The 56,982-nt window shown below is 64.0% G+C and carries 53 protein-coding genes (1 of these 53 only partly in view); 36 read left to right on the forward strand and 17 right to left on the reverse strand.

What is annotated here, in order from left to right; translation table 11 throughout:
• The first annotated feature begins 229 nt into the window (after positions 1-229).
• Complete coding sequence (locus tag IVA92_RS32265) at positions 230-391, forward strand: RNA polymerase subunit sigma-70 (protein WP_247275904.1); 162 nt, start codon at positions 230-232, stop codon at positions 389-391.
• A gap of 137 nt (positions 392-528) precedes the next feature.
• On the opposite strand, the gene IVA92_RS32270 is transcribed toward IVA92_RS32265, so the two are convergent.
• Entirely contained in the window at positions 529-1,155 is a 627-nt protein-coding gene (locus IVA92_RS32270) for a LysR family transcriptional regulator (protein WP_247275905.1), read from the reverse strand.
• Between the two features lie 127 nt (positions 1,156-1,282).
• Here IVA92_RS32270 and IVA92_RS32275 point away from each other — a divergent pair, with 127 nt between their 5' ends.
• Both IVA92_RS32275 and IVA92_RS32280 read left to right on the forward strand, forming a co-directional pair.
• Positions 1,283-1,675 carry a RidA family protein gene (locus IVA92_RS32275; RefSeq protein ID WP_247275906.1) on the forward strand — a complete coding sequence of 131 codons (393 nt, stop codon included), beginning with the start codon at positions 1,283-1,285 and terminating at the stop codon, positions 1,673-1,675.
• A gap of 47 nt (positions 1,676-1,722) precedes the next feature.
• Positions 1,723-2,424 (forward strand): L-2-amino-thiazoline-4-carboxylic acid hydrolase, encoded by a 702-nt coding sequence (locus IVA92_RS32280; RefSeq protein ID WP_247275907.1) that lies wholly within the window; start codon positions 1,723-1,725, stop codon positions 2,422-2,424.
• A gap of 320 nt (positions 2,425-2,744) precedes the next feature.
• On the opposite strand, the gene IVA92_RS32285 is transcribed toward IVA92_RS32280, so the two are convergent.
• The 4 genes from IVA92_RS32285 to IVA92_RS32300 form a co-directional block, all read right to left on the reverse strand.
• The gene (locus IVA92_RS32285; protein WP_247275908.1) at positions 2,745-3,773 is read right to left on the reverse strand and encodes an ABC transporter permease; all 1,029 of its coding nucleotides are present in this window, start codon (positions 3,771-3,773) and stop codon (positions 2,745-2,747) included.
• 12 nt (positions 3,774-3,785) lie between these two features.
• The gene (locus IVA92_RS32290; protein WP_247275909.1) at positions 3,786-5,288 is read right to left on the reverse strand and encodes a sugar ABC transporter ATP-binding protein; all 1,503 of its coding nucleotides are present in this window, start codon (positions 5,286-5,288) and stop codon (positions 3,786-3,788) included.
• A gap of 6 nt (positions 5,289-5,294) precedes the next feature.
• A complete protein-coding gene (locus tag IVA92_RS32295) occupies positions 5,295-6,317 on the reverse strand; it encodes a sugar ABC transporter substrate-binding protein (RefSeq protein ID WP_247275910.1) in 1,023 nt (340 codons plus the stop codon).
• A 96-nt stretch (positions 6,318-6,413) separates the two neighbouring features.
• Positions 6,414-6,863, reverse strand: a complete 450-nt coding sequence (locus IVA92_RS32300; RefSeq protein WP_247275911.1) for a globin — start codon at positions 6,861-6,863, stop codon at positions 6,414-6,416.
• 515 nt (positions 6,864-7,378) lie between these two features.
• On the opposite strand from IVA92_RS32300, the gene IVA92_RS32305 reads away from it, so the two are divergent.
• From IVA92_RS32305 to IVA92_RS32340, 8 genes are all read left to right on the forward strand, one after another.
• The gene (locus IVA92_RS32305; RefSeq protein ID WP_247275912.1) at positions 7,379-7,753 is read left to right on the forward strand and encodes a DUF2946 family protein; all 375 of its coding nucleotides are present in this window, start codon (positions 7,379-7,381) and stop codon (positions 7,751-7,753) included.
• Between the two features lie 90 nt (positions 7,754-7,843).
• Positions 7,844-10,060: a TonB-dependent receptor gene (locus IVA92_RS32310; protein ID WP_247275913.1), complete on the forward strand. Its 2,217-nt coding sequence runs from the start codon at positions 7,844-7,846 to the stop codon at positions 10,058-10,060.
• Positions 10,061-10,137: 77 nt separating this feature from the next.
• Entirely contained in the window at positions 10,138-10,671 is a 534-nt protein-coding gene (locus IVA92_RS32315) for a copper chaperone PCu(A)C (RefSeq protein ID WP_247275914.1), read from the forward strand.
• Positions 10,672-10,700: 29 nt separating this feature from the next.
• On the forward strand, positions 10,701-11,219 hold the full coding sequence (locus IVA92_RS32320) for a YcnI family protein (protein WP_247275915.1): 519 nt from the start codon (positions 10,701-10,703) through the stop codon (positions 11,217-11,219).
• Positions 11,219-12,781, forward strand: a complete 1,563-nt coding sequence (locus IVA92_RS32325) for a CopD family protein (RefSeq protein WP_247275916.1) — start codon at positions 11,219-11,221, stop codon at positions 12,779-12,781. The genes IVA92_RS32320 and IVA92_RS32325 overlap by 1 nt, the downstream gene beginning before the upstream one ends.
• 163 nt (positions 12,782-12,944) lie before the next feature.
• Positions 12,945-14,264: a proline--tRNA ligase gene (proS, locus tag IVA92_RS32330; RefSeq protein ID WP_247275917.1), complete on the forward strand. Its 1,320-nt coding sequence runs from the start codon at positions 12,945-12,947 to the stop codon at positions 14,262-14,264.
• Between the two features lie 73 nt (positions 14,265-14,337).
• Positions 14,338-15,618 (forward strand): lipoprotein-releasing ABC transporter permease subunit, encoded by a 1,281-nt coding sequence (locus IVA92_RS32335; RefSeq protein ID WP_247275918.1) that lies wholly within the window; start codon positions 14,338-14,340, stop codon positions 15,616-15,618.
• Between the two features lie 7 nt (positions 15,619-15,625).
• Positions 15,626-16,327, forward strand: a complete 702-nt coding sequence (locus IVA92_RS32340) for an ABC transporter ATP-binding protein (RefSeq protein WP_247275919.1) — start codon at positions 15,626-15,628, stop codon at positions 16,325-16,327.
• Between the two features lie 91 nt (positions 16,328-16,418).
• On the opposite strand, the gene IVA92_RS32345 is transcribed toward IVA92_RS32340, so the two are convergent.
• Positions 16,419-17,498 (reverse strand): zinc-binding alcohol dehydrogenase family protein, encoded by a 1,080-nt coding sequence (locus IVA92_RS32345; protein WP_247275920.1) that lies wholly within the window; start codon positions 17,496-17,498, stop codon positions 16,419-16,421.
• Between the two features lie 111 nt (positions 17,499-17,609).
• On the opposite strand from IVA92_RS32345, the gene IVA92_RS32350 reads away from it, so the two are divergent.
• The 3 genes from IVA92_RS32350 (at position 17,610) to IVA92_RS32360 (ending at position 19,988) form a co-directional block, all read left to right on the forward strand.
• Positions 17,610-18,383: a helix-turn-helix transcriptional regulator gene (locus IVA92_RS32350; RefSeq protein ID WP_247275921.1), complete on the forward strand. Its 774-nt coding sequence runs from the start codon at positions 17,610-17,612 to the stop codon at positions 18,381-18,383.
• 443 nt (positions 18,384-18,826) lie between these two features.
• Positions 18,827-19,306, forward strand: coding sequence for a carboxymuconolactone decarboxylase family protein (locus tag IVA92_RS32355; protein ID WP_247275922.1), 480 nt, complete (start codon positions 18,827-18,829; stop codon positions 19,304-19,306).
• Positions 19,307-19,349: 43 nt separating this feature from the next.
• Entirely contained in the window at positions 19,350-19,988 is a 639-nt protein-coding gene (locus tag IVA92_RS32360; RefSeq protein ID WP_247275923.1) for an HD domain-containing protein, read from the forward strand.
• Between the two features lie 28 nt (positions 19,989-20,016).
• On the opposite strand, the gene IVA92_RS32365 is transcribed toward IVA92_RS32360, so the two are convergent.
• Positions 20,017-20,301 carry a DUF3551 domain-containing protein gene (locus IVA92_RS32365; protein ID WP_247275924.1) on the reverse strand — a complete coding sequence of 95 codons (285 nt, stop codon included), beginning with the start codon at positions 20,299-20,301 and terminating at the stop codon, positions 20,017-20,019.
• Positions 20,285-20,593: a DUF3551 domain-containing protein gene (locus IVA92_RS32370; RefSeq protein ID WP_247275925.1), complete on the reverse strand. Its 309-nt coding sequence runs from the start codon at positions 20,591-20,593 to the stop codon at positions 20,285-20,287. Before IVA92_RS32370 ends, IVA92_RS32365 begins: the two co-directional genes overlap by 17 nt.
• A gap of 253 nt (positions 20,594-20,846) precedes the next feature.
• Here IVA92_RS32370 and IVA92_RS32375 point away from each other — a divergent pair, with 253 nt between their 5' ends.
• From IVA92_RS32375 to fabZ, 16 genes are all read left to right on the forward strand, one after another.
• Positions 20,847-21,569, forward strand: a complete 723-nt coding sequence (locus IVA92_RS32375; RefSeq protein WP_247275926.1) for an outer membrane beta-barrel protein — start codon at positions 20,847-20,849, stop codon at positions 21,567-21,569.
• 443 nt (positions 21,570-22,012) lie between these two features.
• Entirely contained in the window at positions 22,013-25,516 is a 3,504-nt protein-coding gene (dnaE, locus tag IVA92_RS32380) for a DNA polymerase III subunit alpha (protein WP_247275927.1), read from the forward strand.
• 128 nt (positions 25,517-25,644) lie between these two features.
• Entirely contained in the window at positions 25,645-26,388 is a 744-nt protein-coding gene (locus IVA92_RS32385) for a carbonic anhydrase (protein WP_247276043.1), read from the forward strand.
• Positions 26,389-26,646: 258 nt separating this feature from the next.
• Positions 26,647-27,078: a DUF2846 domain-containing protein gene (locus IVA92_RS32390; protein ID WP_247275928.1), complete on the forward strand. Its 432-nt coding sequence runs from the start codon at positions 26,647-26,649 to the stop codon at positions 27,076-27,078.
• A gap of 146 nt (positions 27,079-27,224) precedes the next feature.
• Positions 27,225-29,744: a caspase domain-containing protein gene (locus tag IVA92_RS32395; protein WP_247275929.1), complete on the forward strand. Its 2,520-nt coding sequence runs from the start codon at positions 27,225-27,227 to the stop codon at positions 29,742-29,744.
• Between the two features lie 209 nt (positions 29,745-29,953).
• On the forward strand, positions 29,954-30,952 hold the full coding sequence (locus IVA92_RS32400) for a 30S ribosomal protein S2 (protein WP_247275930.1): 999 nt from the start codon (positions 29,954-29,956) through the stop codon (positions 30,950-30,952).
• 133 nt (positions 30,953-31,085) lie between these two features.
• On the forward strand, positions 31,086-32,009 hold the full coding sequence (gene tsf / locus IVA92_RS32405; RefSeq protein WP_247275931.1) for a translation elongation factor Ts: 924 nt from the start codon (positions 31,086-31,088) through the stop codon (positions 32,007-32,009).
• 60 nt (positions 32,010-32,069) lie between these two features.
• Positions 32,070-32,786 carry a UMP kinase gene (pyrH, locus tag IVA92_RS32410; RefSeq protein WP_247275932.1) on the forward strand — a complete coding sequence of 239 codons (717 nt, stop codon included), beginning with the start codon at positions 32,070-32,072 and terminating at the stop codon, positions 32,784-32,786.
• A gap of 64 nt (positions 32,787-32,850) precedes the next feature.
• Positions 32,851-33,414: a ribosome recycling factor gene (gene frr / locus IVA92_RS32415; RefSeq protein ID WP_247275933.1), complete on the forward strand. Its 564-nt coding sequence runs from the start codon at positions 32,851-32,853 to the stop codon at positions 33,412-33,414.
• A gap of 12 nt (positions 33,415-33,426) precedes the next feature.
• On the forward strand, positions 33,427-34,185 hold the full coding sequence (locus tag IVA92_RS32420; RefSeq protein ID WP_247275934.1) for an isoprenyl transferase: 759 nt from the start codon (positions 33,427-33,429) through the stop codon (positions 34,183-34,185).
• On the forward strand, positions 34,182-35,024 hold the full coding sequence (locus tag IVA92_RS32425; RefSeq protein ID WP_247275935.1) for a phosphatidate cytidylyltransferase: 843 nt from the start codon (positions 34,182-34,184) through the stop codon (positions 35,022-35,024). The genes IVA92_RS32420 and IVA92_RS32425 overlap by 4 nt, the downstream gene beginning before the upstream one ends.
• Before the next feature lie 4 nt (positions 35,025-35,028).
• Positions 35,029-36,252 (forward strand): 1-deoxy-D-xylulose-5-phosphate reductoisomerase, encoded by a 1,224-nt coding sequence (gene dxr, locus IVA92_RS32430; RefSeq protein ID WP_247275936.1) that lies wholly within the window; start codon positions 35,029-35,031, stop codon positions 36,250-36,252.
• 43 nt (positions 36,253-36,295) lie between these two features.
• Complete coding sequence (rseP, locus tag IVA92_RS32435) at positions 36,296-37,447, forward strand: RIP metalloprotease RseP (protein ID WP_247275937.1); 1,152 nt, start codon at positions 36,296-36,298, stop codon at positions 37,445-37,447.
• A 175-nt stretch (positions 37,448-37,622) separates the two neighbouring features.
• Positions 37,623-40,151 (forward strand): outer membrane protein assembly factor BamA, encoded by a 2,529-nt coding sequence (gene bamA / locus IVA92_RS32440; RefSeq protein ID WP_247275938.1) that lies wholly within the window; start codon positions 37,623-37,625, stop codon positions 40,149-40,151.
• Between the two features lie 125 nt (positions 40,152-40,276).
• Positions 40,277-41,344 carry a UDP-3-O-(3-hydroxymyristoyl)glucosamine N-acyltransferase gene (gene lpxD / locus IVA92_RS32445; protein WP_247275939.1) on the forward strand — a complete coding sequence of 356 codons (1,068 nt, stop codon included), beginning with the start codon at positions 40,277-40,279 and terminating at the stop codon, positions 41,342-41,344.
• Complete coding sequence (gene fabZ, locus IVA92_RS32450; RefSeq protein ID WP_247275940.1) at positions 41,341-41,802, forward strand: 3-hydroxyacyl-ACP dehydratase FabZ; 462 nt, start codon at positions 41,341-41,343, stop codon at positions 41,800-41,802. Before lpxD ends, fabZ begins: the two co-directional genes overlap by 4 nt.
• Before the next feature lie 9 nt (positions 41,803-41,811).
• Here fabZ and IVA92_RS32455 read toward each other — a convergent pair whose 3' ends face one another.
• Entirely contained in the window at positions 41,812-42,135 is a 324-nt protein-coding gene (locus tag IVA92_RS32455) for a KTSC domain-containing protein (RefSeq protein ID WP_247275941.1), read from the reverse strand.
• 176 nt (positions 42,136-42,311) lie between these two features.
• Between IVA92_RS32455 and lpxA the strand changes: the two genes are divergently transcribed.
• The 3 genes from lpxA to lpxB are packed head-to-tail and all read left to right on the forward strand — an operon-like array spanning position 42,312 to position 45,161.
• Entirely contained in the window at positions 42,312-43,103 is a 792-nt protein-coding gene (lpxA, locus tag IVA92_RS32460) for an acyl-ACP--UDP-N-acetylglucosamine O-acyltransferase (RefSeq protein WP_247275942.1), read from the forward strand.
• Between the two features lie 19 nt (positions 43,104-43,122).
• Positions 43,123-43,980 (forward strand): UDP-2,3-diacylglucosamine diphosphatase LpxI, encoded by an 858-nt coding sequence (gene lpxI / locus IVA92_RS32465; RefSeq protein ID WP_247275943.1) that lies wholly within the window; start codon positions 43,123-43,125, stop codon positions 43,978-43,980.
• Positions 43,977-45,161: a lipid-A-disaccharide synthase gene (gene lpxB, locus IVA92_RS32470; RefSeq protein ID WP_247275944.1), complete on the forward strand. Its 1,185-nt coding sequence runs from the start codon at positions 43,977-43,979 to the stop codon at positions 45,159-45,161. The genes lpxI and lpxB overlap by 4 nt, the downstream gene beginning before the upstream one ends.
• On the opposite strand, the gene IVA92_RS32475 is transcribed toward lpxB, so the two are convergent.
• The 8 genes from IVA92_RS32475 to gltX form a co-directional block, all read right to left on the reverse strand.
• On the reverse strand, positions 45,158-45,925 hold the full coding sequence (locus IVA92_RS32475) for an SDR family oxidoreductase (protein WP_247275945.1): 768 nt from the start codon (positions 45,923-45,925) through the stop codon (positions 45,158-45,160). The two genes, lpxB and IVA92_RS32475, sit on opposite strands and share 4 nt — an antisense overlap.
• Complete coding sequence (gene ugpC, locus IVA92_RS32480) at positions 45,922-47,031, reverse strand: sn-glycerol-3-phosphate ABC transporter ATP-binding protein UgpC (RefSeq protein ID WP_247275946.1); 1,110 nt, start codon at positions 47,029-47,031, stop codon at positions 45,922-45,924. Before ugpC ends, IVA92_RS32475 begins: the two co-directional genes overlap by 4 nt.
• A 10-nt stretch (positions 47,032-47,041) precedes the next feature.
• Positions 47,042-47,899, reverse strand: a complete 858-nt coding sequence (locus tag IVA92_RS32485) for a carbohydrate ABC transporter permease (protein WP_247275947.1) — start codon at positions 47,897-47,899, stop codon at positions 47,042-47,044.
• Positions 47,892-48,821, reverse strand: a complete 930-nt coding sequence (locus IVA92_RS32490) for a sugar ABC transporter permease (protein ID WP_247275948.1) — start codon at positions 48,819-48,821, stop codon at positions 47,892-47,894. The genes IVA92_RS32485 and IVA92_RS32490 overlap by 8 nt, the downstream gene beginning before the upstream one ends.
• Complete coding sequence (locus tag IVA92_RS32495) at positions 48,818-50,104, reverse strand: ABC transporter substrate-binding protein (protein WP_247275949.1); 1,287 nt, start codon at positions 50,102-50,104, stop codon at positions 48,818-48,820. The genes IVA92_RS32490 and IVA92_RS32495 overlap by 4 nt, the downstream gene beginning before the upstream one ends.
• A 57-nt stretch (positions 50,105-50,161) precedes the next feature.
• A complete protein-coding gene (locus tag IVA92_RS32500; RefSeq protein ID WP_247275950.1) occupies positions 50,162-51,340 on the reverse strand; it encodes an ROK family transcriptional regulator in 1,179 nt (392 codons plus the stop codon).
• Between the two features lie 231 nt (positions 51,341-51,571).
• A complete protein-coding gene (gene gltA, locus IVA92_RS32505; RefSeq protein ID WP_247275951.1) occupies positions 51,572-52,876 on the reverse strand; it encodes a citrate synthase in 1,305 nt (434 codons plus the stop codon).
• 146 nt (positions 52,877-53,022) lie between these two features.
• Positions 53,023-54,450, reverse strand: coding sequence for a glutamate--tRNA ligase (gene gltX / locus IVA92_RS32510; RefSeq protein ID WP_247275952.1), 1,428 nt, complete (start codon positions 54,448-54,450; stop codon positions 53,023-53,025).
• 143 nt (positions 54,451-54,593) lie between these two features.
• On the opposite strand from gltX, the gene IVA92_RS32515 reads away from it, so the two are divergent.
• From IVA92_RS32515 to IVA92_RS32525, 3 genes are all read left to right on the forward strand, one after another.
• Positions 54,594-56,270 (forward strand): glutamine--tRNA ligase/YqeY domain fusion protein, encoded by a 1,677-nt coding sequence (locus IVA92_RS32515; protein WP_247275953.1) that lies wholly within the window; start codon positions 54,594-54,596, stop codon positions 56,268-56,270.
• 7 nt (positions 56,271-56,277) lie between these two features.
• Positions 56,278-56,664 (forward strand): SgcJ/EcaC family oxidoreductase, encoded by a 387-nt coding sequence (locus IVA92_RS32520; RefSeq protein ID WP_247275954.1) that lies wholly within the window; start codon positions 56,278-56,280, stop codon positions 56,662-56,664.
• Positions 56,665-56,753: 89 nt separating this feature from the next.
• A protein-coding gene (locus IVA92_RS32525; protein WP_247275955.1) for a DUF2171 domain-containing protein crosses the window boundary here: on the forward strand, positions 56,754-56,982 show its 5' portion. 5 nt of this gene lie beyond the right edge of the window; only the first 229 of its 234 coding nucleotides appear in the window; its start codon is at positions 56,754-56,756; its stop codon lies off the right edge, out of view.

Genomic DNA, 56,982 nt, shown 5'->3' on the forward strand with positions numbered 1-56,982 from the left:
CCAAACGGCGCGCGCGACGAGTTCATCCTCGCAGCCACCGCCCAAAACCTTCGAAAGATGGCCAAGCTGATCCCGATGCCCACCCCGACGCTCGCATAGGGTCAGTAAGAGCAGTTCCGGCCAAGTCGCGACGGAGCTATTACAACGAAATACTGCCGGCCTTTTTCAACGGAATCGGCCACAACCCGACTCGCTCCCATATAGTAAGGGCTGCTGAAACGGAGAGAACATGAGCGTGCCGGAAATCATTCGACGAGCCATCGAAATCGGTGAACGGAACGGTAAGATTACCTTCGATGAGCTGAATCAGCTGTGTGACAGCCGGTCACTGGACCCCAAAGACGTCGAGCGCATTTCTCAACGCGCTGAGCGAAGCAGGAATTTGGATTGAAGGAGGCTAAGGTCTGCTTCGGGTCATTTTCGACCGATGCAGCGGGAATTGTCGGCCGACCGATGTCCGGTTTGCTCCAAGAAACACAGGTACCGGAGTCGGACTAGACGCCGAGTTGTTACGGGTTTGCGGTCGCCTCAACTCCCGACGCCGCCGACAAGACGAGGGCGGCGGCTAGCGAGCGGTTTCTCCTCCAGCAGGCCGCGCACCCATTCGCGAAAACTGACGATTTCCGGGCAATCCGCGGTGCCTTCAGGCGCAACGAGCCAATCACCCACACCCGCTCCCTCATCCATCCGCTCGCAGCGATAGCCCGGATGGTGACCAAGTCCGCGGGCTATCAAGAGGTCGACCTTGCCCTCGACCAGCTCGTGCGGGCCGGCGGGCTGAAGCACCCGCAAGCCGATCTCCGCATGCGCGCTGCGAAATTCTGCCAATTGGAGGCGGCGCAGGTCGAAGCCGCCATGGACTCCCAATTGCAGCAGGACCGCACCTGCCGGCTTCAATTGCGAGGTCGCCTCGGCGATGTGGCGAAAGCCTTCGGATATCCCGGGTAGATAGGCCTGACCGGCCGCGGTGAGGATGAGCTGCTTATGCAGCCGGTCGAACAGGCGTACGCCGAGGCGCGCCTCCAGCGCTTTCACCTGCTGCCCTACGGCGGCGGGCGTCACGTGCAGCTCGTGCGCGGCCAATTTGAAGCTGAGATGCCGGGCGGCGGCTTCGAATGCGCGGAGCGCGTTGAGCGGTGGAAGGATGTAAGTCATTGCTGCCCAGTTTGTCACTGAATGGCTGCGTGCTTGCAATAGATTTTCTTGCGCTGAACCGCAGCAATAGTGCTTTGCGCCCCGGCGATGCCGCCGGATAGGGTCGGCCGCAACACGGAGAGATCCCATGCCACCAGTTCACGTCGTCACCCACAATCCCGCAACGGTCCACGCTCCGGCCGGCGGCTACAGCATGGGACTTGAACTGAGGCTGCATCGCCGCCTCTTGTTCATCAGCGGCCAGGTGCCGGAGAGATCGGACGGCACCGTGCCCGACGGTTTCGAGGCGCAATGCGAGCAGGCCTGGCGCAACGTCAGGGAAGTGCTCGCCGCTGCGGGTCTGGGCGTCGAGCATCTGGTCAAGGTCACCACGTTCCTGACCGACCGCAACCAGGTCCTGCCCAACCGTATTATTCGCCGCGCGATTCTCGGGGATCACCAGCCCGCGCTGACGGTCGTGATCGTCGAGACCGTTGACAGCAAATGGCTGCTGGAGATCGAGGCGATCGCCGCAGAATGAAACCGGCGTCGCCCACATTGCAATGAGCCAATCATATCGGGTGTCCAATGGCTGAGATCCATCCTTTCTACGAGACGCATCGGGACGCAATGGAAGCCGCCATGCGGCACCGCCTCGGCCTTGCCGATGCGATGTTGCGCGAGCGCGCGCGACTATCCGACATCGAGAAGATCAGGCAGGAAGTCATGCACGAATTCGAAATCGTGCTGACCCAAATGCCCTATGTCGGCGGCGCGGCCAGCCGCATGAGTGATTTCTTCATGCGTCTCACGGGTTTTATGGCCATCAGTCGGGTGCTCCGGCGCCACGGTGTGCCGGTCCCGGTGATCGGGGAGATCGAACGGGAAACCTACAAAGCGCAATTGCTCACCGTGTCAGAGGCGGAACGCCTTGCCTCGGGACGCCAGTTCATGTCGTCCGCGAACCAAGCTCTGCTGCGCGAGCAGGCGGCAAGGAGCGTCACGGAAAGCCACCAGAGGGAGTTTCCGGAGGACTTCGTCTACGATTTCGTAGAGCCGGATCCAGGAGACACCTTCGAATTCGGCATCAACTACAAGGCTTGTGGCTTCTGCAAGCTCGCAGCGCGCCACGGCGACAAGGACATCCTGCCGAACATTTGCGGGCTTGATTTCGACGCCTATGCCACGCGAGGCATTCGCCTCGAAAGGACGCAGACGCTGGCCGGCGGTGCGAGCCATTGCAATTTCCGCTTCTCGCGGCTGCCGTCGCATACGGAGGCCGAGAGTTAGGACGCGTTCCCTGGCTTCGCGATTGAGACGATCCAGGATTCCTCTGCTGCCTCCAGACCGTCATTTTCGAGCGCAGCGACGCAATCCAGACTGCCACCGCGGAAAGATTCTGGATTGCTTCGCTGCGCTCGCAATGACGGGAGTGGGCACCGCCTCTCGGAGCCGCCGGCCATCGTGACATCATGCCCCTGTTTTGCCCGACGAGTCAAATCCACTTCGTAAAATCCGCAATGTCGCGACGCCACCGGCAAGCGATTGATTTCGCTAGCCCCGGCTACTGTGCACGAGGTTGTTTTCGCTGTTTTCGTTTTGGGGGCCGTCTACTCCGCCGCTTTTTCCCTCAGTCGCTGCGCATAGACGTTAATGACCAGCGCCGCCAGCAGGATCAGGCCGCGGATCAGGATCTTCAAAAAACTGTCGATGTTGACGTGGTCGAGCCCGTTATTGAGAACACCAAGAACGAAAAGCCCGACGATGGTGTTGCCGATGCCGCCGCGGCCGCCGAACAGGCTGGTGCCGCCGACAACGACGGCGGCGATGGAGTCGAGCAGGTACGTGTCGAATTCGTTCTGCTGCGCGCTGCCGAAATGGGCAACGCCGAGCATGCCGCCAAGGCCGGAGCAGACCGCCGAGATCACCATGACCGCGCCGAGGATCAGCTTGACGTTGAGGCCGGAATATTCGGCCGCCTCGCGATTGCCTCCGACCATGTAGACGTAGCGGCCGAAGCGCGTGTAGGTCAGCACCAGATGCCCGCCGAGCAGCATGATGGCGGCGACGATGACGATCCAGGGGATGCCACCGATCGAGCCCGAGCCGAGCGTCGTGATCAGGCTCGGCACCTTGTAGGCGATCTGGCCGCGCACCAGGAGCGCCGAGATGCCGGCCGCGATCTGCATCATCGCCAGCGTCATGATGAAGGAGGGGATGCCGATCACGGTCAGCCCCAGCGCATTGACGAGGCCGAGCAGCGCGCAGAGCAGGATCGACAGGATGATGGCCACCGCGCCGGGCAGCGGCACATTCGCGATGTTGACGTAGGATTCCTGGAGCGTGAAATAGGCAACCGCGATGCCGGTGACGTTGGCGATGCTGGCGATCGAGAGGTCGATCTCGGCGCAGAGGATCACGAAGGTGAGGCCGACCGCGATGATGCCTGTCACCGACACTTGCGTGAGGATGTTGCCGAGATTGTCGAGCGTCGCGAAGGAGGGGCTGGCGAAGGCGAAGAAGCCGGACAGGAAAATCAGCGTCAGGAATGGCGCAATGTTGCGCATCTGCGAGCGCAGGAAGGGCGCAAGTCCCCGCGCTCGAGCAGCCGCCGCCGGAACCGTGTCACTGCTCGCCATGGTGCTTCTCCGTCACGCCGCTTCCAGCAGGCGGTCCTTGCTGACCGGCTCGTTCCTGAATTCCCGCACCAATGCGCCGCGCTTGAGCACGAGGATGCGGTCGGCCAGCGACAGCACCGTTTCCGGCTCGGTCGACAGCACGATGACGGCAAGCCCCTTGGCGCGGAGGTCGCGGACGATGTTGATGACGTCGTTCTTGGCGCCGACATCCATGCCGCGGGTCGGCTCGCACAGCACCAGAAGCTTGGGTGGATAGGTCAGCCATTTCGCCAGCGCAACCTTCTGCTGGTTGCCGCCGGAGAGCATGCCGAGGTCGAGGCCGACCACGGGCGGTCTGATCTGCAATTGCTCGACCTGGTGCCTTGCGATATCGCGCTCCTGCGCCGGCTTGAGCAGCAGCGCCGAGATGCGATCCAAAATGCTGATTGAGATGTTCTTGTAGACCGGCTCCTGGTGAAACAGCATGTCGCGCCGGCTCTCCGGCACCAGCGCCACGCCGGCGCGCCGCGCCGCCGCCGTGCTGGCGAAGGTCTTTGGTGCGCCCTCGACGGCGAGCGTGCCGCTGTCCGGCTTCAGCTTGCCGAACAGGATGCGCGACAGCTCCTGCTGGCCGCAGCCCATGAAGCCGTAGATGCCGAGCACCTCGCCGGCGCGGGCCTCGAACGAGACATCCTGAAGGCTGCGCGCGAGGGAGAGCTGGTCGACCTTCAGGACGACCGGACTGTCGCTCGGCCGCGGCAGCATCAAATCGTCAGTGTAGCTATGCTCGAGCGTTTCGCCGCCGCGGCCGATCATGGCCTCGATCAGCGCGCCCTTGCTGGTCGCGGCGCTGGCGGTCTCCGCGACCTTCCGCCCGTTGCGGAAGACGGTCACCGTGTCGGACACGCGCAGAATGTCCTCGATGAAATGCGAGATGAAGACGATTGCAGTGCCTTCCTCGCGCAGACGCCGGAGCGTTGTGAAGAGCCGCTCGACCTCGGGTGGGGAGAGGGCGGAGGTCGGCTCGTCCAGGATGACGATGCGAGCGCCCGAGAACAGCACGCGGGCGATCTCGATCAACTGCTGGAGCCCGATCGGGAGGTCCCCAAGCCGCGACATCGGGTCGACGTAGATACCGAAGCGGGCGAGCTGCTCGCCCGCCTCGCGCGCCATCCGCCGCCATTGCACCAGGCCGAAGCGGTTGACCGGCTGGTTGCCCAGAAAGACGTTCTCCGCAACCGTGAGGTCGGGCGCAACGCTGAGCTCCTGGTGCACCATGGCAATGCCGGCCGCATGGGCATCGCGCGCCGAGCGGAAATGCGTTTCCGCCCCGTCAACCAGGAAGCGGCCGGAGAATTCGGTGTGCACGCCGGCGATGATCTTCATCAGCGTGCTTTTGCCGGCGCCGTTCTCGCCGACGAGACCATGGATCTCGCCGGGAAGAAGCGCGAAGTCGACACCACGAAGCGCTTCGACGCCGCCGAAGCTCTTCGTGATGCCCTTCAGTTCCAGGATGGGCTGATGTCCCGCAGGCATGGAGGCTCAGATCAGGAAGTGATCCTGCATCCATTGCATCCCGGCGGCATTGGCCTTGGTCACGACCGGGCCGTCGGTGACGACGTTCTTCGGGATTCCCTGTCCGCTCTTCTCGCCGCCGACCACGGCCGACACGCCTGCAACGATGGCGCCGCCATGGATGCGGCACGACGGATTGCGCACGGTCGCGAACATGCGACCCTCGCTCACCGCCTGGATCGCCGGCGGCATGGCATCGACGCCGCCAATCAGGATGTTGGTGCGGTTGCGGGCCTTCATGATGTTGTAGGCGGCGAGCGCCATGTCGTCATTGTGGAAGAACGCAGCGTCGATCTGCGGATATTTGGTGAGATAGGTCTCCCAGAGGCGGGCGGTCTTGGAGACGTCCCAGTCGGCCGGTTGGGTGTCGAGCACCTCGATGCCAGGGAATTGCTTGACCACCGAGTTAAAACCCTTGGCGCGTCCTTGCGCGCCGGTGTGGCCGAGCGCACCCTGCGTCATGATGATCTTGCCCTTGCCGCCCATCGCGTTGCACAGCGCCTGGGTTACCGAGGCGCCCATGAACTCGTTGTCGGGGGCAAGGAAGGAGTGGACGTTGATCTGGTCGAGCGGCGCAATCAGCGTGTCCATGTCGATGACGGGCGTGCCGGCGTCGATCATCTTCTGCACGGGCTGGGTGAGAGTGCCGATGCCGAAGGCCTGGATCGCGACGAAATCCCATTTCTGCGAGGCCATGTTGTCGATCGCGGCGCGCTGCTTGACCGCGTCGAGCTGACCATCGAACCAGGTCACCTCGACATTGAACAGCTTGCCCCAGAATTCCGCGGCCTGCTTGCCCTGCGCGCACCAGGTGGCCTGGAGGCCCGCGTTGGAGAAGGCCGCTTTCAGCGGTTTCTCGCTTCGTCCGACTTCGGCTGCAAGTGCTGGGTTTATGCCCATGCTGCCGAGGATGGCAGTCGCGGCGCCGGCGGTCGCTGCCGCCTGAAGAAGATCGCGCCTCGTCGTCGAGAAATCTTTCGTCCCGGACATCGCTCGCTCCCGTAAAATTTTATCGTCGGCGCGTCATTGAATGCGCGACCGATGTCCGAAAGTGTCTCACAAGAGCTGATGCCACTCAATCTGCAATCAATCGCTTGATCGCAGCAAGCCACCCTTGGTGCAGCGCAAAGCGTCAGGCCCGCGCCTTGGTGAATGCGTCGACTCGACGAGCAATGTATCCCATGCCCGCGCAATGTCGGCCGACCATCGAGCGCCGAGCAGATCGCGGCTCGTATCCCTGATGATCGCGAAGAAGGCGATGAAGAGCTCGCGCGACGTGCCGTAAGCCTCGTGCGAGGCTGCCTCGCAGGCGATCAGCCGGAAGTGCCCACGACGTTCATTGGCGAAGTCGAGGACCGCCTCGATGGCCAGCGCGAGCATCGATCCCATCACGAGCTCGCTGCCTTGCGAGCGGAACATCGCCCGCGTTTCCAGATGCTGTTCGAACAGGCGTTGATAGACCAGCGGCGTGAGGTCCGCGCAGCGCGATGCCGCAAGTTCGAAGCTATTTTCGATCGGATTAGAGGGACCACTCATCGGCGTCGAAGCCCCGCAGACAAAAAAAGAGCGGGGCCCTGGCCCCGCTCAAAAACAAAAAAAGAGCGGGGCCCTGGCCCCGCTCAAAAATTGTGTCGACCCTATTATCCCCGATTCTAAGATTTGCTCTTGATTAACGGGGCGACGCTGCGTTTTGCGCGCCAGGGGCTCCTCCCGAGACTTGGACCACCAGACTTCGACCTCACGGCCAGCCTGAGCAAGAGGGATGCTAGATCAACTTTTCTCACTTGTCATCATTTTCGGCAACGAATGTTCAAAATTCGAGCATTTGACGAAATGATCGGGCTCATATCCCTGTAAACGTATGGGAAACAAAAGGAATTTTTGGACGAGGGAGGTGGTTTGACTTGCCTCAATGCCGGACCCCTGGCGTCGCGGGTAGGGTGCTCCCGACCACTTCGAGATGTTTTCGCTGGCCAACAAGGCGGCGGAACTGACCTCGACTCGGGGCTTGGGGCGGTGTTTAGTTAGTGGAGGAACGAACGGTTCGGCGGATGCGCGCGCGCTTGCAAAAATTCCTACCCGTTGTCCTGCTCGCCCTGGTGATGCAGGTGCTGGCGCCGATTGCCGCCTGCTTGGCGGCCGGCCAGGCCGTTGCCGATCGGCTGTCCGCCGGCGTCATCTGCCACAGCGGGGGTGAGCAGCGCGGCCTGGGCGATCAGACCGACAGCCCCACCGCGCACGGCGGCGCGTGCGCGCTGTGTTGCCTGGCACAGGCCAACGCCTCGCTCGATTCTCCGCCCCACGTTGGGCTCTCCATCCCCTTCCGCCACGCCAAGCGCGTGGCATGGCACGCTTTGGAGATATCCGTCGTCGCTGCCGATAGGGGCTCTGGCGCCCAGGCACGCGCGCCCCCTCAATTTTCCTGACCCGCGACGAACTTGTGCTCGGTGCGGCTCGCTGGTGCCGCATCTCGCTTTGCAACGGACTGGCTGCGTGCCGGTGTCAGGAAATGTCCCATGCCTTGTCTTCGTTCTTTGCGGAGTGCGCGTGCGCGCGGCACTCTGCTCGCGTCCGTATCGATTTTGGCCTTTCCACACACTTCGGATGCCCAGGTAAGTCGGTCGGAACTTCCCTCGGTTATTGTTGAAGCTCCACAGCAAAAGCGCGCGGCCCGGGTCCGGCCCCACCGCGACGCCGTGCGATCAGCGCGTGTGGCGCGAAGCGCACGACCGGCTGGGCTGCCACAGCAAACCGCGAGCGTGCAAGGCGCCAGGGTCCCCGGCTCCCTGACGGTGCTGACCGCACAACAAGCGCTTGCGGAAATCAACCAGACGCCGGGCGGCGTAGCGCTCGTAACGGCGGAAACTTACAGGAATTCGACGCCCGCCAACACGATCAAGGATGTGCTGGACTACGTGCCTGGTGTGTTCGCCCAGCCTAAATGGGGCGACGACACGCGGCTTTCGATTCGCGGGTCGGGCCTGTCGCGCAACTTCCACCTTCGCGGCGTCCAACTCTACATGGACGGCATCCCGATCAACACTGCCGATGGCTATGGCGATTTCCAGGAGATTGACCCTACTGCCTACAAAGATATCGAAGTCTACAAGGGCGGGAATGCACTCCAGTTTGGCGCGAATTCCCTCGGGGGCGCCATCAACTTTATAACTCCGTCGGGCCGCGATTCATTTCCGAACGGCGTGTCTTTCGACGTCGGAGGTTTCGGATTCAAGCGGCTTCAGGCGAACGCAGGTGGCGCGAACGGGCCGTGGGACGGTTTCGTGACCGCTTCCACGCAGGCCGCTGATGGATTTCGCGATCATAGCTTCGGCTCGAGCAATCGCTTGAGCGGCAATTTCGGCTATCAATTCTCTCCGGACGTTGAGACACGATTTTACCTCAATGCCAACCAGGTGCGGCAGCGGATCCCTGGTACCGTGACCAAGGCGTCTGCCTTGACCAATCCGGAGGCTGCCGCTCCGACGAACGTTGCCATGGATCAGCAGCGCAATATCGATACTGTCAGGTTGGCCAACAAGACGACCGTCCGCTTCGATGACACCAAGGTTGAATTCGGCGCCTTCGGGCTCGACCGCCATCTGATGCATCCGATTTTCCAGTGGCTGGACTACCGCTACAAGGACTATGGAGGCTTCGCGAAGCTCACGGATGACCGCACCATCGGCGGCTTTCGCAATAGACTGGTCGCGGGTGTCTACGTATTGAATGGTAGCATCGACAATCAGCAGTTTGCCAATCTTGCCGGTCAGAAGGGGAGGCTGCTTTCTTCCTCGATCGATCGCTCAGAGAACACCTCCGTTTACGTCGAAGACAGCTTCTACTTCCTTCCGAGCGTCGCAGTGATCGGCGGTACCCAGTTTCTGTACGCAACTCGCAATCGGCAGGACCGCTTCCTCAGCGACGGAGATCAATCGGGAGCAACGCGGTTCAATCTCTGGTCGCCGAAAGCAGGCCTCCTGTGGCAAATCGATCCCACATGGCAAGCTTTCGCAAATGTCTCGCGAAGTGCCGAGGTGCCGAGCTTCGGTGAGAGCTCGATTGGTCCGGGCATTCCAACGATCCCGTTCACCAGCATCCGCGCACAGATCGCGACCACGTACGAAGTCGGAACGCGCATGAGGCGGCCGGAATATGCCTGGGAGCTCACCGCCTATCGCGCCAATATTCGCGACGAGCTGCAATGCCTTTATAGCGCGTTCGGGAATTGCAACGTGACCAACGCCGACCGGACGCTTCACCAGGGAATCGAGGCCGGGGCAGGTGCAGCAATCTTTCGCGACATCTTCGTCAATGGCTCCGCGCCGGACAAGGTCTGGCTTAACGTCTCTTACACGTTCAACGACTTCCGTTTCGACCGCGACCCGGTCTTTGGGGACAATCAATTGCCGGGTGCGCCCCGTCATTACCTGCGCGCAGAGCTCCTCTACAAGCATCCGACGGGTCTCTATGTCGGCCCCAATGTCGAATGGGTGCCACAAGCCTATTTTGTCGATAGCATGAACACGCTCAAGACAGAACCTTATGCGCTGTTGGGATTGAAAGCCGGGTTCGACAATGGGGGTCCGCTATCCGCCTATGTCGAGGGACGCAATCTCACCAACAAGACCTACATTGCTAGCGCGAGCATCATCGATCGGGCAACGGCGACGTCACCCTTGTTCGAGCCGGGTACCGGGCGCGCGGTATACGCCGGAATGAGGTATCGATGGTGACGCACCAAATAGCACGCGCCAAATAGCAAATGACCAAGGACGTCTCTGCCAGAGTAATCATCAATGAGGCTATCGAAATGAAGAAAGTGAAGCAGACTCTCCTCACAATCGCGCTGCTGCTGGGCGGCTGCGCCGTCGCATCGGCCGACGACGTCAAGGCCGGCGATCTCGTGATCTCGCAAGCCTGGAGCCGGGCGACGCCGGGCGGCGCCAAGGTCGCGGGCGGCTATCTCACCATCGAGAACAAGGGGGCGGCGGCGGACAGGCTGGTCAGCGCTTCCGCGGACATCGCGGGGAAGACCGAGATTCACGAGATGGCGATGGATAATGGCGTGATGAAAATGCGTCCGCTGGACAAGGGGCTCGTTATTGATCCCGGCAAGACCGTGAGGCTTGCGCCCGGAGGCAATCATTTGATGCTCCAGGAGCTGAAGGGCGCGTTCAAGCAGGGCGATAAGGTGCCGGTGACGCTTCAGTTCGAGAAGGCCGGCAAAGTCGCAGTCTCCCTCGACGTACAGGGCGTCGGCGCGCAGGCACCGGGCGAGGCCGCGCATTCAGGTCATATGGACATGAAGAAAATGCCGGATCACTCGGGAATGAAGATGAAATGAGACGGATCCGAACTCTCGGGAGGCTGAACATGCCGAAGCGATTCCGCCTGATCCTGGTTGCTGCGTTCGCCGCCTCGCCGGCGGCGGCGCACGTGTCGCTCGAGACCAAGCAAGCCACGGTCGGTGCGTCTTACAAGGCTGTCTTCACAGTGCCCCATGGTTGTGCGGGCTCGCCCACGGTGAAGATCCGCGTGCAGATCCCGGAAGGGGTGATCGCGGTCAAGCCAATGCCGAAGGCAGGCTGGACCATCGATGTCGTCGAAGGCAAATATGCCAGCGAATATGACTATCACGGCAATAAGATCTCGTCCGGCGTCAAGGAGGTGGCGTGGGCCGGCGGCAAGCTTCCGGACAAGAACTATGACGAGTTCGTCATGCACACGGTTCTGACCGACGAGCTCAAGCCGAACACGACGTTGTATTTCCCCGTTGTCCAGGAATGCGAGACCGGTGTCAGCCGTTGGATCGAGATCCCGGCTGAGGGGGCAGGGCATTCGCACGAGGGCAAGTCGCCCGCCCCGGGTGTGAAGCTGCTGCCGAAACCCTGATGCGCCTGCTCGCCGCGCTCGCGACGCTGCTCCTGGTCACCGGCTTTGCGACCGGGGCCTCGGCGCATGCGGCACTCATCTCGGCCGAGCCGGCGAGCGGCAGCAGGCTCATGGCCGCGCCGGAGGCTGTGGTGCTGCGTTTCAACGAGGCCGTCACGCCCGGCGCGATCCGGCTGATCGATGGCGCGGGCAGGACGCGGGACGATGTGCGCATCGACGCGTCGGCGGAGGCCATTTCGGTTGCGATGCCGCCGGACCTGCCGCAGGGTACGGCGGTCGTCAGCTATCGCGTGATTTCGCAGGACGGCCATCCCGTGGCCGGATCGGTGATCTTCTCGATCGGCATGCCGACGGGGACGAAGCCTCTCGCGAACACGGATAGCGGGTTGAGCATACTCATCTGGCTGGCGCGGGTTGGTCTTTACATCGGGCTGTTTGTTGGTGTCGGCGGTGTGTTGTTCGCGCGCTGGATCGCGTGGTCGACGACCAGCATGATCGTGCCGCGCGTGGCACTCGCGGTCGGCCTTCCGAGCGCGGTGATGTCCCCCGGTGCGCTGGGTCTCGATCTCCTCGGCCTGCCACCGGCAGCTCTTGCGACGGCCGCGCCTTGGAAGGTCGCGTTCGCGACCAGCGCAGGCCCCGCCTTGCTGGTCGCCGTCGCTGCGATGCTGCTGGCCCTGATGGCGCTGCGTGCCGCCTGGTACGCGCGCGCTCTTGCGTTTATCGCGTTCATCGGCGTCGGCCTGTCGCTGGCCATGACCGGACACGCCGCAACGGCACCGCCCGAAATGTTGACGCGGCCGGCGGTCTTCCTCCACGGTCTCGGCGTCGCGTTCTGGATCGGGGCAATGGCGCCGCTCGCTGTGCTGGTGTCGAAGCCGGCGGCCACGGCTTTGCCTGTCGTAAACCGCTTCTCCCGTATCGCCGTGCCGGTCGTCGCCACGTTGGCCCTGACCGGCCTTGGGCTCGCTATCGTCCAGCTCGAAAGGCCTTCAGCGTTGGTCGAGACCCGCTATGGCCTCGTCCTTTCCATCAAGCTCGCGCTGGTCCTCATGTTGCTCGCACTCGCCGCGCTCAACCGCTTTCACCTGAGCCCGGCGCTGGCAAGCGATCACGAGGCCGCGTCCGCCCTCAAGCGCTCGATCCTGTTCGAATGTGCGATCGCACTCGTCATCTTCGCGGTCGTCGCCGGGTGGCGCTTCACGCCGCCGCCGCGGACCATGCTTCCCGAGGCGCCGCTCGCGATCCACGTCCACAGCGACAAGGCAATGTTCCAAGTCCTGGTCTCGCCGGGTAAGGCCGGTGTCGATGACTTCGTGGTCCAGCTCATGACCGGCGAGGGGACGCCGCTCGCGGCCAAGGAGGTGACGTTGACCTTGAGCTTGCCCGAGCGCGGCATCGAGCCGATGGAACGGGGTACCTCGCTCGGGCCGGACGGCTATTGGCATGTGCGCAAGGTCGAACTGCCCTTCGCTGGCCGCTGGCATATCCGGATCGATGCGCTGGTGAGCGACTTCGAGAGCATTACGCTGGAGGATGAACTCGAGGTGGCGCCGCCCTAGGCTCGCCGGCTTTGCTGGCATGCTGCTCCTCAAGCCAAATCTGAAGTCAACGGAAAATGACAGGAATTCCGCCGCGTTAGCGGCTTTTCCTCACTCGCGGTCTTGTGTTTTCGCTCCCAATCCGGTTTCACTGCAACCCGTCACTGATTCCTAGAGTGTTGCCATGCGGTTGTCGCGATTCTTTCTGCCCATTCTGAAGGAAAATCCGAAAGAGGCCGAGATCGTCTCGCATCGGCTGATGCTGCGCGCCGGAATGATCCGGCAGGAGGCCGCCGGCATCTATGCCTGGCTGCCGCTTGGCTTCCGCGTGCTCAAGAAGATCGAGCGGATCGTGCGCGAGGAGCAGGACCGCTCGGGCGCGATCGAGGTGCTGATGCCGACGCTCCAGCTCGCCGACCTCTGGCGCGAGAGCGGCCGCTACGATGCCTATGGTCCGGAGATGCTGCGCATCGCCGACCGCCACAAGCGCGAGCTGCTGTACGGACCGACCAACGAGGAAATGATCACCGAGATCTTCCGCGCCTATGTGAAGTCGTACAAGAACCTGCCGCTCAATCTCTATCATATTCAATGGAAATTCCGCGACGAGCAGCGTCCGCGGTTCGGTGTGATGCGCGGCCGCGAATTCCTGATGAAGGACGCTTACTCCTTCGACCTCAACGAGGCGGCGGCGCGGGTCGCCTACAACAAGATGTTCGTCGCCTATTTGCGGACTTTCGCACGGATGGGGCTGAAGGCGATCCCAATGCGCGCCGAGACCGGTCCGATCGGCGGCGATCTCAGCCACGAGTTCATAGTGCTCGCGGAGACCGGCGAATCCGGCGTCTTCATCAATCGCGACGTGCTGGACCTGCCGGTGCCGGGCGAGGACGTCAATTATGAGGACGATCTGACGCCGATCATCAAGCAGTGGACCTCGCTGTATGCTGCTACCGAGGACGTTCACGATTCCGCGCGGTTCGAGCGGGAGGTGCCTGCGGACAAACGAGTGAACACCCGTGGCATCGAGGTCGGCCAGATCTTCTACTTCGGTACCAAATATTCCGAGCCGATGAAGGCGCTGGTGGCGGGCCCCGACGGTGTCGACGTGCCGATCCATGGCGGCTCCTACGGTGTCGGCGTCTCACGCCTGCTTGGTGCCATCATCGAGGCCTGTCATGACGATGCCGGCATCAAATGGCCGGAAGCCGTGGCCCCGTTCCGCGCCGTGGTGCTCAACCTCAAGCAAGGCGATGCCGCGGTCGATGCGGCCTGCGAGAAGCTCTATGAGGAGCTCACCGCCAAGGGCGTGGATGTCCTCTATGACGATACCGACCAGCGCGCCGGCGCTAAATTCGCCGCCGCCGACCTGATCGGCATCCCCTGGCAGATCATGATCGGACCGAAGGGGCTTGCTGACGGCAAGGTCGAGATCAAGCGGCGAGCCGACGGCGCACGCGAGACCATGTCGCCTGCGGACGCGGTCGCCCGCCTGGTCGGCTGAATATTGTTCATCGCGCGATATCGCGGCCGCCAATCCGGCCACAATTGACCCCGAATCATGGGATTATCGAGCGATGGACGAGACCATGACCGAAACCGTGCAGACCGCGCCTTTTGCGCCATTCGAGTGGATGCTGTCGGGGCGCTATTTGCGAGCGCGCCGCAAGGAGGGATTCATCTCGGTCATCGCCGGGTTCTCCTTTCTCGGCATCATGTTGGGCGTGGCGACGCTGATCATCGTCATGGCCGTCATGAACGGCTTCCGCAAGGAGCTGCTCGACAAGATCCTAGGGCTCAACGGCCATATCCTGGTCCAGCCGCTGGAATCGCCGCTGACCGACTGGAAGGACGTCGCCGACCGCCTCAGCCAGGTCGAGGGCATCCGGCTCGCTGCGCCCGTGGTGGATGGCCAGGCGTTGGCGTCATCGCCATGGAACGCTTCGGGCGTCCTGGTGCGCGGCATCCGCTCCGACGACCTCAACAACCTCACCTCGATTGCCAAGAACATCAAGCAGGGCTCGCTCGAGGGCTTTGACGAAGGGCAGGGCGTCGCGATCGGCCGCCGGCTCGCCGACCAGCTGTCGCTGCATGCCGGCGACAGCGTGACGCTGGTGGCGCCGAAGGGCGCGGTCACCCCGATGGGCACAACGCCGCGCATCAAGCCTTACAAGATCGTCGCCGTGTTCGAGATCGGCATGTCCGAATACGATCTCGGCTTCGTGTTCATGCCGCTGGCCGAGGCGCAGGCCTATTTCAACCGCAGCAACGACGTCACCTCGATCGAGGTGTTCACCACCAACCCCGACAAGATCGACGCCTTCCGCAAGGCGGTGACGGAGGCTGCGGGCCGCCCGGTGTTCCTGGTCGACTGGCGCCAGCGCAACTCGACCTTCTTCAACGCGCTCCAGGTCGAGCGCAACGTGATGTTCCTGATCCTGACCATGATCGTGCTGGTTGCCGCTCTCAACATCGTCTCCGGCCTGATCATGCTGGTGAAGGACAAGGGCAGCGACATCGCGATCCTGCGCACCATGGGTGCCTCGCAGGGCTCGATCATGCGGATCTTCCTGATCACGGGCGCCTCGATCGGCGTGGTCGGCACGCTGGTCGGTTTCTTCGTCGGTCTCGTGATCTGCCTCAACATCGAGTCCATCAGGCAATTCCTGTCCTGGCTCACCAGCACCGAGCTATTCTCGCCTGAACTCTATTTCCTGTCGAAGCTGCCCGCCGAGATCGACGTCGGCGAAACCACGGCGGTCGTCGTCATGGCGCTGACGCTGTCGTTCCTGGCGACGCTGTACCCGTCGTGGCGCGCCGCGCGCCTCGATCCGGTCGAAGCGCTCCGGTACGAGTGAGGGGCTGATGGAGCAGCAGGGGGCGGAAGATGTACCAGTCATTTATCTCCACGAGATAAAGCGGCAGTACGTGCAGGGCGAGATGCCGCTGACGATCCTCGACGGCGCCAAGCTGGCGTTGTGGCGCGGGCAGTCAGTCGCGTTGGTGGCGCCGTCGGGGTCCGGCAAGTCGACGCTGCTGCACATTGCGGGGCTGCTCGAGGCACCGGATTCCGGCGAGGTCTATGTCTCGGGCGCGCCGACCTCGCAGCTGCCCGACATCGAGCGCACCCAGTTGCGCCGCACCGATATCGGCTTCGTCTACCAGTCGCACCGGCTGCTGCCGGAGTTCTCGGCGCTTGAGAATGTCATGCTGCCACAGATGATCCGCGGCCTGAAGAAATCCGAGAGCGTCAAGCGCGCCAAGGAGATCCTGGGCTATCTCGGCCTCGGCGACCGCATCACCCATCGTCCGGCGGAATTGTCGGGCGGTGAGCAGCAGCGCGTCGCGATCGCACGTGCGGTTGCCAACGCGCCGCGCGTGCTGTTTGCGGACGAGCCGACCGGCAATCTCGACCCCGGCACCGCCGAGCACGTGTTCCAGGCCCTGATGCAGCTGGTCAAGGCGACGCAGGTGTCGATGCTGATCGCGACTCACAACATGGAGCTCGCCGGGCGCATGGACCGGCGCGTCTCGCTGTCGAACGGCCAGGTGGTCGAGCTCGATTAAAATGCGAAAACAACCCCATGCACAGTAGCCAAGTGCTTGGCCGGACTTGCGAAAAAAATTGGCGACGGCGCTCCCCCGCGCCCTCTGGGTATCAAGGCCGGATCGCCGTCAGTTTGAACGGCCTGCCATTGGCGGCGGCGTGTTCCACGGCCCCGTTGGCGTGGTCGAGATCGAACGCCGTCACCTCGTATTCGTCGAGCCTGAGCAGCCCGGCACGCACCAGCGCGATCAGGCGGGTTGCTGCGTCCGGCGGGTACATCCAGACGCCGTGGATGCTGATGCAGTTGCGCATGATCCAGGGGTAGGGCAGCTCGAGCCCTGCACCGCCCGCCATCCCGACGCCGCCCATCAGCACGACGCGGCCATACGGGCGCACCGTCATGACCGCCGCGCGCACCACATTGGTGCTGACCGAGGGCGGCATGATGTCGAGCACGCAGTCGATCGGACCTGATGCCGCGTGCTTCATGCTCTCGCGGTCGTCGTCCTCAACGCCAGTGAGCTTGACCGGCTTCACGCGGCTGCCGAAGCGGCGGACGAGGTCGGCCAGGATTGTTTCGTTGCGGCCGGGCGCGATCACGCAGACCGCGCCCATTGCCAGCGCGACCGAGACGGCCGCGCTGCCGAAATTGCCGGTGGCCCCGCTCACCAGCACAGTTTCGCCTGGTCGCAGGTTCGCGGCAAGGAAGCCGCCATAGGGCACGAGCAGTGTCCCAAGGGCGCACCATTGCGCCGCTGCCTCCGGTGTGATCGCGCCGAGACGTGTGACGTTCTCGGTCGGGACCCGCATCTGCTCGGCAAACGAGCCGTGGCGAAAATGCTTTTGCAGGCGCATGCCGCCAGGGCCGGCGGCCGTGAGCCCTTGCAGGGCAATGTCGGGCGCAACGGCATCGTCGCGCGAACGCACCGTCGGATCGCAGAACACCCAGTCGCCGATCGCAAGCCTGGTTGCGTCCGGGCCGATCGCGCGCACCCGGCCGATGCCGCCGGGACCGGGGATAACCGGCAGGTCGAGCGCATAATTGCGTGTCCCGTCGAAGACCTCGTTCATGTAGGACAGCACGCGCGTGGCAACGACATCGACGATGACCTCGCCGGTGCCGAGCACCGGTTCGGGGGCATTCTCGATCACCAGTGGCGAGCCGAAGGATTTGAGTACGGCAGCTTTCACGATGTTCACCTCTCAAGGTCGGGTGAAGCGCATATGCGCTGCCTTGGAGGGGACAAGAAGGCCTGGTATTATCCTAGTATTGCAACGACCCTCCATCGCGGGAACGACATCATGGCCGACCCACGCCGCGTCGAATTCGGCGACTTCCTCAGGTCACGCCGCGAAAAGCTGTCACCGAAGGCAGTAGGTCTTCCGGCGGGCCGCCGGCGGCGCACGGCGGGGCTGCGGCGTGAGGAGGTCGCGCAGCTTGCCGGCATCGGTGTCGACTGGTACATCCGCCTCGAACAGGGTCGCACCGTCAGCCCCTCGATCACCACCGTCGATGCGCTCGCCCGCGCGCTGCGTCTCAGCAAGACCGAGCATGCGCATCTGAAGGCGCTGGCGCGCGACGGCGCGAGGGCGGCCTTCGTGCCCGAGATCGTGCCGCCGCCGATCCGGCGGATGATCGACAGCTTGACGCAGCCCGCCTATGTCACTGGGCGGCGCTGGGACGTGCTGGCCTGGAACGCGGCGGCCGAGGAGATCTTTGGCTTCGGCCAGCTGCCGGAGCAGGATCGCAATACGTTGCTCCTGGTGTTGACGAACAAGCAGACGCGAAAATTCTACGGCGCGAGCTGGACCGACGTGGCCAAGAGCATGGTCGCGATGTTTCGCGCCACTCACGACGTCTGGGCGGGCGATCCCGCCTTCACCGAGCTGCTCACGCGGCTGCGTCAGGGCAGTCCGGAATTCGTCAATTGGTGGGAGGCGCACGAGATCCGCAGCACCGCCTCGGGCCTGAAGACCATGAACCATCCGACCAAGGGCGTGCTCCGGTTCGAGCACACGAGTTTTCAGGCCAACGACGATCCCGCGCTGAAGCTCGTGATCTATACGCCGGTGTAGGGCACCAAGACATCGAGGCCAGCGCGTCTGCTTTCGAAAGGCAAGCGGAGACGCTGCGGTTCGGATTGCAACGCTTGATCAGGAAGAGGACCCTTCGAGGGTACTGAGAAGCGGATCAAGGGCTTGACCGCAACCACTGCGAAAAAGCCCGGATGGTCGTGCTCGCGGATGGCTTGGCTTACTGACCACATGGAAGCCGTAGCCAGGCAAGCTCAACTTGAACGCCTTCACGAGCGTGCCAGCTGCGAGCTCGTGTGCCACGGGCACATCACTGAAATCCCGACACCGTGTCCGGCGATCACCGCCTCGATGGCGTACAGTTCCTCCCGGAAGCTCAAATGCTGCATGTCCTTGAATTGGGGCACCTCGCGCCACCTGCGCTGAGCCGCAGCAAGCCATCTCTGCCATGTCGGTGGCTCACGATCGGCGGGCGACCAATAGGAGTGAATCAGAACGTGATTTGCAGGATCGATTGGTCTCTTCAGGCGCTCCGCTGCAAGCAAATGCGGACTGCAAACCGGCCAGAACGTATCGATGAAGAGATCATCGACCATTCCGTCTGTTGGCCGTGCTCGGCTGGTCGCATAGCGAATGGCGACATCGCCGTCTCCGGCCTGGACATGCACACCTGCGACCTGCTCAAGAGCGGCGTAAAGATCGAAAAGCTCGCGCTGGTGCAGGCGTGGGCCGAGGCTGGCAATCTCTTCGACGAACGCGAGCGCGCGGCTCTCGCATGGGCCGAGACGGTGACCTGCGTCGCTCAGACCAACGTTCCGGATGAGGCGTATCAAGCCGCCCGCACGGTCTTCAGCGAGCGCGAGCTGGTCGATCTCACGATCGCAATCAGCCTGATGAATGCATACAATCGAATGTCGATCAGCTTCCGGAATTCGCCGCAGGCGGCCGTGGAGAAAACAGCCTGACAGGCCGAACGGCGTCAGCCGAAATGCAAAGCAGAGCCTGAAAATGACGAGCGTGATTTCCGGCGTGAAAATTCCCGACAGCAAGCTGGCGCGCGAAGCCGCTGAACTGGTGCGCCAGTACGAAGACGAGATGTTGTTCAACCATTCGGTTCGCGTCTACGTATTCGGCGCGATCAAAGGACTGCGACAAAAGCTCAAATTCGATTCCGAGCTGCTCTATGTCGCGGCGCTGTTCCACGACCTCGGCCTGGTCGATCATTACCACACCGAGACCAAGCGGTTTGAGGTCGATGGCGCAGACGCGGCACGCGACTTTCTTCGAGCGCGCGGCATTGCCGAGCCGCAGGCCGATCTGGTGTGGGAAGCGATCGCGCTGCACACCACTCCCGGCATTCCGCAATATATGAGGCCGGAAATTGCTCTCACCAACGCTGGCGTTCTGGTGGACGTCGTCGGCGTTGGATTTGACGACTACACACCGGATCAACGCGAAGAGGTGATCACTGCGTTTCCGCGCGGTGACTTCAAGAACGAGTTCCTGAAGGTGCAGACCTGCTCGGCCCTGAAGAAGCCGCAGACGACGTTCGGAACGGTCAATTTCGACTACATCGAAGATCACGATCCGACGTTCCGCAAGCCAAATGCGTGTACGCGCATCCGCAACACGTCCTGGCAAAGCTGAGAGACGCCAGGCCATACGATCGCTGGGATTATCCGGCGCCAGCGGCGGCGCGGCTCGATCGGCGAGGGGACGTCGGTTTGCTTGCCGGGAAATAGGGATTCACGACGCAGCTCGCCGAACGTCCGACGGCGAGATATCTGCACTGCTCGAGCGAACCGTAGCGACAGTCGAAATAGCCGACGGGGCCGTAGATCTGCATGCAGACCGGATAGCGCGGATCATAGATCTGCGCGTGCGCAAGAGTGCTCGTAAGGAGCAAGCCGATTGCGACGAGCGTGGTCCACGCGCCGCGTATTTCAGCGCGGCAAGGCATAGCCCGGCGTCTGCGCGCGCGGACGATTTTGATACGCGTAGGGATCATCGCTCTGGCCTGCGAAGAACGGATTGGCGATGCAGGTCAGCGCGCGGCCCGATGCGCTCGCCTGACACTGCGCATAGGTATCGAACCTGCAATTGCTCAGCCCCGGCCATTCATCGCCGGTGAGGCAGAATGGATGGTGCGTGCCGAAGGCGCGCGCCGGCGAGCTCGCGCTGAGCCCGAGCGCAAATGTGGCAAGCCCGAGCGAAAATGTGGCGACAATGGGGAGAGAAGCTTGGACTCGCATCTGAATTCTCCAATCACGCGAATGTGCCCGCGACGTTGTTACGCGCGCGTGCAGGTTAGGTCGTGTAGTCGACATTGGAACTCCTGAAAACACTAGTTTCAAAGGGTTTCCAGTGCGCTCTGCTAAATGTTCATTAATGAAGCGCGGCCCTTTGGCTCTAACTGTTGCGTCGCGGTTACAGCAATTCTGTCGATCGCTGATATGACGACGGCACGGCCCGGGGGCCTACTGAAGAAACTGGAACGGGAATCAAATGAAGAAGAATTTGTTGCTTGCCGCTGTCAGCCTGATTGCGCTCAGCGCGGCTGCGCCGGCGGTGGCTGCTGACCTGGCGGCGCGGCCTTACACCAAGGCTCCGCCGGCGGCGATCGCCGCAGTTTACGACTGGAGCGGCTTCTACATCGGCATCAACGGCGGTGGCGGTTCGGCTCGCACCACCTGGGATTTCGTTGGTGTCGGCCGCGAAGGCTCGCACGATGCGACCGGCGGCACGGTCGGTGGCCAGATCGGCTATCGCTGGCAGTCCGGCCAGTTCGTGTTCGGCGTGGAAGGCCAGGGCAACTGGGCTGACTTCACGGGCGACAACGTCAGCGCGCTGTTCGCCACCCGCAACCGCACCAAGATCGATTCGTTCGGTCTGATCACCGGCCAGGTCGGCTACGCCTGGAACAACGTGCTGCTCTACGTCAAGGGCGGTGCGGCTGTGGTCGGCGACAAGTACGAGATCTATGGCCTCGGCGGTCCCTTGCTCGCCTCGTCCAGCGACACCCGCTGGGGTGGTACGGTCGGTGCCGGCCTCGAGTTCGGCTTCGCCCCGAACTGGTCGGTTGGCGTCGAGTACAACCACATCTTCCTGGCCGACAAGGACGTGACGTTCGCTGGCTTCGCTGGCACCGAGCGCATCCGTCAGGACGTCGACATGGGCCTCGTCCGCCTGAACTACAAGTTCGGCGGCCCGATGGTTGCCCGCTACTAAGACGAACCGCTTCCTTCAGGAAGCGATCGTCGAAAAGCCCCGGCCTCGCGCCGGGGCTTTTTTGTTTTCGAATTCAACGAGTTAACCATTCCCTTTCGGAATGGTTGAGCTGGCTTGACTCCAGAGAACGAAATGAGAACAATGTTCTTCCTACGTTCTAGCAAAAGGAGCGAGACATGTTCAGGGTTTTCGTGGAAGAAGCCGCCGCACTGGCCTCGATCACACTGTTCGTCGGGATGATCGCGATCTGGGCCCAGGTAATTCCCCAGCTCTAGAGGACGCGGTTGGGGAAAAGCGGGACGACGCGGCGGATTGGCCGCTCCGCCGTGGACTCTCGCGGCGCCACACCGCACCATTAGGAGGCGAGTCGGCCGGGCGAGTGCATGATGCCTTGAGGAGCCGGCGACCGCTCCATTCCCCCTGCAAGAGGCCGTCACGCGACCATGCCGAGCGCCGGATTTGTCCACCTTCACGTTCACTCGGCCTATTCGCTGCTCAAGGGCTCGATCAAGATCGCCAAGCTCGCCGAGCTCGCCAAGAGAGACCACCAGCCGGCCCTGGCGCTGACCGATACCGACAACATGTTCGGTGCGCTGGAGTTCTCCGACAAGATGGCGGGTTCCGGCATTCAGCCGATCGTCGGCTGTGAGCTGGCGGTCGATTTCGGCGACCAGGATCCGAATGCGCGCAACGCGCTGGGGCCGTCGCGCGTGGTGCTGCTGGCGGCGCAGGAGCGCGGTTATCGCAGCCTGATGCGGCTGAACTCGCGGGCATTCCTGGAGACGCCCGACACCCACGCCCCCCACATCAAGTTCGACTGGCTCCAAGGTGAGACCGAGGGGCTGATCGCGCTCACGGGCGGTCCGGATGGACCTGTCTCGCTGGCGCTCGCCACCGGGCAGGCCGAAATCGCGGCGTCGCGCTGCGAGCGTCTCGCCAGCCTGTTCGGCAACCGCCTCTATGTCGAATTGCAGCGCCACAACACCGACAAGGAGCGGCGCGTCGAGAGCGGCCTGATCGACATTGCCTATGCCAAGGGCCTGCCGCTGGTCGCGACCAACGAGCCGTATTTCGCCGCGACCGACGATTACGAAGCGCATGACGCGCTGCTGTGCATCGCCGGTGGGCGCCTGATCGCCGAGACCGACCGCGAGCAGCTCACGCCCGATCACCGCTTCAAGACCCGCGCGGAAATGGCGGTGCTGTTCGCCGACATTCCGGAGGCGCTGGCCTCGACGGTGGAGATCGCCGAGCGCTGCTCGTTCCGCCCGATGACACGCAAGCCGATCCTGCCGTTCTTCACCGTCGGCGCCGCATCGAGCTCGGATGCCGCCGCAGTCGAGGCCGCCGAATTGAAGCGCCAGGCGGAGGAGGGGCTAGCCAACCGCCTGCGTGTCCACGGACTGTCGCAGGGCACGACGGAGGAGACATACGCCAAGCGGCTTGCCTTCGAGTTGGACGTCATCATCCGCATGAAATACGCGGGTTACTTCCTGATCGTGTCGGACTTCATCAAATGGGCGAAGTCGCAAGGCATTCCGGTCGGGCCGGGCCGCGGCTCCGGCGCCGGCTCGCTGGTCGCCTGGGCGTTGACCATCACCGATCTCGATCCGATCAGGTTCGGCCTGCTGTTCGAGCGCTTCCTCAATCCCGAGCGCGTCTCGATGCCGGACTTCGACATCGACTTCTGCCAGGACCGTCGCGGCGAGGTGATCCAATACGTGCAGCAGCGCTACGGCCGCGACCAGGTCGCGCAGATCATCACCTTCGGTACGCTGCAGGCGCGGGGCGTGCTACGCGATGTCGGCCGCGTGCTGCAGATGCCCTACGGGCAGGTCGACAAGCTGACCAAGCTCGTACCGCAGAATCCGGCCGCCCCGGTGACGCTTGCGGCTGCGATCGAAAGCGAGCCGAAGCTCCAGGCGTTCCGCGACGAAGACCCGGTGGTGGCGCGCGCCTTCGATATCGCCCAGCGCCTCGAAGGCCTGACCCGTCACGCCTCGACCCATGCGGCCGGCATCGTGATCGGCGATCGCCCCTTGAGCGAGCTCGTGCCGCTGTACCGCGATCCAAAATCCGACATGCCGGTGACCCAATTCAACATGAAGTGGGTCGAGCCGGCGGGCCTCGTCAAATTCGACTTCCTCGGCCTGAAAACGCTGACGGTGCTCGACGTCGCGGTGAAGCTCTTGAAACCGCGCGGCATCCACGTCGATCTGGCCACGCTGCCGATCGACGACGCCGAGAGCTACCAGATGCTGGCGCGCGGCGACGTGGTCGGTGTGTTCCAGGTTGAAAGCCAGGGCATGCGGCGCGCGCTGATCGACATGCGCCCCGACCGTTTCGAGGACATTATCGCGCTGGTGGCACTCTATCGCCCGGGTCCGATGGCGAACATCCCGACCTATTGCGCGCGCAAGCACGGCGACGAGGAGCCGGAATATCTGCATCCCGTGCTGGAGCCGATCCTCAAAGAGACCTTCGGCGTCATCATCTACCAAGAACAGGTGATGCAGATCGCGCAGGTGATGTCGGGCTATTCGCTCGGAGACGCCGACCTCTTGCGCCGCGCCATGGGCAAGAAGATCCGCGCCGAGATGGAGAAGCAGCGCGAGATCTTCGTCGCGGGCGCGGTGAAGAACGGCGTGCCCAAGGGGCAGGCCGAGACCATCTTCGAGCTGCTCGCCAAGTTCGCCGATTACGGCTTCAACAAGAGCCACGCCGCGGCCTATGCGCTGGTGTCCTATCACACCGCCTACATGAAGGCGCATTATCCGGTGGAGTTCATCGCGGCGTCGATGACGCTCGATCTCAACAACACCGACAAGCTCTCCGAATTCCGCTCCGAGGCGCAGCGCCTCGGTATCAAGGTCGAGCCGCCGAACATCAATCGCTCGGGCGCGACCTTCGAGGTCGGCGAGAAGACGATCTATTACGCGCTCGCCGCGCTCAAGGGCGTCGGCATCCAGGCGATCGATCAGATCATTGCGGAGCGGACCAAGAACGGCCTGTTCACCTCGCTCGCCGATTTTGCCGCGCGGGTGTCGCCGCGCGCGATCAACAAGCGCATCATCGAGAGTCTCGCCGCCGCCGGCGCCTTCGACACGCTGGAGCCGAACCGGGCGCGCGTGTTCGCCGGCGCGGACGCGATTCTCGCCGCCTGCCAGCGCGCGCATGAAGCCGCGACGATTGGCCAGAACGACATGTTCGGCGGCTCGGCTGATGCGCCCAGCATCATGCTGCCGCAGGTCGAGCCCTGGCTGCCGGCCGAGCGGCTGCGGCGTGAATACGACGCGATCGGCTTCTTCCTGTCCGGACATCCGCTCGACGATTACGCCACCGTGCTGAAGCGCCTGCGGGTGCAGAGCTGGGCGGAGTTCTCGCGCGCGGTAAAGACCGGCGCGACTGCCGGGAAGGTCGCGGCCACCGTGGTCTCGCGCATGGAGCGGCGCACCAAGACCGGCAACAAGATGGGCATCATGGGCCTGTCCGATCCGACCGGCCATTTCGAGGCCGTGCTGTTCTCCGAAGGCCTTGCGCAGTATCGCGACGTGCTGGAGCCGGGCGCCGCCGTGCTGCTCCAGCTCGGCGCCGAGCTCCAGGGCGAGGACGTCCGCGCCCGCGTGCTGCATGCCGAGCCGCTGGATGATGCCGCCGCCAAGACGCAGAAGGGCCTGCGCATCTTCGTGCGCGATACCAAGCCGCTGGAGTCGATCGCCAAGCGTCTCGCCGGGCCAGAGATGGCGCCCGCGAACGGTGCCGCGCCAAAGATCGGCAGTCCCGGCACCGCACCGCGCTCCAACGGCGACGGCGAAGTCTCGCTGGTGATGATGCTCGACCTGGAGACCGAGGTGGAGATGAAGCTGCCCGGCCGCTTCAAGGTCTCGCCGCAGATCGCCGGTGCGATCAAGGCGGTCGCTGGCGTGGTCGACGTGCAGCAGCTCTGACGTTGCCGGCACCGCCGCAAACCAAATCTTGACTATCATTCTTGCACGGTTTCGAAATCTGCCTGGCGCAGCTATCAGTTGTTTGCCGGATAATCGTGTTCGGCGGGTCTTCAGGGAGGACAACAGCCATGTGCGAAAAATGCTCTGAAAATCTGCATCAAACGGTTGCTCCCTCCCGGCGCTCGATGGTGCTTTTTGCCGCCTCGGCGCTCGGGATGGCGGCGTTTGGCGGGACGGCGGTGGCCAAGGAGGCAAAGGCGCCGCCCAAGCCGCAGAACGTGCTGTCGCCCGATGCCGCACTCAAGCGGTTGATGGAGGGCAATGCGCGCTATGTATCGGGCGTTTCCCGTCGCCACGACTTCACGCATGAGCGCGAGGCATTGGTCGGCGGTCAAAATCCGTATGCGGCCGTTCTGAGTTGCGCCGATTCGCGCATCGCACCCGAATATGCCTTCGACAGCGGACGCGGAGACCTCTTCGTGTGCCGCGTCGCCGGAAATTTCGCGGGCGATGAAACCGTTGCCAGCCTGGAGTACGCGGTCGCGGTGCTCGGCACGCCCTTGATCCTGGTGCTCGGCCACGACAGCTGCGGCGCGGTCGACGCGACGATCAAGTCGCTGAAGGACGACAAGCCGCTGCCGGGGCACATCCCCTCGCTCGTGTCCGCGATCGCGCCGGCGGTGAAGGCGGTTGCCCAGCAAAGTGGGAATGCGCTCGACAACGCCATTCGTCAGAATGTCATCGACAACGTCGCCAAGCTGAAATCGGCCGCCCCAATTCTCAACGCAGCGGTCGAGCAGGGCAAGCTCAAGGTGGTCGGCGGCATCTATCGGCTCAATACGGGGACCGTCGAGTTGATTGCCCAGGGCTGAATCCACCTCGCGAAGCATCGGGGGCGGTCGCGCCTCTTTCCGGCAGAGGCCGGCCGCAAGGTCGACCCGTAGCAATTGCAGTGGAGCGGCACAGGACAACCATGCTGACTGTGTTGCAATCAAAAGCTGTTTTGCGCTAGCCTCACGCCTGGGTAGGCGGGGGCTTCGATGGTTTTGCGTGGGGTTTTGCTGCTCATTGCGGCGGCTATGCTATGTGGCTGCCAAACAGAGCGGAGCGGGCTGGATTACGCGACCGCGATGCAGAAGATTGGACCGCCGAAAGCGGGGCAGGCGCGCATCGTGGTGTTCCGCGAGAAGGGTTTCGGTGGCGTAGCCGACGCGGGCTGGGAGTTTGCGTTGGATGGCGCGGTGCTCAAGGGACTGAAGACCGGCACCTACCTCTACACCGATCGGCCGGCCGGCGAGCATCAGTTTTTCGCGGCAGAGCCCGGTTTTCCTGGGAAGACGCGTCAGGACATCTCGGTCCAATCCGGCCGAACGTATTTCTATCTGGCCCGAAACAGCGACCGCAAGAACGCCGTGATCGCGAATGCCAGCACCGGATTGCTGGGATATGGCCTCACCCTGGCCATGACTTCGGCCTACAAGAATCCGGGCCCGGTGGATTTCTCGCCGGTTGATGAGGCGGCTGCGAGGACGACCGTCGCGGAGCTCCGGCTGGCGGAGTAGTGCGCTTTCATATTTTCGAGTGAGGTGGCTTGCCGAACAGACGTTGGCTAGGGCCATCGGCTGCCGCAATCCGTTCAAATTCCGTTCAGGCTGCCACGGGCCTAGTGTACGGTAGGGACTTCAACAACAACAGCGGCGGACAAGCCATGCGTGGGACAAACCGGGTTCTTATCTTCGCCTTGCTGCCAATGCTGTTGCTTGCGGCCGCTAACATCGCGGGCCCCGCAAACGCGCAGCAGCCGGAGAAGCGCATCGCGCTCGTGGTCGGCAATGGCGCTTATGCCAAGTCGCCGCTGGCCACGACTGCGAACGATGCCGGCCTGATCGCGCAGACGCTGCAGGCCGCGGGCTTCGACGTCGTCGGCGCGCGCGATCTCGACGGCGACACGTTGCGCAAGAGCCTTCGCGACTTCATTCAGAAGGCGCAGGCCTCAGGCCCCGGCACCGTCGCGATGATCTATTTCGCAGGCTATGGGGTACAGCTTGCCGGCGAGAACTATTTCATGCCGGTCGATTCCAACGTCACCCGCGACACGGATATTCCGACCGAGGCCCTGCGCGTCAGCGACTATATCCGCCAGCTCGCCGCCATTCCGCTCAAGGCGAGCATCGTCGTGCTCGATGCGGCCCGCGCGCAGCCCTTCATCGAGGGCGGCCAGCCGATCGCGAGCGGCCTTGCGCTGGTCGAGCCCGAGGCGAACATGCTGATTGCCTTCAATGCGGCGCCCGGCACGGTAGCGCCGGAGGAGGCGGGGCCCTACGGCATCTATGCGCAGTCGCTAGCCGAAATGATCCGCACCGGCGGCCTGCCGCTGCCCGAGGTATTCGACCGCGTCCGCCTGCGCGTCAACGAGGCCTCCAAGGGTGCGCAGGTGCCCTGGAACGAGCAGAAGATCACCACCCAGTTTTCCTTCTTCGAGCGGGCGCCCGACGCGCCGCCGCCGGAGGCCGCGCCCGACCAAGTCGCCGCGATCCGGAGCAAGCCGATCCGCGATCTCGGCGTGCAGGATGCCTACGCCGCCGCGCTCGAGCGCGACACGCTGGCGGCCTATGAGGAATTCCTCGCCGCCTTTCCGAATGATCCGCTCTCCAAGCGGGTCATGGCGATCGTCGCGGCGCGTCGCGAGGCGATCACCTGGCGGCGGACCTATCGGACCGACACGCCGGAGGCCTATTGGTCTTATCTGCGCCGTTATCCGCGCGGGCCGCATGCGGCCGATGCGCGCCGCCGCCTTGCGATCCTCACCGCACCGCCCGAGCCGCCGCCGAGCTTTGCGATGATCGACTACGACGTGCCGCCACCGCCGCCGGAGGAGGTGGTCTATGTCGACCGCCCCGTGCTGTATTTCAGCGACCCCGATTTCGGCTTCGCGCCGCCACCACCGCCGCCGGTCTACTATTTGCCGCCGCCGCCGCCCGATTTCGTCGTGCTGCCGCCGCCGCTGCCCGTGGTCGGCCTGTTCGTGCTGCCGCAGCCGGTGTTCGTCCCGATCCCGGTGTTCGTCCGGCCGCCGGCCTATGTCGCGCCGCCGCCGAACAACATCATCTATGCGAACATTCATAATACGACGGTCATCAACACCGTGATCAACCGGCCGCCGGCGCCGCCGACCGGGGCAGCGCCCGCGCTGGGCAATCTGGCACCAGCCGTCGCCGGACGCGCCAACCCGGCAGGTCCGGCGGTGCCGCAGGCCGTCATCCAGCGCGCCGCCCTGATCCAGCAGGGCAAGGCGCCGATGCCGCCGAGTGCGACCATCCAGCCGACCGCGCGACCGGGTATCTCTGCACCGGCTCCTGCTCCCGCCAATCTCACTCCTGGTGCGAGACCGGGTGCACCCAGTCCGACCGCGACAGCCCCCGCCGGAGGTGCTCCTGCTGCCACGCCGCAAGCGCCGGCTCCGGCCAGGCTACCGCAGGCCAATACGCTGCCTGCGCCCGGCACCCCTGGCGGACCGCCACCCCCGGCCGGGGTAGGAGGGGCGCCTGGCGCTGCCACGCCCCATGGCAAACCCGCTTCGACCGCGACGGCGCCTGTCGGCAACGCTCCGCCTACGCCGCCGCACGCGGCGACGGCGCCGGCAAACCCGACGGCTCCCGCGGGTCCGATGACCCCGTCAGCGCGGTTGTCTAGGCCAGGGGCAACGACGCCGCCTGGAGCCGAGGTGCGCGGCAGGCCAGCCGGACCGCAGCCCGGCGCAGTGCCGCCGCCCGGTGCAGCCGCCGGTGGTAAGCCGGCGGTCCCGAGCACGGCCAAGCCGGCGGCGCCAGTGGCGGCGCGAGAGCCATCCAGGGTTCAGGATCATCGACCGGCGCCGCCGCCGCAGGCGGCCAAGCCCGTTGCGCCGCCGCACCCCCAAGCTGCGGCGAGACCGACGCCACCGCCGCCGCCCCGTGTCGCGCCACCTCCGCCGCCGCGGGCCGCGCCTCCGCCGGTGGCCGTGGCTCGACCGGCGCCATCGCCGCCCGTGGCCCGGCCCGCGCCGCCCCCGCCTGCGATGGCGCGACCGGCGCCACCTCCTCCGATCGCACGGCCTGCGCCGCCGCCACCCCCAGTCGCACGGCCGGCGCCACCTCCGATGGCCGCCGCGCCGCCGCGCCCGGCGCCTCCACCGCGGCCGGCCGGCCCGCCACCGAAGACCTGCCCGCCCGGCCAGCCGAAGTGCTAGGGATCCGAAAAGGGGCGCCAGGAAGCGACTGAAGCTTTCGGGCGCCCTGGAGGAGCCGCCTTATTTCCTTGCTTCTGGCCGAAATGGCGCTATATAGCGCGCCATCTCACACGGAAACATGGCTCACAAGGCCGTCCGGTGGCAACCGGGGCGAGAACGCTCCGTTTTGCTCACACGTTTCCGGAGGAACCAACCGGAGAATTAGAACGATGGCGCTACCCGATTTCACCATGCGTCAGCTGCTCGAAGCTGGCGTGCACTTTGGTCACCAGTCTCACCGCTGGAACCCGAAAATGGCTCCGTTCATTTTCGGCACCCGCAACAACATCCACATCGTCGACCTCGCCCAGACCGTGCCGATGCTGCATCAGGCTCTCCAGGCCGTCAGCGACACGGTTGCCAAGGGCGGCCGCATCCTGTTCGTCGGCACCAAGCGCCAGGCGCAGGACGGCGTTGCGGACGCGGCCAAGCGCTGCGCGCAATATTTCGTCAATTCGCGCTGGCTCGGCGGCACGCTGACCAACTGGAAGACGATCTCGGCCTCGATCAAGCGCCTGCGTCACCTCGACGACGTGCTGTCGGGCGGCGAAGCCAATTCCTACACGAAGAAGGAGCGCCTGACGCTGCAGCGCGAGCGCGACAAGCTCGACCGCTCGCTCGGCGGCATCAAGGACATGGGCGGCCTGCCCGACCTGATCTTCGTGATCGACACCAACAAGGAAGACATCGCGATCCAGGAAGCGCAGCGGCTCAACATCCCGGTTGCGGCGATCGTCGACACCAATTCGGATCCCAAGGGCATCACCTATGTGGTGCCGGGCAATGACGACGCCGGCCGCGCGATCTCGCTCTATTGCGACCTGATTGCGCGTGCGGCGATCGACGGCATCTCGCGCGCTCAGGGCGATTCCGGCATCGATATCGGCGCCTCGGCCCAGCCGGTCGTCGCCGAAGAACTGCCGGCCGCTTCCCCCAGCGGCTTCCAGGGCCTTGCGGGGCCCCGCGGCACCGCCGACGACCTCAAGAAACTCCCGGGCGTGTCGGGTGCGATCGAGAAGAAGTTCAACGATCTCGGCATCTTCCACTATTGGCAGCTCGCCGAGCTCGACCACGACACCGCGCACAGGATCGGTGAAGAAGTCGGTCTGCCGAGCCGCGCGGATGCCTGGGTGGCCAAGGCCAAGGCGCTGACCGCGGAAGCGGAATAGTCAAACAGAGCGACGGGTTGGCCGGATAGGGTCCGGCCACCATTTCAGTTGACGCGAATTCCTGAGATGGACCGCGGCGGGGCGCCTCGATGCCGCGCCGCGGCGAACCGGCAGGCACAAAGGATTTTCAACGATGGCAACGATCACAGCTGCGATGGTCAAGGACCTGCGCGAGTCGACCGGCGCGGGCATGATGGACTGCAAGGCCGCGCTGACCGAAAACGACGGCAATATGGAAGCGGCGCAGGACTGGTTGCGCAAGAAGGGCCTGTCGAAGGCCGCCAAGAAGTCGGGCCGCGTCGCGGCCGAGGGGCTGATCGGCGCGCTCACCAAGGGCACTAAGGGCGTCGTGGTCGAGGTCAACTCCGAGACCGATTTCGTGGCACGCAACGGCCAGTTCCAGGGTCTGGTCAAGATGATCGCCCAGGTCGCGTTCGACGTCGGTGCTGATGTCGAGAAGATCAAGGCCGCCAAGGTCGGCGACGTCACGATTGAGACCGCGATCAATGACGCGATCGCCACCATCGGCGAGAACATGACGCTGCGCCGCGCCGCCCAGCTCGAAGTCAGCCAGGGCGTGGTGTCGAGCTACGTCCATGGGGCCGTCGTCGATGGCGCCGGCAAGATGGGGGTGATCGTGGCGCTGGAATCGCCTGGCAAGGCCGACGAGCTCGCCGCCCTCGGCCGCCAGATCGCGATGCATGTCGCCGCCGCCAACCCGCTTGCGCTCGATCCCACCGGCCTCGATCCGGCGGTCGTCAAGCGCGAAAAGGACGTGCTCGCCGACAAATACCGCCAGCAGGGCAAGCCCGAGAACGTGATCGAGAAGATCGTCGAGTCCGGCCTCAAGACCTACTACAAGGAAGTCTGCCTGCTCGAGCAGGCCTTCATCCACGATACCGGCAAGTCGGTGGCGCAGGCAGTGAAGGAGGCCGAAGGCAAGGTCGGCGGGCCTGTGAAGATCGCGGGCTTTATGCGCTATGCTCTCGGTGAGGGAATCGAGAAGCAGGAAAGCGACTTCGCAGCCGAGGTCGCGGCGGCCAGCGGCAAGAAGTAAGCGCCGGAACGTTCCTTCCGGCGTGCCGCCGGAAGCGGCGCCCGGACGAGGAAAGTGCTCATGACTGATCCGGTCTATCGTCGCGTCGTGATCAAGCTGTCCGGCGAATATCTCGCGGGACAGCAGGGTTTTGGTATCGACCAGGTGACCGTCGACCGGGTCGCGGACGATCTGATCGCCGCCCGCAAGCTTGGCGCCGAAGTGGCGGTCGTGATCGGTGGTGGCAACATCGTGCGTGGGGTCGAGGTGTCGTCCCGCGGCGTGTCGCGCCCGACCGGCGACACCATGGGCATGCTTGCGACCATGATGAACTGCCTCGCGCTGGAAGCGGCGATCGAGCGCAAGGGCACGCCGGCGCGCACGCTGTCGGCCTTCGTCATGCCAGAGATTTCCGAGCTGTTCACCCGCACCGCGGCGCACAAATACCTCGCCGAGGGCCGGATCGTGCTGCTTGGCGGCGGAACCGGCAATCCGTTCTTCACCACCGACACGACCGCGGTGCTGCGCGCCGCCGAGATCGGCGCCCAGGCAGTGCTGAAGGCGACCAATGTCGATGGCGTCTACTCAGCCGATCCGAAGAAGGATCCGACCGCCACGCGGTTCGACCGTCTGACGCACTCCCAGGCCATCGAGGGTGGCTACAAGGTGATGGATGCGACCGCCTTCGCGCTTGCCCGCGAGACGTCGCTGCCTATCATCGTATTCTCGATCGCGGAGCCGGGCTCCATCGGTGCGATTCTGCGTGGCACCGGCCACGGAACCATTGTCGCCGGCTGACCGCTCGTCGTCGCGCCCGAGAGAAGGGCGCGGACCGGTCGCCGGGATTTGAAGGAGAAACGTGATGGCCACGGGTAGTTTCGACCTCAACGAAGTGAAGCGCCGCATGCAGGGCGCTGTGCAGTCTCTCAAGCACGAGCTTGGCGGCCTGCGGACGGGGCGCGCCTCGGCCTCGATGCTCGATCCGGTGCAGGTCGATGCCTATGGCACCCACATGCCGCTGAACCAGCTCGCCACCGTCAGCGTGCCGGAGCCGCGCCTGATCTCGGTGCAGGTCTGGGACAAGTCGATGGTCAAGGCCGTGGAGAAGGCGATCGTCGATTCCAATCTCGGCCTGTCGCCCGCGACCGAGGGCCAGGTGCTGCGCCTGCGCATTCCCGAGCTCAATGAGGAGCGGCGCAAGGAGCTGGTGAAGGTCGCGCACAAATACGCGGAGGCCGCCAAGGTCGCCGCGCGGCATGTCCGTCGCGACGGTCTCGACGTGCTCAAGAAGCTCGAAAAGAATCACGAGATGTCCGAAGACGATCAGAAGCGTCACGCCGACGAGGTGCAGAAGGCGACCGACGGCACGATTGCCGAGATCGACCAGCTGCTGGCCGCCAAGGAAAAAGAAATCCTCACCGTTTAAGGCATCGCCTTCATGTCCAACGCCGCCGCGCCCGCAACGGAAGGATCTGACCGGTCCGACGCGCCCGCGCATGTCGCCATCATCATGGATGGCAACGGGCGTTGGGCGGCCGCGCGCGGCTTGCCGCGTGCGGAAGGGCATCGCCGCGGCGTGGACGCGCTGCGCCGCGTGGTACGCGCCTCGCACGAGCTCGGCATTCGCTATCTCACCATCTTCTCGTTCTCTTCGGAGAACTGGTCGCGCCCGGCGAGCGAAATCGGCGATCTCTTTGGCCTGCTGCGGCGCTTCATCCGCAACGATCTGGCGAGCCTGCATCGCGACGGCGTCAAGGTCCGCATCATCGGCGAGCGCGAAGGGCTCGAGAGCGACATCTGTGCGCTCCTCAACGAGGCGGAGGAGCTGACGCGCGACAACACGCGCCTCACGCTCGTCGTCGCCTTCAACTACGGCTCGCGGCAGGAGATCGCGAAGGCCGCGCAGAAGCTCGCGCGCGAGGTCGGAGAGGGCAGGCGGAATCCAGATACGATCGACGCCGAGACGCTTGGCGCGAATCTCGACGCGCCCGACATTCCCGATCCCGATCTCATCATCCGCACCAGCGGCGAGCAGCGCCTGTCCAACTTCCTGATGTGGCAGGCCGCCTATAGCGAGCTCGTCTTCGTGCCGATCCATTGGCCCGATTTCGACAAGGCGGCGCTGGAAGGCGCGATCGCCGAATTTGCCAGGCGCGAGCGCCGTTTCGGCGGCCTGGTCGCGAAAACCGCCTCGTGAGCGAACCCGACGCCGCACCGGCGGGCTCCGCGCCTGCCACGAGCAATCTCGTGCTGCGGGTCCTCGCCGCGCTCGTGCTGGCGCCGCTCGCCATTGCGCTCGCCTACGTCGGCGGCTGGCTGTGGGCACTTCTCGTTACCCTGGTATCGATCGGGCTGTTCGCTGAATGGCTGATGGTGGTGGGCGCGGGTTCGGTCGCGCTGACGGGGACGGGGACCATCGCCATCGCCATCATGGGATTCTGCGTTGCCTTCGGCGCGCTCAGGACCGCTGTCATCGCCGGCTTCATAGGCGGCGTGATCGTGATGCTGATCGCGCGGGGCAAGTTCGTCTGGGCGGCTACCGGATTTGCCTATGCATCGGCGGCGCTGCTGGCCTCGATCCTAGTGCGGCAGGATCTCGTCAACGGCTTCGCCGCCCTGATATTCGTGCTGCTCGTGGTGTGGGCGACAGACATCGGCGGCTATTTCGCCGGCCGCAGCATTGGGGGACCGAAGCTATGGCCGCGCGTCAGTCCGAAGAAGACCTGGGCGGGCGCTCTCGGCGGCTTTGTCGCAAGCCTCTTGGTTGCGGCAGGCTTCGCGGCCTGCGGGCTTGGAAAGCTGGCCCCATTGCTGCTCGTCAGCGCTGTCCTGTCGGTGGTGTCGGCTCTGGGCGATCTGTTCGAATCCGCGGTGAAGCGGCGCTTCGGTGTTAAGGATTCCAGTCACTTAATTCCCGGCCATGGCGGACTTATGGATCGCCTGGACGGCTTTGTCGCCGCCATCTTGGCGGCATGGATTATCGGCTTTCTCCGCCACGGTGTGCATAGCGCCGGAAGCGGTCTTATGGTTTGGTGAGGATATGAGCGCAGTCCCATTGCGAAACAACAGGCTTGCTGCGTCCGACGTTCGCAGCATCACGGTTCTCGGCGCCACCGGCTCGATCGGCGACAGCACGATGGATTTGCTTCGCGCCTCGCCCGAGCGCTACCGTGTCGAGGCGCTGACGGCGAACGGCAATGTCGCAGCGCTGGCCAAACTCGCGAAGGAATTTTCCGCGCGCTACGTCGCGATCGCCGATACCTCCAAGCTCGGCGAGCTCAAGGCTGCGCTGGCGGGCACCAGCACCGAATGCGGCGCCGGCGAAAGCGCGGTGATCGAGGCCGGTGCGCGTCCGGCCGACTGGGTGATGGCGGCCGTGAGCGGCGCCGCCGGGCTGAAGCCGGCGCTGGCCGCGGTTGATCGCGGTGCGCATGTTGCGCTCGCCAACAAGGAATGTCTGGTCTGCGCCGGCGATTTCTTCATGCAGCGCGCGGCAAAAGCCGGCGCCTGCATCCTGCCGGCCGATTCCGAACACAATGCGCTATTCCAGGCGTTGAGCTCAGGCAATCGCGACGAGCTCGTGCGCGTCATCATCACCGCCTCGGGCGGCCCGTTCCGGACCTGGAAGCCTGTCGACATCGAGCAGGCCACGCTCGAGCAGGCCCTGAAGCATCCAAATTGGAGCATGGGCCAGAAGATCACGATCGATTCCGCCTCGATGATGAACAAGGGGCTCGAAGTGATCGAGGCGTCCTATCTGTTTGCGCTCGCGCCCGACGAGATCGACGTGCTCGTTCATCCGCAGTCGATCATCCACGGCATGGTCGAGTTTTCCGATTGCTCCGTCGTGGCGCAGCTCGGTGCGCCCGACATGAGGACGCCGATCGCGCATTGCTTGGGCTGGCCCGACCGCATCAAGGGTCCGGCGGCCAAGCTCGACTTGGCCAAGATCGGCGAGCTGACCTTCGAGGCGCCGGATTTCGAGCGGTTCCCGGGCCTCCGCCTAGCCTACGATTCGCTCCGGACCGGGAAGGGGGCGACCACCGTCTACAACGCCGCCAACGAGGTCGCGGTCGCCGCCTTCATTGCCGGCAAGATCCGGTTTGGTGCGATCGCGCGCCTGGTCGAGGCGACGCTGGACGACTGGATCCGCAGCGGGAATCAGGCGCCGATGACCTCGGCTGACGACGCAATATCCGTTGACCATGTTGCGCGAAATAGAGCTGCCGCCCTATTGCCTCAAATTGCCTTAAAGGCATCCTAGATAGTTCGGGCCAGGGCCTTGCGGCGCTGGATGAGGGGAATCGATGATCGACTTTTTCGTCCATAGTTTCAATACGTTGAGCCATGGGCTCCTCGGCTACGCGGTACCCTTCCTGTTCGTCCTGACCATCGTCGTGTTCTTCCACGAGCTCGGCCATTTCCTGGTCGCGCGCTGGGCGGGCGTTCGCGTTTTAACCTTTTCACTCGGCTTCGGACCCGAGCTGGTCGGTTTCAACGACCGTCGCGGCACCCGCTGGAAGATCTCCGCGATTCCGCTTGGCGGCTACGTCAAGTTCTTCGGTGACGAGAGCGAGGCCTCGACCCCCTCGGCCGAAACGCTCGCGGCCATGACGGCCGAGGAACGCGCCGGCAGCTTCCATCACAAGAAGGTCGGCCCGCGCGCCGCCATCGTCGCGGCCGGACCCATCGCCAATTTCATCCTGGGCGCTCTGATCTTCGCCGGCATGGCGCTGTACTACGGCAAGCCGAGCACGATTGCGCGCGTCGACGGCGTCGTCGCCGACGGCGCTGCGGCTGCCGCCGGCTTCAAGGTTGGTGACGTCGTCGTCCAGATCGACGGCAAGCCGATCGAGAGCTTTGCCGACATGCAGCGGATCGTTGCGATGAGTGCGGGTTCAACGCTTGCGTTCCAGGTCAAGCGCGACGGCGCCATCGTATCGCTGACCGCGACCCCGGCGCTGCTCGAGCGCAAAGATCCGTTCGGCAACCGCCACCGCGTCGGTGTGCTCGGTGTCGAGCACAAGTCGCAGGCCGGTGAGGCTTCGACCGCCCCCGTGGGCGTCGGCGAAGCGCTCAAGATCGGCGTCGAGCAGGTCTGGTTCATCATCACCAGCACCTTCAAGTTCCTGGGCTCGTTGTTCGTCGGAAACGGCAATCCCAACGAGGTCAGCGGCGTGCTGGGAATCGCAAAGATGTCGGGGCAGGCGGCCAGCGCCGGGTTCCAGTTCGTGATCAATCTGTGTGCGGTGCTGTCCGTGTCGATCGGTCTGCTGAACCTGTTCCCGATTCCGCTTCTCGATGGCGGCCATCTGATGTTCTACGCGGCAGAAGTGGTCCGCGGCCGGCCTCTGTCCGAACAGACCCAGGAAATGGGGTTCCGAATCGGGCTCGGTTTGGTGCTGATGCTGATGGTGTTTGCGACCTACAACGACATCCTTCGGATGGCGGCGTCCTGATACGGGCTTTTTTGTGGCGTTGCTGTTGAGCAACGTCTTGCAATGAAATTGAAATCACGGCGCTTTCGGCCGTTTGCGGCGTCCGGGAAATTGGCTACAAGCGGCCTGAACTTGGGGAATCTTCCAGACCGGTGTTGGGTGGGTCTGGTATGGAATGATAAGGGCGCGTTGCGCGATGAAGTTTGGACTGCGACTCCGGGGGGGCTTGCTCGCAACCCTGATCATGTTCGGCGCGCCGGTGATTGCCCCGGTTGGGGCTGTTTTCGTGTCTTCGTCTGCGCTCGCGCAGACCGTGCAGTCGATTTCCGTCCAGGGGAATCGCCGTGTCGAGGTGGAGACAATCCGCTCCTATTTCAAGCCGGGTCCGGGCGGCCACCTGGATCAAGGCGCCATCGACGACGGCCTCAAGGCGTTGATCGAAACCGGCCTGTTCCAGGACGTCAGGATCAATCGCGGCCCCGGCGGCCAGATCATCGTCTCCGTGGTGGAAAACCCGGTGATCGGGCGCGTCGCCTTCGAGGGCAACAAGAAGATCAAGGACGAGCAGCTCACCACTGAAGTCCAGTCCAAGGCGCGCGGCACCTTCTCCCGCGCCATGGTGCAGTCCGACACGCTGCGAATCGCCGAAATCTATCGGCGGTCCGGCCGTTATGACGTGCGCGTCACGCCCGAGATCATCGAGCAGCCGAACAATCGCGTCGACCTGATCTTCACGATCGAGGAGGGCGCCAAGACCGGCGTCAAGTCGATCGAGTTCGTCGGCAACAATGCGTTCTCGTCCTATCGGCTGCGCGACGTCATCAAGACGCGCGAATCGAACCTGCTGAGCTTCCTCGCCAGCGGGGACATCTACGATCCCGATCGCGTCGAGGCCGACCGCGACCTGATCCGCCGCTTCTATCTCAAGCATGGCTTTGCCGACGTCCAGGTCGTGGCCGCGCTCACCGAATACGATCCGGAGAAGAAGGGCTTCAACGTCACCTTCAAGATCGAGGAAGGCGCGCAATACCGCGTCGGCGCGGTCGACTTCCGCTCCAGCATTCCGAACTTCGATCCTTCGTCGATGCGGGGCTATTCGCGTGTCAATGTCGGCTCGCTCTACAACGTCGAATCGGTCGAGAAGTCGGTCGAGGAGATGCAGATCGAGGCTTCGCGCCGCGGTTTCGCCTTCGCAGTCGTTCGTCCCGGCGGCGACCGCAATTTCGAGGCGCACACCGTCTCCGTCGTTTTCAACATCGACGAGGGCCCGCGCACCTATATCGAGCGCATCAACCTGCGCGGCAACACCCGCACGCGCGACTACGTGATCCGCCGCGAGTTCGACATCTCGGAAGGAGATGCCTATAACCGCGCGCTGGTCGACCGCGCCGAGCGGCGGCTGAAGAACCTCGACTACTTCAAGAGCGTGAAGATCGCGACGGAGCCCGGCTCGTCGAGCGACCGCGTGATCCTGGTCGTCGACATGGAAGAGAAATCGACCGGCGACTTCTCGATCTCGGGCGGCTACTCCACGACCGACGGCGCGCTGGCCGAGGTCTCGGTCTCCGAGCGCAATCTGCTCGGGCGCGGCCTGTTCGCCAAGGCCGCGGTGACCTATGGCCAGTATGCGCGCGGCTACTCGCTGTCGTTCGTCGAGCCGTATCTGCTCGACTACCGCGTCGCGCTCGGCCTCGACCTCTATCAGCGCCAGCAGCTTTCAAACAGCTACATCTCCTACGGCACGAAGACGCTCGGCTTCTCGCCGCGCCTCGGCTTCTCCTTGCGTGAAGATCTGTCGCTCCAGCTGCGCTACTCGATCTACCAGCAGGAAATCACGCTGCCGAGCTACCTGGCGAACTGTAACAACAATCTGGGCACCTCGGCGTTCAACCCGAGCCCGGCCTTCGCCGCGTCGCAGATCCCGCCGCTCGACCTGAGCTCGACCAACGGCCTCGGCTGCTACAGTGACGGTGAAGCCTCGCTCCCGGTGCGCAAGGAGCTTGCCAACGGCAAGACCTTGACCTCGGCGCTCGGCTACACGCTCACTTACAACACGCTGGACAACAACAAGAACCCGACCGACGGTCTGCTCATCGACTTCCGGCAGGATTTCGCCGGCGTCGGCGGCGACGTCAGCTATCTGAAGACCGTGGCGGACGGAAAGTACTACGCCCCGCTCGTGTCCGATATCGTCGGAATCGTCCGTCTCCAGGGCGGTATTCTGACCAAGATCAACGATGATCTGCGGATGCTCGACCACTTCCAAATGGGCCCGAACCTCGTCCGCGGCTTTGCCCCGAACGGCATCGGCCCGCGCGATCTGAATCCTTTCGGTACGCAGGACGCGCTCGGCGGCACCAAATATTGGGGCGCTTCGCTCGAATTGCAGATGCCGTTCTGGTTCCTGCCCAAGGAAGTGGGTCTGAAGGGCGCGGTCTATGCCGACGCCGGCGGTCTCTACGATTATAAGGGACCGACGAGTTGGACCGCTACCAACGAGGTCAATGTGCCGGGCTGTATCCCGTCGACGGTCAATCCGTCGAGCACCGGAACCTGCACCGGGCTCGTGTATGACGACAGCAAGGTGATCCGTTCGTCGGTCGGTGTCGGCCTGATCTGGCAGTCGCCGTTCGGTCCGCTGCGCTTCGACTACGCCGTGCCGCTCAGCAAGGGCAAGTACGACCGCACGCAGGAGTTCCGGTTCGGCGGCGGCACCACGTTCTAATTCGATCAGCACGGCACGATCCGGATTACTGGAGCCGGTTTCCGAAAGGGATCGTGCCAATCCTGGAGATGAGGCATGATGCGGCTTGGCCGCTTCATGCCGAAGCCGGACCGCGACGGGGTGGAATGGCGCAGCCGACCTTCTTCACAAAACCGCCTGCCTCAGCGCTGGCCGACATTGCTGCGCTGGCCAAGGCGCAGCTGGTCGACCCCGCGAGAGGTAACGACACCATCACGGGCCTGGCGTCGCTCGACGAAGCCGGACCGATGCATCTGGCGTTCTTCGACAACCTGAAATACGCCGATGAGTTGAAGGCGACCAAGGCCGGGGCGTGCCTGGTGAGTCCCCGATTTGAAGCCCAGGTCCCCGCGCATGTGGCCGTGCTGCGGGTGGCGCAGCCTTTCCGCGCCTTCGTCAGGCTCGCCCGGGAATGGCATGGCGATGCGCTCAGGCCGCAATCCTGGATCGGCAATGACGGCATCGCGCCGTCCGCCATCATCGATCCCACGGCCCGGCTCGAAGACGGCGTGATCATCGATCCCCTCGCCGTGATCGGCCCGGACGTCGAGATCGGCAGCGGCACCGTGGTCGGCGTCGGAGCGGTGATCGGCCCCGGCGTCAAGATCGGCCGGGACTGCAATGTCGGCGCCCGTACCGCCATCCAGTGCGCCCTGATCGGCAATGACGTGCTGATCCACGCGGGCTGCTCCATCGGCCAGGACGGCTACGGCTTCATCTTCTTCGGTCCCGAAGGCCACCTGAAGGTGCCGCAGACCGGCCGCGTGCTGATCCAGAACAATGTGGAGGTCGGCGCCGGCACCACCATCGATCGCGGCTCCTTGCGCGACACCGTGATCGGGGAGGGCACCAAAATCGACAATCAGGTCCAGATCGGCCACAATGTGACCATCGGCCGGAATTGCCTGCTGGCGGCTCAAATCGGGCTGGCGGGTAGCCTGACCATCGGCGACAACGTGGCGCTCGGAGCAAAGGTTGGCATCAACAACCACCTCAAGATCGGCGATGGAGCCCAGGTCACCGCGATGAGCGGCGTCAAGGACGACATCCCGCCGGGCGGACGCTGGGGTGGTTTTTTTGCCAAACCGACCAAGCAATGGTTCAAGGAGATCATCGCGGTGGAGCGTCTGGTGCGCGACAGCAAGGTCGATCCGAAGGACGAGGGACGGGAATGACGCAGGAATCGCCTGTTAAGTTCGAGCTGGTAGATATCAATGCAATCCTGCAGACCCTGCCGCACCGCTTTCCGATGCTCTTGATCGACCGCGTGATCAACATCCGCGCCGATTACAGCGGCATCGGCATCAAGAACGTCACGTTCAACGAGCCGGCCTTCCAGGGGCACTTCCCCGAGCGCCCGGTCTATCCGGGCGTCATGATGATCGAGGCGATGGCGCAGACCGCTGGCGTGATCGGCATCAAGTCGGTCGAGGGTACCGAGAAGCCGCGGGCGGTCTACTTCCTCACCATCGACAAGTGCAAGTTCCGCAAGCCCGTGCTGCCCGGCGATACCATCGAATATCACATGCGCTCGCTCGGCCGCCGCAAAGCCATGTGGTGGTTTCACGGGGACGCCAAGGTCAACGGGCAGGTGGTTGCGGAAGCCGATGTCGGCGCCATGCTGACGGACTGAGCGCTCTCGTCATGCCCGGCAGTCGTAGCGGCTGCCGGCCACCTCGCGGCTGATATTGCGGTTGAAGAACTGGCCCATGGACGGTGCGCCCAGAAGGCCCTCGACCGTCTCCGCCGCCACGCCGCAATAACGATCGTACCTGCCGTTGATGGCGACGACGAGGTCCTGCCGCGCCCGGTCGTAGCAGACGCGCTGAAGCATCGTGCTGCGGTTGATGTCGCGGCATTCGAATGTCGCCAGATCCACGGGGCCGCGTTGGTCGGTCTCGATCGTCTCGGAGACGACCGGTGTGGCCACGAGCTGTGCGAGCAACAATGCAAGGGCTCTGACCACGATCGCTGAATCTCCGCATGAACTTGCTGACGAGCCGGGTAGGCCGCCTCATCCAGCACATGAAACACGGCGAGATGATACGTCACTGGACAGATCGGGCATAGTCGCGCTAACCACCCGAAAACCGAGCGACTTCAATACATAACCTGACCTTCTTGACGAGTAAGATTGGCTTGATGAGCAAGATTGATCCCACCGCACGGATCGCGGACGGCGCGGTGATTGGCGATGGCAGCGAGATCGGACCCTATTGCATCATCGGCCCGAACGTCGTCATCGGCGCGAACTGCAAGCTGATCGGACACGTCACCGTCATCGGCCACACCTCGCTCGGCGATGGCTGCGTGATCTCGCCCTTTGCAGTGCTGGGCGGCGCCCCGCAGGATCTCAGCTACAAGGGCGAGCCGACGAAACTCGAGATCGGTTCCGGCTGCACCATCCGGGAAGGCGCGACGATGAATGTCGGCACGATCAAGGGTGGAGGGCTGACGCGAGTCGGCAACGGCGGCTATTTCATGAACAGCAGCCATGTCGGCCATGATTGCGTGGTCGGCGACAACGTGATCTTCGCGACGTCAGCGACACTCGGCGGTCATTGCGAGATTGGCGACGCCGTCTATATCGGCGGCCTGTCGGCGGTGCACCAGTTCACGCGCGTCGGCCCCTATGTCATGGTCGGCGGCGTGTGCGGTGTCCGCGACGACGTCATCCCATACGGGCTGGTCAACGGCCAATATGCGGTCCTGGAGAGCCTCAATCTGATCGGCATGAAGCGGCGCAAGTTCACCAGGCAGCGGCTTGCAACCGTGCGTGGGTTCTACCAAAAACTCTTCCATGGTCCCGGCACGTTCGCCGAGCGGCTGGAGGCGGCGCGGCCGCTCGCGGGCGAAGACCCTGCGATCGCCGAGATCCTCGACTTCATCGGCAAGGGCAAGCGCCCGCTCTGTCTTCCCGCCATCGCGAAGTGATCCTGGGATGGCCGCGGGCATGACATCGGCGGCTGCGGAGGTTTCCTCGCCGGTCGGCATCGTCGCCGGCGGCGGCGCCATGCCGTTCGCGGTCGCCGAATCGCTTGCGGCGCGCGGCATCACGCCGGTGCTGTTTCCGCTGCGCGGGGCCTGCGATCCGGCGCGGGTCGAGAAATTCCGCCACCGCTGGATCTCGGTCGGCCAGCTCGGCCGCGCGATGCGGCTGTTTCGCGAAGAAGGCTGCAGCGACCTGATCTTCATCGGCACATTGGTCCGCCCTTCGCTGTCCGAGATCCGGTTCGACGTCAAGACGCTGCGCCTGCTCGGCAACGTCATTCGCGCCTTCCGCGGCGGCGACGATCATCTGCTGTCCGGCGTCGGCCGCATGCTCGAGCAGGACGGCTTTCGCATGGTCGGCATCAAGGACGTCGCGCCCGATCTCCTGATGCCCGAGGGCTGCATCAGCCGCGCTTGGCCGAGTGACACCAGCAAGACCGACATCGAGCGCGGGCGGGCGGTGCTGAGCGCGCTCGGTCCGTTCGACATCGGGCAGGCCGCGGTGGTGATCGACGGTCATGTCGTGGCGATCGAGGACATCGAGGGCACTGACGCGCTGCTCGCGCGTGTCGCGCGGCTGCGTGAGGAGGGTCGCATCCGCGCGGCCAGGGGCCGCGGCGTGCTGGTGAAGGCGCCGAAGAGCGGCCAGGACCTGCGCTTCGACCTGCCGACGATCGGCCCGCGCACCATCGAGGGTGTTGCCAAGGCCGGCCTTGCCGGCATCGCTGTCGTCGCAGGCAACACCATCGCCGCCGAGCCGCAGGCGATGATTGCGCTCGCCGACGCAAAATACCTCTTTGTCATCGGCCTGTCGGCGTGATGCAGGGCCGCGATCGCAAGCGCAAGATCTTCCTGATCGCCACGGAGGAATCCGGCGACCGGCTTGGCAGCGCCTTGATGAAGGTGCTGCGCCAGCGGCTCGGCGACGGCGTTGAGTTCGTCGGCGTCGGCGGCCGCACCATGGCGCGCGAGGGGCTCGAGACGCTGTTTCCGATCGAAGAGCTGTCGATCGTCGGCTTTGCCGCCGTCGTTCAGCAATTGCCGAAAATCCTGCGGCTGATCCGCAAGACGGCGGACGCCGTGCTAGAGGCCGCGCCCGACGCGCTCGTCATCATCGACAGCCCCGATTTCACCCATCGCGTCGCCCGCCGCGTGCGTGCCCGCAATCACGCGATCCCGGTCGTCGATTACGTCTCGCCGCAGCTCTGGGCGTGGCGGCCGGGACGGGCGCGGACCATGCTCGGCTATGTCGACCATGTGCTCGGTCTTTTGCCGTTCGAGCCGGAGGAATACCGCAAGCTCGGCGGGCCGCCATGCAGCTATGTCGGCCATCCCCTGGTCGAGCAATTGGCGTCGCTGCGGCCGAACGCGGAGGAGCAGGCGCGCCGCGACGGCGAGCCGCCGGTGCTCCTGGTGCTGCCCGGCAGCCGCCGCAGCGAGATCCGGCATCACCTCGACGTGTTCGGTGCAGCACTCGGCCGCTTGCAGGCGGACGGGCGCGCGTTCGAGCTGATGCTGCCGACCATGCCGCACCTCGAAGCCACCATCCGCGAGGGCATCGCGAATTGGCCGGTCAAGCCGCAAATCGTGATCGGCGAGAACGACAAGCGCGCCGCTTTCCGCATTGCCCACGCGGCGCTGGCGAAGTCCGGCACGGTGACGCTCGAGCTCGCGCTGTCGGGCATTCCGATGGTGACGGCCTATCGCGTCGGCGCGATCGAGGCCTTCATCCTGCGCCGCGCGATCCGGGTCTCCTCGGTGATCCTCGCCAATCTGGTGATCGGCAAGGATGTGATCCGCGAGTTCCTGCAAGAGGACTGCACGCCGGAGAAGCTGGCAACGGCCCTCGCTACCCTGCTGACGGATTCGCCGCTGCGACGGGAGCAGGTCGAAGCGTTCGCCCGGCTCGATCAGGTCATGTCGACCGGCAACAAGTCGCCGAGCGTGCTCGCCGCCGACATCGTGCTCGCGACGATGCGCAAAGGCACTCGGGCGAGCTAGCCGAGGCCGCCGTCGACCTGGAAACATTGACGCGTGATACGCTGGCTTTCGTCCGAGGCGAGGAACAGCGCCATGTTGGCGATGTCGTCGGGTGTCACCGCATCGGGAACCGCCTGACGCGCGCGCACCTCGGCGATGGCCTGCTCGTCCGGATACCACAGCCGGCGCTGGCGCTCGGTGATCACCATGCCCGGCGCGATCGCGTTGACGCGAATGCGGTCGGGCCCGACCAGCCGGGCCAGCGAGTTGGTGAAGCCGACGATCGCTGCTTTCGCCGCGGCATAGGCCGGCAGCGCCGGTGCGCCACGCATCCAGGCGATGGACGACATGTTGATGATCGAGCCGCCGCCGCGCGCCTGCATCTGCGGCACCACCGCCTGTGCTGCGAAGAAGACGTGCTTGAGGTTGACACCGATCATCCAGTCGAACTCGGCCGGCGTTACCTCGGAGAGAACCTGGCGTTGATCGTTGGCGGCGTTGTTGACGAGAACGGCGGCGTCGCCGAGCGAACGGTGGACCTCTGCCATCGCGGTGCGCAAGGCGTCGATGTGCAGGAGATCGCAGGGCACGAACAGCGGCGTGGTCCCGCGCGCTGCCGCCACTTCCCGCACCAGCGTTTCACCGGCATTCGTATCGATGTCAAGGAAGGCGACGTGGGCCCCCTGGGCCGCGAAAGCCCGTACGAAGGCGGCGCCGATGCCGCTGGCGCCGCCGGTAATCAACACCACGCGGCCCGCCAGGCCGGAATAGGTGGTCTTCGTCATGCGATCAGTCGCTCCGTTTCGGGGTCGAAAAGGCAAATACGGCGCGTGTCGAGCGCAAAGGAGGCGGACGCGCCGGGCGCGGGGCGGATATCGGGCGAGACGCGCGCCATCGCGGGCTCGCCCCCGAGCCGCAGCAACACCATGGTCTCGGCTCCAGTCGGCTCGACCATCTCTACCGGCGCGTCGACGAGGACAGGCGCGTCGCCGGAAAATGCGCGGCTGCCTTCGGCAATGCATTCCGGCCTGATGCCAAACACCACCTCGCGACCGACGAAGGATGCCGCGGCGTCATATCCTCGAAGGCGAAGACGAACCTCCTCCGGCCGCCCGGCGCCGATCACGACCACCGGCCCGTCATTCCCGTTCTCGAGCCGTGCCGGCATGGTATTCATTGGCGGCGAACCCATGAAACGCGCGACGAACAGATTGGCCGGGTAGCGGTACACGGTATCGGGGTCGGCGAATTGCTGCACGCTACCCTGATGCATCACGGCGATCCGCGTCGCCATGGTCATCGCTTCGATCTGGTCGTGGGTGACATAGACGATGGTGGCGCCGATCCGCTGGTGCAGCCGCTTGATCTCCATCCGCATTTCGACGCGCAGCTTGGCGTCGAGATTGGACAGCGGCTCGTCGAACAGGAAGAGCAGGGGATTGCGCACCAGCGCCCGCCCCATCGCCACACGCTGGCGCTGGCCGCCGGACAATTGCGACGGCTTGCGGCCGAGCAGCGGCTCGATCTGGAGCAGCTTCGCCACGTTCGCGACCGCCTTCTCCTGCTCGGTCTTCGGCACATGGCGGCATTCCATGCCGAAGGTGATGTTCTGGCGCACGGTCATCGACGGATAGAGCGCGTAGGACTGGAACACCATGGCGATGTCGCGGTCCTTGGGCGGGATGTCGTTGACGATGCGCCCGCCAATCTCGATCGTCCCCGCGCTCGGTCGGTCGAGCCCGGCGACGATGTTGAGCAGCGTGGACTTGCCGCAGCCGGATGGCCCGACGAGGACCGTGAACTCGCCGCTCTCGATGTCGAGATCGACGCCCTTCAGTACCTCGAGGTTGGCGTACCGCTTGGACAGGGCGCGAATGCTCAGTGCTGCCATGACAAATCCATCATTTCACTGCGCCGGCGGTAAGGCCGCGCACGAAGTACCTGCCGCCGAGGAGATAGATCAACAAAGTGGGCAGGGCTGCGATGATCACCGCCGCGCTCTGCACGCCGTGCTGCGGGATATCTGCGACTGCAGCAGACAGCGCGATGAGAGCGGCCGTGACCGGCTGCTGTTGGCCGCTTGTGAACGTCACGCCATAGAGAAACTCGTTCCAGATGTGCGTGAACTGCCAGATCACGGTGACGATCAGGATGGGAGCCGAGAGCGGCAGAATGATGCGCCAGAAAATGCGAAAGAACCCGGCCCCATCGATGCGCGCGGCCCTGATCAATTCATGGGGCACGGCGGCATAGTAGTTTCGGCAGAACAACGTGGTGAAGGACAGCCCCTGGATCGTGTGAATCAGCACGAGGCCCGTCAGCGTGTTGATGAGACCGATGTCCCGCAGCACGATTGTCCAGGGCAGCAATCGCATCTGCTGGGGAAGGAAGAGGCCGAGGGTCACGATGCCGTAGATCCAGGTATCTCCGCGAAAACGCCAGAGCGACACGGCGTAGCCGGCGATCGCACCGAGCATGGTCGAGAAAATCGTCGCGGGAATCGTGATGAATGCCGAGTTCAGCATGTACGGTCTGATGCCGGCGCAGGTCTCGGCCACGCAGAATCCGCTCCAGGCAGTGGCGTAATTGCTCCAAGCCCAGTGTTTCGGCCAGCCGATCATCGAGGCCTGCGCGATTTCCTCATTGGTGCGGAGCGAGTTCAGCACGACAACGACCAACGGCGTGAGCCATGCCGCCGCGATCAGCAATACGATGAGATAGATCGATATCCGACTTGGTGCGAAGGTTCTGTCACGCATGAATAGCACGCCGCCGCTGGACATAACGCCACGCTGCATAGGGCAGCAGGACCGCGAGAAGAATGAGCAACATCAGCACCGCCGCCGCCGCCCCCCGGCCGAGCAGGCTGCGCTGGAACATCAGGTCGTAGACGACAAGGGCCGGCAGCTGGGTCGCGATTCCCGGTCCGCCGTTGGTGAGCGCGCGGACGAGGTCGAAGGCCGAAATCGCAAACTGCAGCTGCACCACGATCACGGTGATGGTGATCGGCCACAGCGTCGGCAAAATGACGCGCCGGTAGATTCGGATCGGACCGGCACCGTCGATCTGCGCGGCCTTGATGATGTCGGCGTCGACAGATCTGAGGCCGGCAAGAAAGAGCGCCATGGCAAAGCCGGAGGATTGCCAGATCGCGGCGATGACAATGGTCCAGATGGCCATGTCGCGGTCAATCAGCCAATCGAACTTGAAGGAGGTCCAGCCGAGATCGTGCACCAGTTTCTGGATCCCGATGCCAGGACTGAGCAACCAGCTCCAGACCGTGCCCGTCACCACGAACGACACCGCAAGGGGGTAGAGGAAGATGGATCTCAGCAGGTTCTCGCCGCGAATGCGCTGGTCGAGCAGGATCGCAAGGACAAGCCCGGTCACCACGCTCAGCAGCACGAAAGCGCTGCCGAACAGTAGGAGATTATCGAAGGCGATCTGCCAATTCCGCGATGCCGCGACCGCCGTGTAGTTGCGCAAACCCACCCAGCCCGAGACCGGGACCAGAGTGGATGGCGTGAAAGAAATCCAGATCGTCCACAGCGAGAACGACACGAGGTGCAGAGCGGACAGCAGCAGCGGCACCCAGATCATCAGATATTCAGGCAGCCGGCGCAGCGCGCCCGCAATCGCCGGCCGGACGGGCCGCGTTGCTATGGAGACGGTATCGATCAACGCGCGCCCTCGACGGCCTCGGCGAGGCGGGTGACCGCCTGCTCCGGCTTGATCGTCTTGTTCTTCACATATTCGGTGATCACGTCGATCATCGCAGCGGTCATACCGTTCTCCTGCGCCATATTGTGCGCGAGGCTCAGGACCGCCTGATTGCTGGCGATAGCGTCTTTCAGAGCTGCTGCGGTCCGCCGTTGACCATCCGACCAGCCTTCACCGGAAAGATCGACATCGGTGCGCACGGGTATCGATCCCGTAATCTGCGAATACATCGTCTGGATCGCTGGATCCATGACGAGCTGGGCCATCAGCGTCTGGCCGGCTTGGAGGTCGGGCTCCTTGCGCTGCCAGAATATGAACGCATCGGCATTCAACAGAAAGACCGGCTTGGTATTGTCGCTCGGGCCAGGGGCGATGATGAAGTCGTCGAACTTGAAACCGGCGTTGCGCAACACGCCCTGTGCCCACCCGCCCATGATCATCATGCCCATGTCGCCGTCGACGAAGCGCTTCAGGTTGGTCGAAAAGTGTTGAGCACCGACGTTGGGATCCATCCAGTCGGCGATCTTGCGCACCTGTGCGAAGGCAGCGCCTACCTCGGGCCCCTTCAATGCCTTCTCGTCAAGATTCATGATGGCTGCGCGGTAGGAGGCGGGACTGATGCCGGCGAGAGCGGCCTCGAATTTCTGGCCATCGTCGGGGCGGGTACCACCGTTAGCGATGGGATAAGTGACGCCGCCCGCTTTCATTTTTTCGGCAAGGTCGTTGAAGTCGGTCCATGTGACGGGGATCTTGCCGGCCTTGGCCTTGTCCATCGCGCGCTTGGAGAGAAACAGCATGTTGGTGCTGTAGATCTGCAGCGGCAGTGCAATCCATTTGCCGCCCGGCTTGTGCAGTCGTGCAAGATCAGGAGCGACAACCTTTTCGTAGCCGACGGCCGCAACAAGGTCGTCGAGATTGACGGTTGGAGCAATCTTCGACCAGGCCGCAATCTCCGGGCCCTTGAGCTGCGAACAGGCCGGTGGATCGCCGGCCATGATCTGAGCGCGTAGCTTGTTCATCATCTCGGTGGTGAACCCGGGGACTGGCGAGTGCTGCCAAACCCCGCCTTTCTCCTCGAATTTCTTGCCGAGCGCGGTGATAGCCGCCCCATCGCTGCCTGCGGACCATTGCGAGATCGCGGTCAGGCGCGGCTTGACCGCGCCTTGCGCGCGGGCAAAGGCCGGCAGCGCGAGCGCGGCGGCAGATCCAGCGAGCAGACGACGCCTTGTTGTTGTGATCGGCATGGCAAGTTCCTCCGTTTTAGGTGCTTTGCGCGTTGAGGCCGAACGACTTGGCGCATGTCAGGCGGCCTCCCTCGATGTGGCGGGCATGCCGCCGCGGCTGGCCAGGCAAAAGGCGGCGAAAGCGAGGGCAGCCTGCGGATCGTTGCCGGTCGAGGGTGGCACGAAAGCGATGGACACTTGCGCCAATGTCCGGCCGCCCAGCAGGCAGGCGTCGATCCCCTCGACCACGGCATTGCGATCGTCGTCGGAGAGAAGCGATGGCCAGCCGCTGATGGCGACGCCATCGCATGGCTTCACGTTCAGCGTGTTGCCGATCGCAAGGCCAAGCCGGAACAGCCGCCGCCGCAACTCCTGGCGCACCCGCCCCGAGCGCGGGATCGTGTGCACCCATTGGCTGCCGGGCTGGAGCAATTCGGCGTCGGAGATGTCGAGGAGCTCGGCCAAGGCGGCGAGCGAAGTATAGGCCTCGACACAGCCGAGATGGCCGCAGCGGCAGCGCGGTCCGTCCGGTCCAAATACCATGTGGCCCAGTTCGACCGGCTGGAGTGCATCGGCTTCAGTCGGGTCATCCATCCACGCGCCGGCAACGCCATGGCTGACAAAGACGAACAGATGCGTGCCGCTGAATGGATAGTTCTGCGTGCGGCAGCGGTGAAAGGTGGCGTGCGCCACCACGGAATTGGTGAATTCCAGCGGCACGCCGGCAAACATCTCGCCGATCAGGCCGCTGATGCGCCCGACGTCGCAGGGGATGATCGGATTGCCGGATATGGTCAAGCGGCCAAGGCCCGGAATGGAGACGCCGATCTGTGACAGTGTGATGTGGCGGCGGCGCGTCCAGTCGCGCAGCAATGTCATCGCTTCGCGGAACACGCGGCCGACCGTCTCGACCGTCGGCGCTTTCGGCAACGGCAGGCGCTCGGTGTAATGCAGCTCGCCGGAGAGACCGCCGACGCCGACGCTGAGCCATTGGGCGGTCAGCTCAACAGCTGCGAGCGCCACCGAGCCGTCGAGGGACACGAGGCCCGTCGGGCCGCCGACGTAAGGGGCAGGGCGCCGCACTTCCTCGATCAGGCGTTCGGCCTTGAGGTCGAGCAGGATGCGCGACAGGCTCGCCTCGGACAGGCGCACCGCCTTCGCCAGCGGCGGCCGAAACGAGCCGCCCGACTGCAGCAAGTGAGTCAAAATGGCAGCGCGCGTCTGCCGCCGACTTCTCGGCTGCTCCGGCATTTCCATCCCAGTCGTCATTCTTACTTAGTGTAAGAATTTGCGCGCGGAGCGTTTCGGCTGTCAAGCGATTACCGCTCCGATGCGCCGACTTGTTGTTGTGCGAGGCAGCAAGTTTGTACCGGTGGGAAACCTCGCTGCCGATGGTGCGCTCAGTGATGGGCGCGCCATCGTGGATGGCCGAACAAAAACGGCGCCATTGTGAGATGGCGCCGTTTCGAAAGCCGTGATGGTTCGAACTTATTGGCGGTTGGCGATCGGCACGTAGTCGCGCTTGGCGACGCCGGTGTAGAGCTGGCGCGGACGACCGATCTTCTGATGCGGGTCCTCGATCATCTCGCTCCACTGGCTGATCCAGCCGACGGTGCGGGCGACCGCGAACAGCACGGTGAACATCGAGACCGGGAAGCCCATCGCCTTCAGCGTGATGCCCGAATAGAAATCGACGTTCGGATAGAGCTTGCGTTCGATGAAGTACTGGTCGCTGAGCGCGATCTTCTCGAGCTCCATTGCCACCTTCAGCATCGGATCCTCGCCATGGCCGGTCTCCTTGAGCACGGCGTGACACATCTTCTGCATGATCTTGGCGCGCGGATCGTAGTTCTTGTAGACGCGGTGCCCGAAGCCCATCAGGCGGACTTCAGAGTTCTTGTCCTTCACCTTGGCGATGAACTCGGGGATCTTATCGACCGTGCCGATATCGTAGAGCATGTTGAGCGCGGCTTCGTTGGCGCCGCCATGCGCCGGGCCCCAGAGGCAGGCGATGCCCGCCGCGATGCAGGCGAACGGGTTGGCGCCGGAGGAGCCGGCGATGCGCACCGTGGAAGTCGAGGCGTTCTGCTCGTGGTCGGCGTGCAGGATGAAGATCTTCTCCAGCGCGTCGGCGAGAACCGGGCTCACCTTGTAGTCCTCGCAGGGCACCGCGAAGCACATGTTCAGGAAGTTCTCGGCGAAGCCGAGCGAGTTCTTCGGATAGATGAAGGGCTGGCCGACCGTGTACTTGTAGGCCATTGCCGCCAGCGTCGGGATCTTCGCGATCATGCGCATGGAAGCGATCATGCGCTGCTTCGGATCGTTGATGTCGGTGCTATCGTGATAGAACGCGGCGAGCGCGCCGACGGCCGCCACCATGATCGCCATCGGGTGGGCGTCGCGGCGGAAGCCCTGGAAGAAGCGAGCCATCTGCTCGTGCACCATTGTGTGATGCGTCACGCGGTGGTCGAAATCCTTCTTCTGCGCGGCGGTGGGCAGGTCCCCGTAGAGCAGGAGGTAGCAGGTCTCCAGGAAGTCGCCGTGCTCGGCAAGCTGCTCGATCGGGTAGCCGCGGTATTCCAGCACGCCCGCGTCACCGTCGATATAGGTAATCTTAGACTGGCAACTCGCCGTCGAGGTGAAGCCCGGGTCATACGTGAACAGGCCGGACTGGCCGTAGAGCTTACCGATATCGATGACATCAGGCCCGACGCTGCCGCTGAGGATCGGAAGATCGTAATTCTTGTTTCCGACCGTCAGCGTGGCGGTCTTATTGCTTGGTTTTGCGTCCATCGTAGGTCCCCGATGTGTGGTGAAACGGGCCGGAGCCGGAGCCCCAAAGGAGATCGTTGGGGGGCAGGCCGGATGTTCCAGAATGTACGGGGAGATGGGTATATTATTGCTGTGTGCGCTGCAAGATCACCGCACGCATGGTCGACTTACGTCGTAGACTGATCTTTAAGCCGGCCCAGGCTTTCCTGGCGTCCAAGGACCTCCAAAACCTCAAAAATACCAGGCGAGGTGGTCCGCCCCGTCAGTGCGGCCCGCAAGGGCTGGGCGACCGCGCCGAGCTTGAGACTATTTTCCTCGGCAAAACTGCGCAGCGCAGCTTCCGTGCTGGCGCCGCTCCATGTCTCGACTTTCTCCAGCGCGGAATGAAGCTGGCCGATCAGCTTGCGGTTCTCGGCTGTCAGCAGCGCCTGCGCCTTGGCATCGAGCTGCAACGGGCGGTCGGCAAAGATGAAGTAGGCGCCATCGATCAGCTCGATCAGCGTCTTGGCGCGCTCCTTCAGGGCCGGCATGGCCTTCAGGAGCTGCGCCCGCGTGTTGTCGTTTAACTTGGCCTTGATCTCGTCGCGGCTGGGCACGACGTGATCGAGCACATCTTCGAACATCTTCACGAGTGATTGATCGTCGGCATGACGGATGTAATGGCCGTTGAGGTTTTCCAGCTTGGCGAAATCGAAGCGGGCGGCGGCGCGGCCGACGCCGGCGAGGTCGAACGCTGCGATCATCTCCTCGGTCGAGAAGATCTCCTGGTCGCCATGGCTCCAGCCGAGCCGGACGAGGTAGTTACGCAGCGCCGCCGGGAGGTAGCCCATGGCGCGATAAGCATCGACGCCGAGCGCGCCGTGGCGCTTCGACAGCTTCGAGCCGTCCGGGCCGTGGATCAGGGGGATGTGGGACATGCTCGGCAGCGTCCAGCCCATCGCATCGTAGATCTGCTTCTGGCGGGCGGCGTTGATCAGATGGTCGTCGCCGCGAATGACATGGGTGACGCCCATGTCGTGATCATCCACGACCACTGCGAGCATGTAGGTCGGATTGCCATCGCCGCGCAGAAGCACGAGGTCGTCGAGGTTCTCGTTCTGCCAGACCACGCGGCCCTGGACCTGGTCCTCGATCACGGTCTCGCCGGTCTGCGGCGCGCGCAGGCGAATGGTGGGCTTCACATCGGTCGGGGCGGTCGCCGGGTCGCGGTCGCGCCATAGGCCGTCATAGAGGCGGGTACGGCCCTCTGCGCGCGCCTTCTCGCGCATGGCGGCGAGTTCTTCGGCCGTGGCGTAGCAGCGATAGGCTTTGCCGTCGGCGAGCAGCTGCTCGGCGACCTCGCGGTGGCGGGCGGCGCGGGCGAACTGGTAGATGACCTCGCCGTCCCAGCCGAGCTCAAGCCATTTGAGTCCATCGAGTATGGCAGCGATGGCGGCCTCGGTGGAGCGCTCGCGGTCCGTGTCCTCGATCCGCAGCAGCATCTTGCCGCCGTGCTTCTTCGCATAGAGCCAGTTGAACAGCGCCGTGCGGGCGCCTCCGATATGGAGGAAGCCGGTCGGCGAGGGAGCGAAGCGCGTGACGACGGAATCGGTCATTCTTGGCAGGGCCTATGCATGGGAAGCGGTGGTGTATAGCAGGAACGGGACATAACTAAAGCCCGTCGGCGGACCTCGTGGGCCTTGGCGCGGCCACACGAATTTGGCAGAAGAACCGCTGATTTCCCTACAGGATTTTCGTAATGACAGAACCGGTGGCGACTGAGGTTGGGCGCGATTTCATTCGTGACATCATCCAGGCCGATCTCGATCAGGGCAAGTACAAGGAGATCGTGACCCGGTTCCCGCCGGAGCCGAACGGCTATCTGCATATCGGCCACGCCAAGTCGATCGCACTCAATTTCGGCATCGCGCAGGAGTTTCCAGGCCGCTGCCATTTGCGCTTCGACGACACCAATCCGATCAAGGAAGAACAGGAATATATCGACTCCATCCAGGCCGACGTGCGCTGGCTCGGTTTCGACTGGGGCAAGAACCTGTTCTTCGCCTCCGACTATTTCGATCGCCTCTATGAATGGGCGGAGCAGCTGATCCGCGACGGTCTCGCCTATGTCGACGACCAGACCCAGGAGGAGATCCGCCTCACGCGCGGCACGCTGACCGAGCCCGGCAGGAACTCGCCGTTCCGCGAGCGCACGGTGGAGGAGAATCTCGAGCTGTTCCGCCGCATGAAGGCCGGCGAATTCCCGAACGGGGCGCGCGTGCTGCGGGCCAAGATCGACATGGCCGCGGGCAACATCAATCTGCGCGACCCCGTGCTGTATCGCATCCTGCATGCGCATCATCCGCGCACCGGCACCAAATGGAGCATTTATCCGAGCTACGATTATGCCCACGGCCAGTCGGATGCGATCGAGGGCATCACGCACTCGATCTGCACGCTGGAGTTCGAGGACCACCGCCCGCTCTATGACTGGTTCATCGAGAAGCTGCCGGTGCCCTCGAAGCCGCACCAGTACGAGTTCGCGCGGCTGAACCTGACTTACACGCTGCTGTCGAAGCGCGTGCTGACCCAGCTCGTTCGCGACGGCCATGTCGCGGGCTGGGACGATCCGCGCATGCCGACCATCGCGGGGATGCGCCGCCGCGGCGTGCCGCCGGCCGCGCTGCGCGAATTCGTCAGGCGCATCGGCGTCGCCAAGGCCAACAGCGTGGTTGACGTCGGCATGCTCGAGTTCTGCATCCGCGAGGAACTAAACCGCACGGCGCAGCGCCGCATGGCGGTGCTGAAGCCGCTTAAAGTGGTGATCGAGAACTATCCGGAGGGGCAGGTCGAGGAGCTCGAGGCGATCAACCACCCGGATGACCCCAGCGCCGGCACGCGCAAGATCAGCTTCGGCCGCGAGCTCTATATCGAGCGCGACGACTTCATGGAGAACCCGCCGAAGAAATTCTTCCGCCTGTCGCCAGGCAACGAGGTGCGGCTGCGCTATGCCTATTTCGTCAAGTGCACCGGCGTGATCAAGAACGACGCAGGCGAGGTGGTGGAGCTGCGCTGCACCTACGATCCCGCGACCAAGGGCGGCAACGCGCCCGATGGCCGCAAGGTCAAGGCGACGATGCACTGGCTGCCGGCAGCGACGTCGAAGCCTGCTGAAATCCGCATCTACAACCAGCTGTTCTCCAATCCGAGCCCGGACGCCTCGAATTTCGCGGCCGATCTCAACCCGCAGTCGCTGGAGATCTTGTCCGATGCGCGGATCGAGGCATCGGTCGCGGAGAGCAATTCGACCGAGCCGATGCAGTTCGAGCGCCAGGGCTATTTCGTGCGCGACAAGGACTCGACGCCGGGCAAGCCGGTGTTTTCGCGCACCATCGGTCTGCGCGACACGTTTGCAAAGGAAGTCGCGAAAGGTTGAGGCACCCATGAGCAACGAAACCGACGCCATCGTTTCCGCCATCATCGCGAAATGGTGCGCCGGCTTCGCGACGCTCGACGCCGCCGCGCTGTCCTCGCTCTATGCGAGCAACGCATTCTTCTTCGGCTCCAACCCGAAACTCTATCGGGGCAGGGACGGCGTTGCGGACTATTTCAACGGCCTGCCGCGATGGCGCAAGCCGAGTGCGACGTTTTCCGAGGTGCATGCCGCGCAGGCAGGTCCTGACATGATCAACATGGCGGCAACCGTCTCGTTCGACCTCGCCGGCGAGCGTCCTGATCTCGTCGTCAAGGTGAGCTGGGTCATCATCCGCGAGGACGGCGCGTGGAAGATCGTCAACCACCATGCCTCGTCGAAGGAACCGCTGATCTGACGAGCGGGCGGCACACGGCATCGTCATTTTCGCGTGGGAAACGAACGCGCGCCTCTGACGTTGGGGTGAATCCAAACGAGGGTCCATCCATGCAGAACATCGCAGAACATATGGAAATCATCGGCGCCGATGGCGTCCATATCGGCACCGTCGATCGCGTTGAGGGCAACCGCATCAAGCTGACCAAGAAGGACAGCGGCGAGGGCCGCCACAAGGGCCACCATCATTTCATCGATAAGGGTCTCGTTGCCGACGTCGAAGGCAACAAGGTCCGCCTCTCGGCCAAGGCCTCGGTCGCCGTGACCATGGAAGAGGAAA

The sequence above is a fragment of the Bradyrhizobium sp. 154 genome, assembly GCF_023073875.1.
Taxonomy (GTDB): domain Bacteria; phylum Pseudomonadota; class Alphaproteobacteria; order Rhizobiales; family Xanthobacteraceae; genus Bradyrhizobium.

Excerpts from the sequence above, each read along its gene's own strand:
- IVA92_RS32265 (WP_247275904.1), top strand. The coding sequence starts at position 230 with ATGAGCGTGCCGGAAATCATTCGACGAGCCATCGAAATCGGTGAACGG.
- IVA92_RS32270 (WP_247275905.1), bottom strand. The coding sequence starts at position 1,155 with ATGACTTACATCCTTCCACCGCTCAACGCGCTCCGCGCATTCGAAGCC.
- IVA92_RS32275 (WP_247275906.1), top strand. The coding sequence starts at position 1,283 with ATGCCACCAGTTCACGTCGTCACCCACAATCCCGCAACGGTCCACGCT.
- IVA92_RS32280 (WP_247275907.1), top strand. The coding sequence starts at position 1,723 with ATGGCTGAGATCCATCCTTTCTACGAGACGCATCGGGACGCAATGGAA.
- IVA92_RS32285 (WP_247275908.1), bottom strand. The coding sequence starts at position 3,773 with ATGGCGAGCAGTGACACGGTTCCGGCGGCGGCTGCTCGAGCGCGGGGA.
- IVA92_RS32290 (WP_247275909.1), bottom strand. The coding sequence starts at position 5,288 with ATGCCTGCGGGACATCAGCCCATCCTGGAACTGAAGGGCATCACGAAG.
- IVA92_RS32295 (WP_247275910.1), bottom strand. The coding sequence starts at position 6,317 with ATGTCCGGGACGAAAGATTTCTCGACGACGAGGCGCGATCTTCTTCAG.
- IVA92_RS32300 (WP_247275911.1), bottom strand. The coding sequence starts at position 6,863 with ATGAGTGGTCCCTCTAATCCGATCGAAAATAGCTTCGAACTTGCGGCA.
- IVA92_RS32305 (WP_247275912.1), top strand. The coding sequence starts at position 7,379 with ATGCGCGCGCGCTTGCAAAAATTCCTACCCGTTGTCCTGCTCGCCCTG.
- IVA92_RS32310 (WP_247275913.1), top strand. The coding sequence starts at position 7,844 with ATGCCTTGTCTTCGTTCTTTGCGGAGTGCGCGTGCGCGCGGCACTCTG.
- IVA92_RS32315 (WP_247275914.1), top strand. The coding sequence starts at position 10,138 with ATGAAGAAAGTGAAGCAGACTCTCCTCACAATCGCGCTGCTGCTGGGC.
- IVA92_RS32320 (WP_247275915.1), top strand. The coding sequence starts at position 10,701 with ATGCCGAAGCGATTCCGCCTGATCCTGGTTGCTGCGTTCGCCGCCTCG.
- IVA92_RS32325 (WP_247275916.1), top strand. The coding sequence starts at position 11,219 with ATGCGCCTGCTCGCCGCGCTCGCGACGCTGCTCCTGGTCACCGGCTTT.
- proS (WP_247275917.1), top strand. The coding sequence starts at position 12,945 with ATGCGGTTGTCGCGATTCTTTCTGCCCATTCTGAAGGAAAATCCGAAA.
- IVA92_RS32335 (WP_247275918.1), top strand. The coding sequence starts at position 14,338 with ATGGACGAGACCATGACCGAAACCGTGCAGACCGCGCCTTTTGCGCCA.
- IVA92_RS32340 (WP_247275919.1), top strand. The coding sequence starts at position 15,626 with ATGGAGCAGCAGGGGGCGGAAGATGTACCAGTCATTTATCTCCACGAG.
- IVA92_RS32350 (WP_247275921.1), top strand. The coding sequence starts at position 17,610 with ATGGCCGACCCACGCCGCGTCGAATTCGGCGACTTCCTCAGGTCACGC.
- IVA92_RS32360 (WP_247275923.1), top strand. The coding sequence starts at position 19,350 with ATGACGAGCGTGATTTCCGGCGTGAAAATTCCCGACAGCAAGCTGGCG.
- IVA92_RS32365 (WP_247275924.1), bottom strand. The coding sequence starts at position 20,301 with ATGCCTTGCCGCGCTGAAATACGCGGCGCGTGGACCACGCTCGTCGCA.
- IVA92_RS32370 (WP_247275925.1), bottom strand. The coding sequence starts at position 20,593 with ATGCGAGTCCAAGCTTCTCTCCCCATTGTCGCCACATTTTCGCTCGGG.
- IVA92_RS32375 (WP_247275926.1), top strand. The coding sequence starts at position 20,847 with ATGAAGAAGAATTTGTTGCTTGCCGCTGTCAGCCTGATTGCGCTCAGC.
- dnaE (WP_247275927.1), top strand. The coding sequence starts at position 22,013 with ATGCCGAGCGCCGGATTTGTCCACCTTCACGTTCACTCGGCCTATTCG.
- IVA92_RS32385 (WP_247276043.1), top strand. The coding sequence starts at position 25,645 with ATGTGCGAAAAATGCTCTGAAAATCTGCATCAAACGGTTGCTCCCTCC.
- IVA92_RS32390 (WP_247275928.1), top strand. The coding sequence starts at position 26,647 with ATGCAGAAGATTGGACCGCCGAAAGCGGGGCAGGCGCGCATCGTGGTG.
- IVA92_RS32395 (WP_247275929.1), top strand. The coding sequence starts at position 27,225 with ATGCGTGGGACAAACCGGGTTCTTATCTTCGCCTTGCTGCCAATGCTG.
- IVA92_RS32400 (WP_247275930.1), top strand. The coding sequence starts at position 29,954 with ATGGCGCTACCCGATTTCACCATGCGTCAGCTGCTCGAAGCTGGCGTG.
- tsf (WP_247275931.1), top strand. The coding sequence starts at position 31,086 with ATGGCAACGATCACAGCTGCGATGGTCAAGGACCTGCGCGAGTCGACC.
- pyrH (WP_247275932.1), top strand. The coding sequence starts at position 32,070 with ATGACTGATCCGGTCTATCGTCGCGTCGTGATCAAGCTGTCCGGCGAA.
- frr (WP_247275933.1), top strand. The coding sequence starts at position 32,851 with ATGGCCACGGGTAGTTTCGACCTCAACGAAGTGAAGCGCCGCATGCAG.
- IVA92_RS32420 (WP_247275934.1), top strand. The coding sequence starts at position 33,427 with ATGTCCAACGCCGCCGCGCCCGCAACGGAAGGATCTGACCGGTCCGAC.
- dxr (WP_247275936.1), top strand. The coding sequence starts at position 35,029 with ATGAGCGCAGTCCCATTGCGAAACAACAGGCTTGCTGCGTCCGACGTT.
- rseP (WP_247275937.1), top strand. The coding sequence starts at position 36,296 with ATGATCGACTTTTTCGTCCATAGTTTCAATACGTTGAGCCATGGGCTC.
- bamA (WP_247275938.1), top strand. The coding sequence starts at position 37,623 with ATGAAGTTTGGACTGCGACTCCGGGGGGGCTTGCTCGCAACCCTGATC.
- lpxD (WP_247275939.1), top strand. The coding sequence starts at position 40,277 with ATGGCGCAGCCGACCTTCTTCACAAAACCGCCTGCCTCAGCGCTGGCC.
- fabZ (WP_247275940.1), top strand. The coding sequence starts at position 41,341 with ATGACGCAGGAATCGCCTGTTAAGTTCGAGCTGGTAGATATCAATGCA.
- lpxA (WP_247275942.1), top strand. The coding sequence starts at position 42,312 with ATGAGCAAGATTGATCCCACCGCACGGATCGCGGACGGCGCGGTGATT.
- lpxI (WP_247275943.1), top strand. The coding sequence starts at position 43,123 with ATGACATCGGCGGCTGCGGAGGTTTCCTCGCCGGTCGGCATCGTCGCC.
- IVA92_RS32475 (WP_247275945.1), bottom strand. The coding sequence starts at position 45,925 with ATGACGAAGACCACCTATTCCGGCCTGGCGGGCCGCGTGGTGTTGATT.
- ugpC (WP_247275946.1), bottom strand. The coding sequence starts at position 47,031 with ATGGCAGCACTGAGCATTCGCGCCCTGTCCAAGCGGTACGCCAACCTC.
- IVA92_RS32485 (WP_247275947.1), bottom strand. The coding sequence starts at position 47,899 with ATGCGTGACAGAACCTTCGCACCAAGTCGGATATCGATCTATCTCATC.
- IVA92_RS32495 (WP_247275949.1), bottom strand. The coding sequence starts at position 50,104 with ATGCCGATCACAACAACAAGGCGTCGTCTGCTCGCTGGATCTGCCGCC.
- IVA92_RS32500 (WP_247275950.1), bottom strand. The coding sequence starts at position 51,340 with ATGGAAATGCCGGAGCAGCCGAGAAGTCGGCGGCAGACGCGCGCTGCC.
- gltA (WP_247275951.1), bottom strand. The coding sequence starts at position 52,876 with ATGGACGCAAAACCAAGCAATAAGACCGCCACGCTGACGGTCGGAAAC.
- gltX (WP_247275952.1), bottom strand. The coding sequence starts at position 54,450 with ATGACCGATTCCGTCGTCACGCGCTTCGCTCCCTCGCCGACCGGCTTC.
- IVA92_RS32515 (WP_247275953.1), top strand. The coding sequence starts at position 54,594 with ATGACAGAACCGGTGGCGACTGAGGTTGGGCGCGATTTCATTCGTGAC.
- IVA92_RS32520 (WP_247275954.1), top strand. The coding sequence starts at position 56,278 with ATGAGCAACGAAACCGACGCCATCGTTTCCGCCATCATCGCGAAATGG.